This window comes from Paenibacillus favisporus (assembly GCF_040545415.1).
GTDB lineage: Bacteria > Bacillota > Bacilli > Paenibacillales > Paenibacillaceae > Paenibacillus_AQ > Paenibacillus_AQ favisporus.
Genome location: NZ_JBEPLV010000001.1, coordinates 1,379,115 through 1,436,785 on the forward strand (window position 1 = coordinate 1,379,115; position 57,671 = coordinate 1,436,785).

The 57,671-nt window shown below is 47.3% G+C and carries 47 protein-coding genes (2 of these 47 cut by a window edge); 40 read left to right on the plus strand and 7 right to left on the minus strand.

Annotation, left to right across the window (positions count from 1 at the left end; all coding sequences use genetic code 11):
* Positions 1 to 61: the 3' end of a MerR family transcriptional regulator gene (locus ABID47_RS06495; protein ID WP_116230215.1), read on the plus strand. 362 nt of this gene lie to the left of the window's left edge; the window shows 61 of its 423 coding nt (coding positions 363-423); its start codon lies beyond the left edge, outside the window; it ends in the stop codon at positions 59 to 61.
* A gap of 63 nt (positions 62 to 124) precedes the next feature.
* Here the strand turns inward: ABID47_RS06495 and ABID47_RS06500 are convergent, their stop codons facing one another.
* Positions 125 to 670 (minus strand): TetR/AcrR family transcriptional regulator, encoded by a 546-nt coding sequence (locus tag ABID47_RS06500; RefSeq protein ID WP_354495346.1) that lies wholly within the window; start codon positions 668 to 670, stop codon positions 125 to 127.
* A gap of 209 nt (positions 671 to 879) precedes the next feature.
* Here ABID47_RS06500 and ABID47_RS06505 point away from each other — a divergent pair, with 209 nt between their 5' ends.
* The 3 genes from ABID47_RS06505 to ABID47_RS06515 all read left to right on the plus strand — a co-directional run bounded on the left by ABID47_RS06505 (position 880) and on the right by ABID47_RS06515 (position 2,557).
* Positions 880 to 1,260, plus strand: coding sequence for a DUF2255 family protein (locus ABID47_RS06505; RefSeq protein ID WP_354495347.1), 381 nt, complete (start codon positions 880 to 882; stop codon positions 1,258 to 1,260).
* Positions 1,261 to 1,303: 43 nt separating this feature from the next.
* Complete coding sequence (locus ABID47_RS06510; protein ID WP_354495348.1) at positions 1,304 to 2,059, plus strand: carboxymuconolactone decarboxylase family protein; 756 nt, start codon at positions 1,304 to 1,306, stop codon at positions 2,057 to 2,059.
* A gap of 87 nt (positions 2,060 to 2,146) precedes the next feature.
* A complete protein-coding gene (locus ABID47_RS06515) occupies positions 2,147 to 2,557 on the plus strand; it encodes a cupin domain-containing protein (protein WP_354495349.1) in 411 nt (136 codons plus the stop codon).
* Between the two features lie 77 nt (positions 2,558 to 2,634).
* Here the strand turns inward: ABID47_RS06515 and ABID47_RS06520 are convergent, their stop codons facing one another.
* Positions 2,635 to 3,123 carry a DinB family protein gene (locus tag ABID47_RS06520; RefSeq protein WP_116230220.1) on the minus strand — a complete coding sequence of 163 codons (489 nt, stop codon included), beginning with the start codon at positions 3,121 to 3,123 and terminating at the stop codon, positions 2,635 to 2,637.
* A 458-nt stretch (positions 3,124 to 3,581) separates the two neighbouring features.
* Here ABID47_RS06520 and ABID47_RS06525 point away from each other — a divergent pair, with 458 nt between their 5' ends.
* Together ABID47_RS06525 and ABID47_RS06530 are read left to right on the plus strand one after the other, a co-directional pair.
* Entirely contained in the window at positions 3,582 to 4,790 is a 1,209-nt protein-coding gene (locus ABID47_RS06525) for a hypothetical protein (protein WP_354495350.1), read from the plus strand.
* 54 nt (positions 4,791 to 4,844) lie between these two features.
* Complete coding sequence (locus ABID47_RS06530; RefSeq protein WP_354495351.1) at positions 4,845 to 5,468, plus strand: hypothetical protein; 624 nt, start codon at positions 4,845 to 4,847, stop codon at positions 5,466 to 5,468.
* Positions 5,469 to 5,503: 35 nt separating this feature from the next.
* Here the strand turns inward: ABID47_RS06530 and ABID47_RS06535 are convergent, their stop codons facing one another.
* Entirely contained in the window at positions 5,504 to 5,863 is a 360-nt protein-coding gene (locus ABID47_RS06535) for a DUF6220 domain-containing protein (RefSeq protein ID WP_354495352.1), read from the minus strand.
* Positions 5,864 to 6,058: 195 nt separating this feature from the next.
* Here ABID47_RS06535 and ABID47_RS06540 point away from each other — a divergent pair, with 195 nt between their 5' ends.
* Both ABID47_RS06540 and ABID47_RS06545 read left to right on the plus strand, forming a co-directional pair.
* A complete protein-coding gene (locus ABID47_RS06540) occupies positions 6,059 to 6,610 on the plus strand; it encodes a dihydrofolate reductase family protein (RefSeq protein WP_354495353.1) in 552 nt (183 codons plus the stop codon).
* Positions 6,611 to 6,724: 114 nt separating this feature from the next.
* Positions 6,725 to 7,816, plus strand: coding sequence for a hypothetical protein (locus ABID47_RS06545; protein WP_354495354.1), 1,092 nt, complete (start codon positions 6,725 to 6,727; stop codon positions 7,814 to 7,816).
* Between the two features lie 189 nt (positions 7,817 to 8,005).
* Here the strand turns inward: ABID47_RS06545 and ABID47_RS06550 are convergent, their stop codons facing one another.
* Entirely contained in the window at positions 8,006 to 10,291 is a 2,286-nt protein-coding gene (locus ABID47_RS06550; RefSeq protein WP_354495355.1) for a glycoside hydrolase family 127 protein, read from the minus strand.
* A gap of 223 nt (positions 10,292 to 10,514) precedes the next feature.
* On the opposite strand from ABID47_RS06550, the gene ABID47_RS06555 reads away from it, so the two are divergent.
* Complete coding sequence (locus tag ABID47_RS06555; protein ID WP_354495356.1) at positions 10,515 to 11,366, plus strand: AraC family transcriptional regulator; 852 nt, start codon at positions 10,515 to 10,517, stop codon at positions 11,364 to 11,366.
* A 164-nt stretch (positions 11,367 to 11,530) separates the two neighbouring features.
* Here the strand turns inward: ABID47_RS06555 and ABID47_RS06560 are convergent, their stop codons facing one another.
* Both ABID47_RS06560 and ABID47_RS06565 read right to left on the minus strand, forming a co-directional pair.
* Entirely contained in the window at positions 11,531 to 12,277 is a 747-nt protein-coding gene (locus ABID47_RS06560) for a MerR family transcriptional regulator (protein ID WP_354495357.1), read from the minus strand.
* Positions 12,252 to 13,178 carry a DUF2268 domain-containing putative Zn-dependent protease gene (locus tag ABID47_RS06565; RefSeq protein WP_354495358.1) on the minus strand — a complete coding sequence of 309 codons (927 nt, stop codon included), beginning with the start codon at positions 13,176 to 13,178 and terminating at the stop codon, positions 12,252 to 12,254. The genes ABID47_RS06560 and ABID47_RS06565 overlap by 26 nt, the downstream gene beginning before the upstream one ends.
* Positions 13,179 to 13,371: 193 nt before the next feature.
* Between ABID47_RS06565 and ABID47_RS06570 the strand changes: the two genes are divergently transcribed.
* The 22 genes from ABID47_RS06570 to ABID47_RS06675 all read left to right on the plus strand — a co-directional run bounded on the left by ABID47_RS06570 (position 13,372) and on the right by ABID47_RS06675 (position 42,364).
* Entirely contained in the window at positions 13,372 to 14,406 is a 1,035-nt protein-coding gene (locus ABID47_RS06570) for an aminoglycoside phosphotransferase family protein (protein WP_354495359.1), read from the plus strand.
* 714 nt (positions 14,407 to 15,120) lie between these two features.
* Complete coding sequence (locus ABID47_RS06575) at positions 15,121 to 15,564, plus strand: MarR family winged helix-turn-helix transcriptional regulator (protein WP_354495360.1); 444 nt, start codon at positions 15,121 to 15,123, stop codon at positions 15,562 to 15,564.
* A 3-nt stretch (positions 15,565 to 15,567) separates the two neighbouring features.
* Positions 15,568 to 17,373, plus strand: a complete 1,806-nt coding sequence (locus tag ABID47_RS06580; RefSeq protein ID WP_354495361.1) for a DHA2 family efflux MFS transporter permease subunit — start codon at positions 15,568 to 15,570, stop codon at positions 17,371 to 17,373.
* Positions 17,374 to 17,414: 41 nt separating this feature from the next.
* Positions 17,415 to 17,978, plus strand: coding sequence for an NAD(P)H-dependent oxidoreductase (locus tag ABID47_RS06585; RefSeq protein ID WP_105442686.1), 564 nt, complete (start codon positions 17,415 to 17,417; stop codon positions 17,976 to 17,978).
* A 236-nt stretch (positions 17,979 to 18,214) separates the two neighbouring features.
* The gene (locus ABID47_RS06590) at positions 18,215 to 18,709 is read left to right on the plus strand and encodes an NUDIX hydrolase (RefSeq protein WP_354495362.1); all 495 of its coding nucleotides are present in this window, start codon (positions 18,215 to 18,217) and stop codon (positions 18,707 to 18,709) included.
* Between the two features lie 366 nt (positions 18,710 to 19,075).
* Complete coding sequence (locus tag ABID47_RS06595; protein ID WP_354495363.1) at positions 19,076 to 21,385, plus strand: AraC family transcriptional regulator; 2,310 nt, start codon at positions 19,076 to 19,078, stop codon at positions 21,383 to 21,385.
* 156 nt (positions 21,386 to 21,541) lie between these two features.
* Positions 21,542 to 22,456: an ABC transporter permease gene (locus ABID47_RS06600; RefSeq protein WP_163875335.1), complete on the plus strand. Its 915-nt coding sequence runs from the start codon at positions 21,542 to 21,544 to the stop codon at positions 22,454 to 22,456.
* A gap of 15 nt (positions 22,457 to 22,471) precedes the next feature.
* Positions 22,472 to 23,368 (plus strand): carbohydrate ABC transporter permease, encoded by an 897-nt coding sequence (locus ABID47_RS06605; RefSeq protein ID WP_354495364.1) that lies wholly within the window; start codon positions 22,472 to 22,474, stop codon positions 23,366 to 23,368.
* 25 nt (positions 23,369 to 23,393) lie between these two features.
* Positions 23,394 to 25,064, plus strand: coding sequence for an ABC transporter substrate-binding protein (locus tag ABID47_RS06610; RefSeq protein ID WP_354495365.1), 1,671 nt, complete (start codon positions 23,394 to 23,396; stop codon positions 25,062 to 25,064).
* Positions 25,065 to 25,327: 263 nt separating this feature from the next.
* Positions 25,328 to 25,777 (plus strand): DUF1569 domain-containing protein, encoded by a 450-nt coding sequence (locus tag ABID47_RS06615; RefSeq protein WP_354495366.1) that lies wholly within the window; start codon positions 25,328 to 25,330, stop codon positions 25,775 to 25,777.
* A gap of 421 nt (positions 25,778 to 26,198) precedes the next feature.
* The gene (locus tag ABID47_RS06620; RefSeq protein ID WP_354495367.1) at positions 26,199 to 28,454 is read left to right on the plus strand and encodes a glycosyl hydrolase family 95 catalytic domain-containing protein; all 2,256 of its coding nucleotides are present in this window, start codon (positions 26,199 to 26,201) and stop codon (positions 28,452 to 28,454) included.
* Between the two features lie 21 nt (positions 28,455 to 28,475).
* On the plus strand, positions 28,476 to 30,803 hold the full coding sequence (locus ABID47_RS06625; protein WP_354495368.1) for a helix-turn-helix domain-containing protein: 2,328 nt from the start codon (positions 28,476 to 28,478) through the stop codon (positions 30,801 to 30,803).
* A gap of 153 nt (positions 30,804 to 30,956) precedes the next feature.
* Positions 30,957 to 32,606, plus strand: a complete 1,650-nt coding sequence (locus tag ABID47_RS06630) for an ABC transporter substrate-binding protein (protein ID WP_354495369.1) — start codon at positions 30,957 to 30,959, stop codon at positions 32,604 to 32,606.
* Positions 32,607 to 32,683: 77 nt separating this feature from the next.
* Positions 32,684 to 33,655, plus strand: a complete 972-nt coding sequence (locus tag ABID47_RS06635; RefSeq protein ID WP_354495370.1) for an ABC transporter permease — start codon at positions 32,684 to 32,686, stop codon at positions 33,653 to 33,655.
* Between the two features lie 13 nt (positions 33,656 to 33,668).
* Positions 33,669 to 34,559, plus strand: coding sequence for a carbohydrate ABC transporter permease (locus tag ABID47_RS06640; RefSeq protein ID WP_354495371.1), 891 nt, complete (start codon positions 33,669 to 33,671; stop codon positions 34,557 to 34,559).
* Between the two features lie 29 nt (positions 34,560 to 34,588).
* Positions 34,589 to 35,713, plus strand: a complete 1,125-nt coding sequence (locus ABID47_RS06645) for a glycoside hydrolase family 88 protein (protein WP_354495372.1) — start codon at positions 34,589 to 34,591, stop codon at positions 35,711 to 35,713.
* Between the two features lie 182 nt (positions 35,714 to 35,895).
* A complete protein-coding gene (locus ABID47_RS06650) occupies positions 35,896 to 38,124 on the plus strand; it encodes a chondroitinase-B domain-containing protein (RefSeq protein WP_354495373.1) in 2,229 nt (742 codons plus the stop codon).
* 244 nt (positions 38,125 to 38,368) lie between these two features.
* Positions 38,369 to 38,845, plus strand: coding sequence for a GNAT family N-acetyltransferase (locus ABID47_RS06655; RefSeq protein WP_354495374.1), 477 nt, complete (start codon positions 38,369 to 38,371; stop codon positions 38,843 to 38,845).
* A 156-nt stretch (positions 38,846 to 39,001) separates the two neighbouring features.
* On the plus strand, positions 39,002 to 40,261 hold the full coding sequence (locus ABID47_RS06660) for an FAD-binding protein (protein WP_354495375.1): 1,260 nt from the start codon (positions 39,002 to 39,004) through the stop codon (positions 40,259 to 40,261).
* Between the two features lie 211 nt (positions 40,262 to 40,472).
* Positions 40,473 to 41,081, plus strand: a complete 609-nt coding sequence (locus ABID47_RS06665; protein WP_354495376.1) for a hypothetical protein — start codon at positions 40,473 to 40,475, stop codon at positions 41,079 to 41,081.
* A 226-nt stretch (positions 41,082 to 41,307) separates the two neighbouring features.
* The gene (locus ABID47_RS06670) at positions 41,308 to 41,871 is read left to right on the plus strand and encodes a sigma-70 family RNA polymerase sigma factor (RefSeq protein WP_354495377.1); all 564 of its coding nucleotides are present in this window, start codon (positions 41,308 to 41,310) and stop codon (positions 41,869 to 41,871) included.
* Entirely contained in the window at positions 41,861 to 42,364 is a 504-nt protein-coding gene (locus tag ABID47_RS06675) for a DUF3600 domain-containing protein (protein ID WP_354495378.1), read from the plus strand. The genes ABID47_RS06670 and ABID47_RS06675 overlap by 11 nt, the downstream gene beginning before the upstream one ends.
* Before the next feature lie 84 nt (positions 42,365 to 42,448).
* On the opposite strand, the gene ABID47_RS06680 is transcribed toward ABID47_RS06675, so the two are convergent.
* Positions 42,449 to 43,006: a TetR/AcrR family transcriptional regulator gene (locus ABID47_RS06680; RefSeq protein WP_354495379.1), complete on the minus strand. Its 558-nt coding sequence runs from the start codon at positions 43,004 to 43,006 to the stop codon at positions 42,449 to 42,451.
* A 142-nt stretch (positions 43,007 to 43,148) separates the two neighbouring features.
* On the opposite strand from ABID47_RS06680, the gene ABID47_RS06685 reads away from it, so the two are divergent.
* The 9 genes from ABID47_RS06685 to ABID47_RS06725 all read left to right on the plus strand — a co-directional run.
* Positions 43,149 to 44,417 carry an acyl-CoA dehydrogenase family protein gene (locus ABID47_RS06685; RefSeq protein ID WP_354495380.1) on the plus strand — a complete coding sequence of 423 codons (1,269 nt, stop codon included), beginning with the start codon at positions 43,149 to 43,151 and terminating at the stop codon, positions 44,415 to 44,417.
* Positions 44,414 to 44,959: an NADPH-dependent FMN reductase gene (gene ssuE, locus ABID47_RS06690; protein ID WP_354495381.1), complete on the plus strand. Its 546-nt coding sequence runs from the start codon at positions 44,414 to 44,416 to the stop codon at positions 44,957 to 44,959. Before ABID47_RS06685 ends, ssuE begins: the two co-directional genes overlap by 4 nt.
* Before the next feature lie 422 nt (positions 44,960 to 45,381).
* Entirely contained in the window at positions 45,382 to 49,539 is a 4,158-nt protein-coding gene (locus tag ABID47_RS06695) for a carbohydrate-binding protein (RefSeq protein WP_435530590.1), read from the plus strand.
* A gap of 638 nt (positions 49,540 to 50,177) precedes the next feature.
* Positions 50,178 to 50,897, plus strand: a complete 720-nt coding sequence (locus ABID47_RS06700) for an endonuclease/exonuclease/phosphatase family protein (protein WP_354495383.1) — start codon at positions 50,178 to 50,180, stop codon at positions 50,895 to 50,897.
* Between the two features lie 421 nt (positions 50,898 to 51,318).
* Positions 51,319 to 52,806, plus strand: a complete 1,488-nt coding sequence (locus ABID47_RS06705) for an Lsa family ABC-F type ribosomal protection protein (RefSeq protein ID WP_354495384.1) — start codon at positions 51,319 to 51,321, stop codon at positions 52,804 to 52,806.
* 259 nt (positions 52,807 to 53,065) lie between these two features.
* Positions 53,066 to 54,007 (plus strand): aldo/keto reductase, encoded by a 942-nt coding sequence (locus tag ABID47_RS06710; RefSeq protein ID WP_354495385.1) that lies wholly within the window; start codon positions 53,066 to 53,068, stop codon positions 54,005 to 54,007.
* 335 nt (positions 54,008 to 54,342) lie between these two features.
* Positions 54,343 to 56,007 carry an extracellular solute-binding protein gene (locus ABID47_RS06715; protein ID WP_354495386.1) on the plus strand — a complete coding sequence of 555 codons (1,665 nt, stop codon included), beginning with the start codon at positions 54,343 to 54,345 and terminating at the stop codon, positions 56,005 to 56,007.
* A gap of 113 nt (positions 56,008 to 56,120) precedes the next feature.
* Positions 56,121 to 57,026, plus strand: coding sequence for an ABC transporter permease (locus ABID47_RS06720; RefSeq protein WP_354495387.1), 906 nt, complete (start codon positions 56,121 to 56,123; stop codon positions 57,024 to 57,026).
* 45 nt (positions 57,027 to 57,071) lie between these two features.
* On the plus strand, positions 57,072 to 57,671 hold the 5' portion of the coding sequence (locus tag ABID47_RS06725) for a carbohydrate ABC transporter permease (protein ID WP_354495388.1). It continues 279 nt past the right edge of the window; the window shows 600 of its 879 coding nt (coding positions 1-600); its start codon is at positions 57,072 to 57,074; the stop codon falls past the right edge of the window.

Consider the following 57,671-nt stretch of genomic DNA (forward strand, 5'->3'; position numbering starts at 1 on the left):
CGGAACGGAAGATGTTCATAAGAACAACAAAATTGGCAGTAACTTCGCCTCGACTTATTAATAGAAAACCACCTGTAATCCATATATTTCTATATGAGCTACAGGTGGTTTTGTTATTCAGAGGTTAAAAATTTCGATCCAGCAAGATCCCTGTCTGTTCTGCCATGACACGAGGTGGAACAGGCATTCCATTCCTGAACCACCATTCCACGGCCCCCACGACGGCTGCCCCGAAAAATTGCAGGATAACTTCTTGATTTAAGCCTTGATTTTTCCCTTCGGTTACATCGACTTCAACTTTATACTCTTGAACGACTAAATCAAGGAAACGGCTGCGGAAATGAGCCGCGCTTTTGGTGTTCAGCATGATTGAAAAAAACAAATGATGCTCTGCAAAATATTCGAACCAGACATAATTTCCTTCTTGAAAGCTCATTTCAGATGCAGATCGGCAAAGTTCGCTGAGATTACTGATGTGTTCTTCGATAATTTTATCCAGCAGGTCGTATTTATCTAAATAGTGCAGATATACCGTGCCTCGATTCACATTGGCCCTGTCGGAAATATCACGGATGGTAATGTCATCAAATTTTTTTTCTGCCATCAGTTCAAGAATGGCCTTCTTGATAGCTTCTTGGGATTTGACGACCCTTCGATCCACTTTAGTCATTTTTATAACGTCCTCCATCTTAAGATAATCGGCAATTTTGGATCATTTGTTGAGTAACGCACACATTGTGAGGAAATGACCATTGTAAGCATGGGGTTTCTGTATAAAATTATAAACACGAGTTGATTAAACAATCAATGTTCATTTTAAGCTGCTGCAGTTCATTTTATGTGCATGCTTAATATCAAGTTTAAAGGAGGATCCCATTCATGAGTACGTGGTCGAATGAAGAATTGAGCAGGATCGCTGAGTCCGATGATCTTCACATCTCACCTTTCCGGGAAGACGGCGTTACCTATGGTACCCCGACCTGGATTTGGTCTGTTGTGGTTGGCGACTCACTCTATGTACGCGCCTATTACGGGCAGAACTCCCGTTGGTACCAGGCAGCAGTACAGCAGAAGGCGGGCCGCATCACGGTTGCTGGCATGACGAAGGAGGTTGCGTTTGAACCGGTTGAAGGGGAGATCGGCGACCTCATCGACAATGCATATCGTGCGAAATACAAGGGAAGTCCTTATCTGAACTCGATGATCAGTACGCGAGCCCGTTCAGCCACAGTGAAGGTTGTACCGCTTACCGTACATTAATCATAATGGCTTGTTTGAATTTGTCCCATGGATAGGAGGTTGCATGATGAATCGAATGGAGAAGAGCCAGGAAACGTACAAGCAGCTATTCGGCGATGGAGTGCCTGCAGCATATGCCACGGATCCCGATTTTCAGGATATTTTGAGCCGGTTTATTTTCGGGGAGGTCTTTCATCAAGGCAGCCTGGATGACAAAATGAGGGAGCTCATCACCTTGGTGGTGCTAACCACAAACCAAACCTTACCTCAGCTCAAGGCGCATGTCCATGCCGCCCTGAACGTCGGACTTACGCCGATCGAAATTAAGGAAGCCGTGTACCAATGCGCGCCTTACGTCGGTTTTCCCAAAACGCTGAATGCCGTGACGGAGGTCAACGACGTTTTCAAAGCAAGAAACATCGCATTGCCGCTGGAGAGTCAACAACAGGTTGAAGAAGAGACTCGGTTGGACAAGGGACTTGCCGTGCAGGTGGACATTTTCGGTGACATCATTACCAAAAACCGGGAGAATTCCCCGATCAATCAAAAGCATATTCAGGATTACCTTTCCGCCTTTTGCTTTGGCGACTTCTATACCCGTGGAGGCCTGGATTTGAAAACACGGGAGCTGCTGACGCTCAGCATCATCAGCGCACTCGGGGGTGCGGATCATCAGGTCAAGGCACATGTACAAGGGAATCTAAATGTCGGCAATGACAAAGAAACGATGATTACCGCCATCACGCATTGTCTTCCTTATATGGGATTCCCTAGAACGTTAAATGCTTTGAGCTGCATCAATGATATCATTCCGGAATAGTAAAGGAGACAAATCCAATGTTTAACGAAACATTCAAATTATCGAACGAGGATACGAATCCGAATAATGTTCAATGGAGGAACCCAAATGGCCAAACATGAAGAAGTAAAAAACGGCGTGATTTTCCCTGTGGGAGAGAAGAACGAAGGATTTGCCAAATATTTTGTCGGACAAAGTTACCTGCAGACGTTGGTTACCGATCCCGGCGTTCCTGTTGGCGTTGGCAACGTAACCTTTGAACCGGGATGCCGGAATAACTGGCATATCCATCGTGATGGGTATCAGATTCTATTGGTAACCGGAGGCGAAGGCTGGTACCAGGAAGAAGGAAAGGCCGCCCAGTTCCTGAAAGCCGGTGATGTTGTTGTTACCCACGATGGTGTAAAACACTGGCATGGTGCGGCAAAAGACAGCTGGTTTGAACATATTGCCATCACTGCAGGTAAGCCGGAATGGTTGGAACCCGTTACGGATGAGCATTACGACAAATTGCAGTAATGGTAAGACTGACTAGGGACACTTGTTCAGCTAATAAAAACGGGAACGTCCGATTTGGACGCTCCCGTTTTTATTCATTAAAAGCTGCGTTTACCTGCCAAAGCTCCCTGCATTTTACTTAAGAATACAATTTGCCCAATATGATAAGCGTCGTGCATTGCTAAACTCTTTAATTCGAGCACCAATGATCTTTCTCCGGGGATCGGTCTATACAAATCTTCTTCTTCTGATTTTGCTAGTATTTTTTCAAGTTCGCGATGAACGTAAACATATTCTTGTTTTGTTTCCTTCCAATTTTGAAGCGTTTCAGCTGGTAATCGAAATGTAGATTTATTATCTTCGGCCTGTGGTTCATTGTCTGTTTCACCAAGAAATCGCATCAGAAGTCTCTTTTCATAGAAAAGTAAATGACAAACTAATTCCCAAATGGAATTCATTGAATCAACGGGCTTCCAAATTGCCTGTTCAAACGTAACATCCTCTAGCACTTTTTCAAGTGGTGGAAACCAGTCTTCTTGATCTAAGCAGCTTGCCCATTGTTGTAACAAAAGTGTCCTTACATCCATTCTCTATTCCCTCCATTAAATCCTTTGGTCAAAATTCATATGCGGCGTGTTGCAGGTAGTTACGAGATGAGCCTTTTTTACGGAACAATGAACGACACATTATTTTGGAAAACTCTGTTACCAATAGATTATCATAAGTTGTGTTTACCAAGAAATAACAACTATCTGGAGTCATTTTGGTTATCCTAAAATAGGGATGGCACAAAACGCCACGTTGGCCTATCGGCTATATGTACAATTTAGTATAATGTGGATGATTGGCAAAGTATGCTGCTTTCCGATTAAAGTCGAAAAAACAAGCGGCGGCTTTTTGCCTGCCGGTCGGCATTACTGATCCTTCGAGCTGAACCGTACCATAAATAATGGTTGGGGGAATTTGGATCGAAGTGATACAATTTGGAGAGCTAACCCCAAACCGTTTATGCAAGTACTAGGGTTTATGAGAAAGGATGATAGAGATGCCGAATGATAACCAAGCTCGTCTTCCCGTTGGTTCAATTAGAGAAGATGGCCGCTATCCCATCGACCTGACAGGTCTTCGCAGCCACACGCTTGTGATTCGACCCGGGGTGGGGAGCCTCTCCATTGGCCCGTCGTACTTGGGGAAGAAGGCAGATCTTTACGTCGAGCCTGACGCGCATATCGATTGGACCGTATTCGATGCTTTTGCTACGCCAGCCGGCTCACCTTGGCCGCGTTATCTGCACTATACAGGCAGTGACGCGGGCTTCTTGGATTGGGCACAGAAGCGTCCCATTGAAGAAATGACGTGGGCCCCAATCCTGCCGGCAGACACGGTGGCGGATGCCAGCCAGTCCATTTTGCATGGCTTGCACATTGAGTTGGGTCCGTCCGGAGGGTGCCTGAACCTAAAACTTCCGATAACGCCTTGCCGCTTGAATGTGTCCGGCGATCTATCACGTCTCTCGGCCACTGGAAACATCCCGTCTTCTCTGACACTAGCGCCGCACACAAGTAGACGCAAGAATGATACTTCCTTCTTGATGCCTGACCTAGGTGAGCTGCATCAGGTGACGAGCCTGGCGTTACAGAATACGCCGATGGGACAGCCGGTCTCGCTGGAGTGTCTGAACCGCTTTCCGAACCTACATTCACTGAGTTTGTGGGGGAACTTCTGCGATATGGACGTATTGGCCCGTCAGGCCCGGTTAACGAATCTGGAGCTGCGTTTCATGCCGGATCTGGGAGACTTGCCGCCGTTAGACACGTGGCCGCTGCTTGATAGATTTATCGCATACAACGTGGAAGAGATTACGGGTAAACGTCTGAAGCAGCAAATGAAAGCCCGCGCGAAAATCCGGCCGTGGAGCGGCCATGCTTCAGTAAGCCAACTGCGAAAGCCCGAGTGGTGGTCGACCGAGTTCGGGCGCCCGTTCTCGTCCTGGCCTAAACGACTGGCCAAAGTGGCTAACGAAGCTTACAACGTTGCACAGGCAAGCTTATCGCAGGCCCGCAGCTTCGCCGATGCCGAGGCAGTCATTACAGCCTTCACCGTGCGCTTCAATACCCTTAAAGGCATAGAAACGACTGAGAGAGAGGACCTTGGCGAAGCAGTATGGCAGCTCAGCCAGGCCGATCACCAGATTGGCCAGCCTATCACGGAAGAAATGGCTCAACGCTGGTTCGATGCAGCGCGCAATTACTGAAGCATCAACTCAGGGATTTTGCTGTGTAAAGTTAATAAAAGGAGTGATGGCGCCATGTCTTTAAATCAACAGCATCATCAGGAATCGATTAGGTACTTAACGACTGCCCCCTTTCGTGAAAATGATCCGAAATTTATCGTCGCAATAAGTGAAGTAGACTACGAGTTGTTAACAGCAAATGAAGCAGATTTCATAGAGCTGCTGTATTTTAAACTGAAAAATATCGCTCTGCGCAATAAAATTTTGTATGGTTTAATCCGGTGCAAGGAATTGAAGCTGAAGGATTTTTTTCAGAAAGCCTATAAGAAGGAACGATATTTGGACATGAGACTGCTCGCCATCCATGGATTAGCGCATTATGCCACAGAAGAAGAGATCGACACGGTCATCGATCATTTCCTTAAGATTTTGATGAAGAGGCAGGAGACTACACCCTATAACTACCAGGAATATGAGTTTTTAAGATCTGCCTTCGGGCTGCCTCTCCTCATTAAAAAATACGGGTATCCCTGTTTTGAAAAAGCACTTCAACAAGTCGAGAAACAATATGATGCTATGCCGGAAGCATTTAAGGGGCATTTTACTTTTGATGAAAATGGAAATTCAATTCAGTTGAGAAGTCCCCGCGAAACGAAACTAATGATTGAACGTTTTTTTGCGGCACAGAACGGTCGCTAATCAGCTTATCCGCAGTGTTGTAAAGTGGCTTCAATTTATTTTCGCTTCATTAGAAATGGATAAGAACTTCGAACCAAGGCAAGAGACCCCCAAAACAAGGCGAGCGCCAGAACGGGATGCAGCGCGCCTGCAATATGGAGAGCCGTAATATATTGAAGACTGATCAGGACGAACAGACCAAGACTCCCCCAGATCATTGTCCGGTTGAGGTTCCCGACGATGCCGAGGATGAACAGGATGAGCGAGATCGATCCAAACATGGGAACGAACGACCGATGATATTTCCAAAGTTCCGAATCCCCGAACAAAGCCATTCCGGCCAGATATACTTGCACAATGATACAGATCAAAAATACGAACGCAAGGATGGAATACGCCAATCGGCAATATCTCACTCGGGGAGACTCCTTTTTAATCGCTTCAACGTTCAATGTTCAAGCTCCTTTCATCAAATGTAATGGTCATACGTCAATATTTGAACTACACATAAGACGCTGAAGGGCTCTGGATTGTGACAGCGGAAACGAACAAGGAAATGAAACCGGCAAGTAGAATAAATAAGGAACATATTTTTTGGGAGGGATGACTGAATGGCTGAACTGATTTATCATGTTGCAGTTTCATTAGATAACTTTATTGCGGATCAAGGTATGATGGATGGAGATATTCATGAGTCAAGCTTTTTATTTGATGGGGATCATGTTCCAGACTTTTTAACAGATATTCAACAATACGATGCCGTATTGATGGGTGGAAAAACCTATGAGTTTGGATTTCAATTCGGTGCTAAACCAGGTGAACCGGGTTATAAGGGCATTAAACATTACATATTTTCAAAATCCATGCAATTTGAGTCAAACGAAGAGGTCGAACTTATTCAAGGTGATGCAATAGAATTTATTAAGAATCTCAAACAACAAGGGAACGGTAAGATTTGGCTATGTGGAGGCGGGGAATTAGCGGGGTCGTTGATTAAACATAAACTCATTGATCAATTAGTACTGAAGGTTAATCCAATTATTGTAGGTGAAGGTGTTCCTCTCTTCGGAAGCGTAAAGCCACGTCTTAACTTGAAGTTAGTGGACATGAAACAGTACTCAAATGGAGTTACCAAACCGACGTACAACATTATTTATACATAGGATGATTCTCTTTAAAAATGGCTGCAACCTATTTGAACCCACTTCCGTCTGATGGATTGATAGCAGGATTGACCAATTGACGTCATCCATCTCAGGATCGGAAGGAGCTTTTTTATGAACAAGAAACGAACTAAATTAACGGTATTATTCACTTTGGCAGGGATACTTGGCACAACGGCCGCAGTCGAAGCTGACGCTTTAGTTGAAAAGGTTACAGGCTACCTTCAAAAAGATACAAAGGTTCTTATTAATGGACAAGACAGCATGCTTACGCCTGTATCTATTGATGGTAAACTGTATATCCCGGTCCGTGATGCTGCGGCCAAGCTTGGATATACATTAAATTACGATGAAGCGAGCAAAGAAATTGAGCTCGGCGAAGCGGTTGACCTGATGCGTGCTTCCGGTGTAATCGTAAACGTACAGGCCAATGAAGACGGGAAGTACCGGATCGAGCTGCTCGGCAGCACATGGGTCATATTAACTGTGGACAAATCGACGGTTATTAAAAGCCTGGACGGCAAAATGCTAACCCCAGCCGATTTGAAAGCCGGCACACAAATCGATACAGAATTCGGACCAGCTATGGCGACGAGCTTCCCGGGCCAAGCGCAGGCCGTGAGTGTTAATGTTCACGCAGAGCGCGTCGTCAAAGAAGATACTATCAAAGCCGTGAAACACACGGAAGACGGCTGGCAGGTTCAATTAGGTGACAATTTGGTATTGAACGCAGGTAAGGAAACGCGTGTCATGACATCTCAAGGGGAGTCCTTGAATTGGGAGGACCTGAAAGCCGGAACGAAAGTAACAGCGTACTACGGTCCACTCATGATGCAAAGCCTTCCTCCACAAAGCCCACTTTTCCTCCTAGTTGTTCAGGCTCAAGCACCTGTTACTGGCGAACTGAAAATGTCTCCAGAAACAGCGCAGGAATACCGCAACTTGGCATGGGCGCAGGTGAGTGCGCAAGTTTCCCATATTACGACAAAGCAAGACGAGGCACCTGTTCAAATTGTCTCCTCTAAAGAAGTTGGCGTATTAGCTACTACGGCCGAGCAGAAAAAATTGCTTGAAAACGTCCAAGCTGCGAATGGAAGCGTTGTGACGGTGACTTACAACACGGACCAAGACGAACTGCTTGGGCCGTTGACCGCCGTGTTCGACTTCAACACAAAAGCTTTTATCGGATTCAATGCTAGAAGATAAAATGATAAGCTGCCATGAAATTCAAGCGACTTGAATTTCATGGCTTTTTTATTCGCCGGAGGAAGTTGTTAAATGAGATTATCAACTTCATTATGCTGCTGATATGTTACGAATATGTATGAAAAGCCTCCCGACAGGAAGGCTTTTCAGGTCATTCGATGTTAGGCATTAGCAGGTATACTTAGCATGTCACAGCTTCACAGACCGTAACATGCCATAGATGCCATTTAAATTCTGGTTTGGGGAGAACTTTACCTCAACCGCTGCTTTGCCTGCGGTCATTTCGGCAGGGATTTCAAACATTTTGTCATAAAAAGCCCGTTTTCTTTCCAACGGAAACGATTCGGTAGCAAGCATTTTTCCGTCCACCCAAATCTCGATGCTCCCGGGTCTGGACCCATAGCTGAAAGTAACAGAAAGACCGTTCTTTACTTCCGGGTCTACCTTTAATTCATAGCTGAACCAACCGCCTGGTTCCGCTCTTCTCCCATTCAGGCCTTCCCAAGTTCCGGCATGGGTTTGTTCACCCATGACTTGATGCTGCAGCTCGTATTGGTCGTTTCCAATCTGGATACCGTCGATCGTGGCTTCCCTGATCAGCTGTTCCTGCTGAGATTTCTCCAAGTGTTCGTGCAGGCTGTTCGAATCGGCTTCAACGAACCTCCAATAGATGCCGTATCTCTCGTTATGCTGCTTGAAGTGTGGGGTAAAGACCAATCGATTGTCTTCATCCGTATTTCGGAGCACAAAGGAAAGCTCGCCGTCTTTTTGGATGAAATGCCGGTCGAAGCCTGCAAACCATTCCTGAACGCTCATGCCTTGCGGGATGACGAAATCTTTTATGAGCATTCGCCGGGTAGGGATACTGACGTTAACCCCTGTTTTCGATTCAACCCAATCTTCTTTGCCCAATCCGGCACTGAGAACGACCGGACCATAACGAAATCCCACCACATTGGGTGCATCAGGCAAACTGGAGTAATCGGCTTTCATCGGGATGCGGATATGTAACGAATCGCCATCTTTCCATAACCGATCTATGATTGCATAACCACCTCTGACTTCCGGTTGAATGTTCGCTCCGTTCAGGGATATGGTTGGTTCGCCTGCGGTCCAATAAGGAATGCGGATACGAACGGACACGCGCCGTTCCTTCTTGCTGGTATCGGTCAGCTCAAAAGTCAGTTGAACCGTATCGCTAAATGGAAGGTTAGAGTTTTGCGTGATCTTCACCTGCTGCTCCGCCCAATCCAGTGTACTGCTTATAAATTGATTGACATACAACCGCTCACCCGAGTGAAAATAAAGGCTGTCGTTCAATTTGGTGAAGCTCTCCATGCCGGTGCCGGTACAGCACCAGAAATGCTCGAACGGGGAGCTGTATACCTTGAAATAACCAGTCGCCATCGGCTGAAAATACATCGTCATACCTGTGTCCGGGTTTTGGGAGGAAAGGATAGCGTTGATATATGTTGTCTCGTAAAAATCAGCGTATTTCACATCCTGGGTGAGTTTGAATAATTCCCGTGTCAGCTTCAACATATTGTAGCTATTGCAGGTTTCGCAAGTGATATCGGACCGTCTAGCATCGAGCAGATCAGGCTCTCCGAAATGCTCGGATTCGCTGTTGCCTCCTGTTATGTAGCTGTGGTGGTATACGACCATGTCCCAGAATCTCTCGGCAGCCTCTCGATAAAAAACTTCGCTTTCTCCCAGTGTTAAATATCGGTTCAGGGCTCCTATAAATTTGGGTATCATCGTATTGGCGTGCTTGCCCTTCAATATATCTTTGCCTTCCCAAATGGCCTCGAACAGGCTGATTTCATCAAATTGATGGGCGGCTTCCGCATGGCGGGGATTTCCGGTCAATTGATACAAGGTGTACAGGCAATCGTTCATCCCACCGTATTCCACAGCCAGCACGGTTGATTGCAATTCTTTGGACCACCGGGAAGTCCGATCCGCTGCCCAATCGCCCAGTTTATTGACGAGGTCATAAGCGGCTTGTATTCGGGTCGATTGATAAACGTCGATGAGTCCGGCGATGATCTTGTGCATGGTGTACCATGGCACCCAAGCCGGTATCCGATTTTCCACGTTATCGAACAGCGTTTCGGGAAATGCCGACAAATACCCGTTATGCAACTGGCAATCGGCTAATTCGGATACAAGATACTCTAAATTAGCGAGGATCCTGTCGTTCCGGCTCTGGGCATAGGCTTGCGCGCATGCTGACAGATAGTGGCCCATGGTATGGCCGCGAATCTCTGTTTTTTCCCAGCCAGGGTAAGTCTCAGCTGTGGACGGCAGTCCCGCAACTTCCCGGAATCCGGCCAGCAGGCGATTTGGATCGTAGCTTAATAAATAAGCGACCTCTTTTGTAAAGGCATTCACAAGATAATCTCCAGTCAGCACGACCTGATTCAAACCAAAATCGTGTAATCTCATTTCCCCGATCGGTCCTTTCTGTACCAAGTTTCTCCTTCAGTGGAGAGTACATCAAGTGTACCTTTTCCTTACTTTTCGTTAAATAATAGAAGGTCGGTTTTTGTGTCAAAATGTCAGTAGTTTAAGCTTACATCTGCTTCAGCGTGATTTTTAGATTTACTTGAAAATATCATGGATAAACCTCACCAAGTTTGGTATCTTATTCATACGTTTAGTGTATAAAGGTTTGATCACAAGGGAGAGACCGACGATGAATTATTTTCGCTTCCGGGTGGATGGCCCGGTGAAGATGGTGATGACCGGGAAATTTATGTCTCCGTCTCCGGAGTGGCAGCATATGAACCGGATCTTAATGGAGTATGAGTTGTTTATCCAGACTCGCGGAACGTTGTACATTTCATGCAATGCGAAGAAATTTGCCTTGAGAGAAGGGGAATTCCTGCTGATGCCGCCTCGCTCGCATCAATACGGCTATCAGGCGTCGGACTGCAGTTTTTACTGGCTGCATTTCTCGGCGCGCGGGGAAACGGAAAGCATCACTGCCGATGAACTTAAGCAAGCCTTAGATCCTGAGGTCATCGCGATTCCTGAGTACGGCACCTTGCGCAGCCCCAACAAACTGACCGTCATGCTCAAGCAATTGCAGGATTCCGTCAGGAGCTACCGAGAACCAAACTTGAACAATTACTTAACAACAGGTGTCTTGTGTGAGATTTACAATCAGATGTTTTTCGTTCAGAATCAACCCGCCAAACCGGAGAAGCAGCAGCTGTACAATGACATTGTGGATTATATCAAGTGGTACAAGGAAGAAAATTTGAAGGTTGAACATCTCGCCAAACATTTCGGGTATAACGCCAAATACTTGACGGGGTTGTTTTCTTCCATAGCAGGGATTTCCTTGAAGCAGTACATCATGCAGGAAAAGATGGAGGCGGCCAAGTTTTTGCTAACGGATACGAATCGGAAGATTACCGAAATCGCCAACCAATTGGGATTTTCAAACAGTCATTCGTTCATGAAAGCATTCAAGAAAAAAACAGGTCTGACCCCATCGGAATACCGTAATGCTTACGCTACCCGCTTGCTTTATTATAAGTAGAAAAATCCGCTCCAGAGCCCTGATGGCTTACTCTATATCAGTAACAGAGGCGAATTTTAAAAATGAAACCGCAAGATATGACATTGATGTCATGCATCCTGCGGTTTTCGTAGTGGACTTATTTAGTTGTCTGTTTCAGCATCCTCTGCGTCAAGGTACCGTCTTTACCGATTGATATGGTACATGATTGCACGGTAAAGAAAATCTGCTAAATCCTCAGTACTATATTGATTAAAGTAGCTTGTGAATCGTGTATCGAATTTATAAGTATTGGCAATGCAAGCCAGTAACTCTGCATCACAAGGCATGAATTGCATTAAAATTTTTTTCCACTCTTCGATTAATCGCTGCACTTCTTCGGAGGAAGGATCCTGATGGATACAAGACGCCATTTGTTTGAATATTTCCTCCATGGCTGAAAAACGTTCCTCTTTTTCTGCGGGTGAACATGCTTCCAACGTTTCATTATACGCTTGATACGCCTCTGTCTCACCATACATGAATCTAGCCTCATTTGCATATTGCTCTCTCAATGGCAGAGCGGAAGTGCTGTTGAAGATTTCCAGATGGCTAATATCATTTCCCGACACATATTCTTCGAGAGCCGCCATTATCGTTTCCAGTCTTTGCTTTTTCGATAATAAAGTTTGTCCTTGCTTCTTTAATATTTGTTTCTGTTCTTGCTTAGTCAACTTTAAAATGTCGGCAATTTCTTTCAAGGAAAAATCCAATTCCTTTAAGAACAAAATCGTTTGTAGTTTTTCCAAACTGCTTCGATCGTATAGTCGGTACCCTTTTTCCGTAAGATGTGTCGGTTTAAATAAATGAATTCTATCGTAATAATGCAGGGTCCGAGCAGTAATGCCTGTAATCTGAACAATATCATTAACGGTTAATAATGGTTTCTTCATCCCAAAATCCTTCGACTTCATCTAGTATTTGCGCGGCGGGCGTTATGGTTGCCTCAAAGATCGTTTTTCCTGTTTTTCTTAAATAATACTGGATTAAATAATATCCGCAAGCGTAACCAGCGCTATAAGGCATATTGACCGGTTTAAAGTTTTGAAGTTCGGCGATCTCGTCGCCGTAAAGATACGGGGCGATTTGATCAAACCCTGTTACGTGCAATTTCTCACTAAGCACAGGCTTAATGTGCCTGTTAAGGGTGTCTGCGTTTGTTTTCGTTACCCAAGGGCCGAGCCATTCTTCGCCAAACATGAACGCAGCATAGTTTTCAGCTAATCCTTCGCTGACAATGAGCTCGCCTAAATGAACGGTGTGATCCCACTGAATAAATTGATATCGCACATTATGGTTGCATTCGTGCGCCAGCGCAACCTTCATGCGAGGAATGGTGTAATCATTTGGCAAGAGCGTACCCCAGATAAACCCCGGAATGCCCCCAAAGCCGCTATATCCTTCGTTAATGGTTAGAGCACGGCTTTCCGGATTCCCTAGCTGCAGGGTAAACAAATATTCGGATACGGGGAGGTGAATTCCATGCTCTGCAAATAGACCCAGGCTTTTCTGTACAGCATGCTCACACTCTAACCAAAAGGAATCAGACGAAATCTGCTCGATCTCTGCCGATATCTGAGGGGTAATCTGATCAGGGGATCGATGCATCATGCTATTAAACGTAATCACGTCAAACCCATTCGCTTCTTCAGCTCTAAAAGGGATTTGTTGAATTTCCCATTGTTTCATAAAGGGAGCCATCATTTCGTTTCTGAATAATTCGAGTTTGTCCTCGGGCAAAGCCTGGGCAACTTTTTGATAAATGCGATCTGAGCGCAGTGTTTTTATATTCATTTCTCTCACCTCAGGTAATTGATAGTGAGAATTATGCACTATGACCTCACGTCATAGTCAAGTACATCGGATCAAAAATAACCATTCAGGGGAAATTTTTTTAAAATTACTTTTTCCCTTCATTTGTACAGGATGACAACCTAAACTTGAAGTACGACAAAGGGTTACCTTGTTAAAACGATTGGAGGACTTCATGATGAGCGAGATCAAAGCCGAAACGCTGACACAGGTTTTAAACCAAATGCTCGGTACTGAAACTATTTGCGCCGATATCCAGACCAAACCTTTACATGGCGGTACAGTAGGTAATGTACAGCTTGTAACGGGCCTTGCCCAAACCATAGATGGCAGGGAAATCACCTATAACATCGTTGTAAAAACGCAGAAGAAATGGGAACGTTACAAGGATCCCGATTCATGGCGCAGAGAGTATGATTTTTATAAGTCCAATTTTGGCGCCTTGTTTTCTGAGTCATTCCGTTGGCCAGAATGTTATCACGTCGAAATGAACGGAGAAGAGAACGAAACACAGATGTGGATGGAATATATCGACGGCATATCGGGTCTGGACTTGACCGGCGATATGTATGAGCGTGCAGCCGAGGAATTAGGACGGTTCCAGGGCAAGTTATATGCCGAACAGCCAGCTTTTTTACAAAATATGACCAATCTGAGCAGAGCGGAGTATATGAAGGATATCTATGTTCATTACCGGTCATGGAATCGAGTGTATGATTATATCCGTTCCGACGATTGCGGTATCCCGAAACATCTATGTAAAATGCTCATCGACATAGATGAAAGCGCGGACGAAATATTCAGCCGTATTGAAAAGCTGCCCATCGTGCTGTGCCATAGGGACTTTTGGGTGACAAACATCATTGATTCAGACGGTAACATTATACTCATCGACTGGGATACCACGGGTTGGGGCTATTTAGGTGAAGATATGGCAAGCCTTATCGCGGATGAAGCCGATATTGAACACATGGTTGAATACTACCATAGATGTATCCCGGCGTATTACAAGGGCTTTTCGGAACAAGCAGATATTTCGCACATAACGGATAACTGCGTTTATGAGATGATTCTCCTAAAGTTCGGGTACAGGCTTGTAGAAGGGTATATGGATGCAGGAGCGGGAGACAAACACCAGGAAACGGATAATGAAAGAACGCTCTACATCCGTACCCTGCAAAAAATCTTTGAGATCAAAAATGAACAATAGTTTCGCAACAAAGCGGGAGAATGACCGTCTATATGATACATAAAGGGGACAGCGGCGGTTCGGCGCAACCGGCGTAAGGTTCGAATGAATGTGTTTGGAGGCGGGGATATCACAGCAACAAATCGAAAGATCCTCTGTTCTATAATCGAGATGAAGTGGAGAATAATAGACCATACAGCGCAACAGCAGCCGGCAAATCTTAGGCTGCTTTTTTTGCTGGTATAAAAGGGCAATGGTTATGATTGCTGATGAATGGGAATTGACATGCTGAGTGAACAGCAGTCAATCTAACGGCTGTTTTGGTGCTGCCCAAGAATGCTGATGTAGTCCTTTTTATCCATGGCGATGGAGCGATACCCAGGCACATGACAGTGTCAGGTTACATGGGATCATTTTGAAATTTCTCAAGAGTCCGCAGTAACCTTTTTGCATGGATTTTCCTGCTTAAAATGCTCACATAATATTGATCATTGGTATTTTATTTTTTGGCAGATTAGAGATATTAATTCCGTTAAGGGAAATATTAGGATGAATGGAGAGGTGGAGGTGCCTGTATAATAATGTTAGACGACAAGAACATACACGCTGGGTAGCCGCGTAGCTGCGGTTTTTTTTATAACCATAAAACCATTTACTACTATGAACTTATTGACATATCGATTGAATGGTTAGATAATAGTTCGCATGCGAAATATTTGCGAAGGGAGCTTTACGTTGCAAGAACAACGGATCCTGGAAATATTCCAAAGCTACCGCGAGGTCCATCAGGCGTTCTTCCAGCTGATGACCAAAGCGGCGAGCAAGCATAAACTCACTGCGCTGCAGCTGATCGTGCTGAGGGTGCTGCAGGAGCACCCCGAGATCCGCCTTTCGGACCTTGCCGAAAAGGTGAAACTCGGCAACAGCACGACCAGCGGCATCGTCGATCGGATGGTCAAGGCCGGTCTCGTAGACCGGGAGAGGACTGAAACCGACAGGCGAGCGATGACGCTGACCCTTTCCGAGAAAGGGATGGCGCTCTGGCGCGATACGGAAGCCACCCGCTTGCACATGATGCGGTCCCTGCTTGAGCTGCCTGAGGAAGACCAGCGGGAGCTTGACCGCATCCAGCAAAAAGTACTGCAGCTTTTAAGAAATTATAGAGAGGAAGAAGCTTAAGCCATGACCACTATGGTATCCAATCACTTGCGCAAGGGGCCGATCATGGCCTCCTTGCTCATCGCCGCGTTTGTGGCGCTGTTAAGCCAAACGGTGCTTAACGTCGCGCTACCGAAAATGATGGCGGATCTCAATGTAACGGAAAGCACGATCCAGTGGCTGTCTAACGGTTATATGCTGGTGAACGGCGTACTCGTGCCCGTCAGTGCCTTCCTGATTAACCGGTTTACAACCCGGAAATTGTTTTTGGTGGCCTCATCCATGTTTGCACTGGGCACGGTCATCTGTGCGTTATCCGGTGATTTCAGCTGGCTGCTGGCCGGCCGTCTCGTGCAGGCTTGCGGTGCCGGCATTCTAATGCCGCTTATGACGGTCGTTACGCTGACCATCTTCCCGGTCGAAGAACGCGGTAAAGCAATGGGTCTGATGGGGGTCGCAATGATTTTCGCGCCGGCCATCGGACCAACGCTCTCCGGCTGGATCGTCGAGAATTATGACTGGCACGTGCTGTTCTACATCGTACTGCCGCTTGCGATCATCGCCGTAATTTTCGGCGCCTTCTCGATGAAGGACGTCATCAAGACGTCCCGTCCGAAGCTCGACGTCCTGAGTGTGATCCTGTCGACACTCGGCTTTGGCGGACTGCTGTACGGCTTCAGTGAAGCCGGTACGAAAGGCTGGGACTCGGAGGAAGTCATCATCTGCCTGGCCGTCGGCGCGGTCGCGCTCATCCTGTTCATTGTGCGCTCGATCATGGTGAAGAATCCGCTGCTCGAAATGCGCGTGTTCAAATATTCCATGTTCTCGCTCACGTCCCTGATTAACGCCATCATTACCATGGCGATGTTTTCCGGCATGATCCTCCTGCCAATCTTCTTACAGAACATCCGCCACTTTTCGCCGCTTGATTCCGGTCTCCTGCTGCTGCCGGGGGCCATTCTGATGGGTATTATGTCCCCGATCACGGGCATGGTGTTCGACAAAATCGGCGCGCGCTGGCTGGCCGTCGCCGGTCTTATCATCACAACCATCACGACGTACGAGTTCAGCCATCTGGAAGCCGATTCATCATACAACCATATGATGCTCATTTATACGGCGCGGATGTTCGGGATGTCCATGCTGATGATGCCGATCCAGACAGCTGGCCTCAACCAGCTGCCGCGCCGCCTGAACGCGCACGGCTCGGCGATGTCTCAGACGCTCCGGAACGTATCAGGCGCGCTCGGAACCGCCTTGCTCGTCACGGTCATGACGAACAGAGCGGCCTCGCACGGGAAAGACCTCGTCATCGCAGGCCATATCAACCCGAAAGACGCGGCCAAGATGGCCGAGGTTACGCAGCAGGCGACCATTTACGGCATCAACCAGTCCTTCGTCGTGGCCACCTGGCTGACTGTCGCTGCGCTTGTCCTGGCGTTCTTCATCCGCAAGGTGAAGCCGCAAGAGGATACGTTGCAGGTACCGGTTAAAGCGCCCGAGGCGAGTGAGTCGGCGGCCCAACCGGCGCCAGCTGCAGCTGTAGCCCAACCGGTAGACCAACCGGCACTCGCGGAGGTAGCGGCTCACGCGGACATGCAAAACAAGGATAGCGAATTCCGAAATGCCATTCGAGGGTTTTTAACCCCGTCTCAGCCTGAGAAAGACGAAGGGCAATTCACCGATAAAGAATACCGGAAGGCGCTACTGAAACTGAAGGATGCCACTAACCAGGAGGAAGCGGAACCGGATGAAAAAGAAATGTCCCCCGACCAAGCTTACCGGGAAACGCTCAAGAAATTGAACGGGCTCCTAAAGGAAAACAAATAAAGAAGCGCGTTTGAACAGCGATCAAGAGAGGAGATCAATCGATGAAAATCTATATTGTGTATGATAGCGAAGCGGGGCATACCGAACAGCTGGCCCGCTCCATTGCCAAAGGCGCCCAAAGCGTGGAAGGCACGGAGGTGTTCATCAATCACGTGAGTAAGGCAAACGTCAAAGATCTTGCCGATATGGATGCGATTATTTGGGGATGCCCCGGACACTTCGGCACGATTAGCTCCGGCTTAAAGGAGTGGATCGATAAGCTCGGGTATTTGTGGGCAAACGGGACGTTGGTTGATAAAATCGGCGCAGTATTTTGTACTACGGCAACCATTCATGGCGGGATCGAGGCGACCTTGCTAAACCTGGTTACACCGATGCTGCATCAAGGCATGATGGTTGTCGGCTTGCCGGCTAATATTCCGGAGAATGCACTGTACGGCAGTTATTATGGGGTCGGAGTGACATCCCCTGTCGAAGATACCCGCGATGACCTGATCCAATCGTTATTTACGAAAGGTCTCGGGCTGGGAGAAGCCCTAGGCAAACGTGTGGCCAATACAGCAAATACCATTGCGGCAGGCAAGAAATTGCTGAGCAACCCTTAAGTGACCTAATGAAAGTACCCGCTGAGGACATCCTCAGCGGGCTTATATCAACGAGAGCGCAGTCCCATTGTTATGGACCGCGCTCTTCTTTTTGATTGAACAGGATCGTACCGTTCGGATAAATCAATCCTTACCTATATTTCTTGGGGTCAGACAAACATTAATCCTCGACAATGAGCTTTATTAGGCCGAATATAAAATGGTAAGCATAAATACAGTTAGCTTGGGGGAATGGCATGGTGGCTGATATCAATGACAATTTTCATCGGCATATGGGGGTCTATGGAATTTGTACAACTGATAACTGTATATTAGTTATTCGAAAAGTTCTAGGTCCTTACACAGGGAAATATGATTTACCTGGTGGTCGATTAGAGAAGATGGAGTCTTTAGAGCAAGGGATCATAAGAGAACTCCGAGAAGAAACGGGATACACAGTTCGAAAGCTCAAAAATATTGGGGTTTGTGATTTTTCTGTCATGTGGACCTTACAAGATCATACAATAGAAAATTTACATCATATTGCCATTCTATATGATGTTGATGTTGATTCAGAAGAGATCACTAATGCCATTGAATCGTTTGAAGGACAAGATTCAGAAGGGGCTATTTGGCTGGACTTTGATGAAGTCAATGGTAACAATTCATCGCCTTTGGTATTGCAGGCAATGAAATGGGTGCGTACTGGGACCATTGCAGTTGCGGGTGGTTCATTTGATTATAGAATCTAAGTTTAACATGAAGTACATATTTACCGAAATTTCCATTCCTAAGGAACTAGAAAAACCAGCAGCAGCCACGGGCAAATATTATCGTCCGCAGCTGTTACGAATTGGGGTTCTCAAGTTCCTTCCAAATAGCCTCAAAAACCGGATTTAGAACCGTTTCGGCCCAATGGCGGAAGCTGGTGGGCGAGGTGTTTTCCGGCGTACGCTGAAGCGCGTTGAAGATCCCGCCCGCTCCAGCTATGTCCATGTGCAGTGATCACTAATTGACCGATATGGTTAGACATTTTTATAGTTTTCATTATTAATGACGGCTTACCAGGTTCTTGCTATATTGGATTTACCGATAACTCTAGAAAGGATGGAACCCATTTGAAAGAAGCATCAGGTAGCCACGCAGTGCTGTTATTCCGTTTATTTGTGCCGTACGCCGTCATTTTATTGGCCTCGCTACTGGTTGGTTGGTTTGCTTATCACAAAACATCCGAGCTGGTTGAGAGTGAATCGCGGGAAAGAAATTCAGCGGTACTGGGCCAGGTCAGGGAATCGCTTGATCGACGGTTTGCCGAAATTGAGACGATCGCTCGGCAAATGTCCAGCGAGTCCAAAGTGCTCTCGTTTCAGTTTGTCAAAACACCGTTTTCCGATACGCATCCCTACAGGCTCTGGGAACTCGAAAAAAGCCTGTTCGATTACCAGGTCTTTAATCATTTTATCGTTGACTATTATATCGCTTACAAAAACAGCGGTATGGTCGTTTCGCCGGGAAAGGTATACACGAGCAGGCAGCTTTATGATCTGCAGCTTCATTATGAAGGCTTATCTTATGAGGAATGGTATAAGCAATTGTTCAATGAATTTCATTATAAGACCTACATGCCTGGAACTGAGGTGAAGTATGAAGGCAAATCCTATTCGGTTGTGAGTTACATGCAGTCTTTCGGGAGCAGGGACAGCCAGGGAATGATTACAGTGTTAATCGATAATAAGCAGATTCAGGAGATGCTGAGTCACATCAATATAGAGCAAGGGGGCTTTGCTTACATTGCGGATCAGAACGGGAGGGTGATCAGTCAAATTGGAGATGTGCATCCGGACTCAAAATTGAAAGCGCTTCCAGTCAGAGAAGGGTTTTCCAGAGGCCAGTGGAAGGGCGAAGATATGCTGATCACTCAAACAACCTCCGGATATAATGGATGGACCTATGTGGCGGCACAGCCGGAGGCAGTCGTACTCAGGAAGGCACATTACATCAAAGAGCTGACGCTAAGTGTGTTCACGGCAGCGCTGGCTTTGGGGCTTGTCGCAGCCTTTGTTCTGGCTTACCGCAGCAGCACACCCGTCATCAAGCTCCAGCGAATGCTTCCTTCGGCCGCCAGAAGGGGGACTAATCGGAACCGCCTGCTTCGGCTAAATGCGATGGAGGATATCCACGATTCGGTATCCGAGCTGATTGACAGCCGTGAAGAGTTAAGACGCAGGCTGGATGAGCAGCTCCCGCTCATGCAAAACGTGTTTTTTGACAGGCTTCTAAAGGGCGGCTTTACCTCTATGGAGGACGTGGAGAATGCTATGGATCATGCCAAGATTTACATAAGCGGCAGCCGCCATACGCTGGCGGTCATCCGACTGGGGGGATATCAGACGCCGTATAATGAGGCGATGCTCACTGAGCTCGATATTGTAAAGCTCGCCGTCTCTGACCGGATTTCAGGGATGGAACCCGACTCGTTGAAAATTCATGATCTTGGGGAAAACCAGCTTGCCTTGTTGCTAAGCAGCCATGCAGACACGGAAGAGCGGTGCCGCGAAGAAGTCAAACACCGGGTGACCCGTATTTTTGATCAAATCCTTAGTCTGCACCAAGCCGGAATCACCATTGCGGTCGGCGGACAGCAGAGCCGGTTGACGGAAATTTACCGTTCTTTTGGGGAGGCCATTTTCGTCCAGAATCATGCCTATTGGGGCGGAAGAGAACAGATTATATTTCATGATGACATGGAATTGACGGTTCCTGCATACTTTTTCCCTTCCGACGTGGAGCAGAGACTGATTCAGATGGTGAAATCCGGGAATTACGAGGAAACTCAACAGCTGATCCAGATGATTCGGGATAAAAACAATGTAGAGTTGCAGCCATCCCTTGCCGTAGAACGCATTCTGTCACAGGAACTCTGTGGAACGCTTTTGAAATGCCGCGAACGGGGGCAGCAGGGACCGGACGATATGATGCCGGAGATGGATACCATTCTGAAGGCAGCCGACCCCCGCATAGAACCGGCTTCTTTGATAGACATGGTTCAACGGGCACTGCTTGAGCTGTGCAGACAGAACGAGCGGCGTAAAAAAAGCCATAACGATAAGCTTGCCGCCCAACTCGCATCCTTTATCCACGAACATTTTCATGATCCGGACCTTAGTCTGGCTATGCTGGCGAGGGAGGCACGTACTTCCGAGGCATACGTATCCTACTTTTTTAAAGAGCACATAGGACTTAACTTTTCCGATTACTTGGAAGATATCCGTATGAACAAGGCCAAAGCCTTACTCGCCGGAGAAAACATGCCTATTAGCGAAATCGCCCTCTCAGTGGGCTACCTATCCCTTAATTCTTTCAGCCGTGCGTTTAAACGGGCCAATGGAGTAAGCGCGACCGAATACAGGCGTTTAAATCAAGCCTAATCCTTTCATCACTTGAGATTTGTATAGTCCATGAATCGGGAATAATGCCTTTTCTAAAATTTCGCATAGTGCAAAAAACGTGCAGATTTACCCGGAATTCCTCCCCGTTCTATACTTCGATCACCGGCCGGTACCACATGGCAAAGTAAGGGGGGGATGAAGCTGAAGACGTTGAAGGAGTTGAGGAAAGGCTGGCAGTTGTACGCACTTTTTTTGCTGCCGCTGCTGTATATCATCATTTTTAAATACGTGCCGATGTATGGGGCCCAAATCGCATTCAAGGAATTTAATGTGACCAAAGGGATTACGGGGAGCCCCTGGGTCGGGTTTGGGCAGTTTGAGCGATTTTTCCGGTCCCATGAGTTCTGGAGGCTGCTGAAAAATACGCTTTCCATCAGTTTCTACACATTACTGGCGAGCTTCCCGTTTCCGATTGCGCTAGCACTCGGTCTGAATTACGTCAGGAACCGCCGTTTCAAAAATACGGTTCAGATGGTGACCTATGCTCCTTATTTCATTTCTTTGGTTGTATTGGTAGGACTGCTGCTGCAGTTTCTCGATCCTCGGACAGGAATGATTAACACGGTGCTTGGATGGGCAGGGCTTGGACCCTACCATTTTATGGCCAAGGCTTCCTGGTTTCAATCGATCTACGTATGGTCTAACGTATGGCAAAATACGGGTTTTTCCTGCATTATTTACCTGGCTGCGCTATCGGGGATTGATCCCGCGCTGCATGAAGCAGCCGTGATGGACGGGGCTACCAAGGTGCAGCGCATGCGGCATATCGATCTCCCGGGGATTATGCCCATTGCGGTCATCCTGTTGATTCTGAATACAGGTCAGATGATGGAGACAGGCTTTGAGAAAATTTTGCTTATGCAAAACTCACTGAACCTCCGTTCCTCGGAAGTCATTGACACTTATGTGTATAAAGTCGGCCTGGTTTCCCAGGCTATGAACTTCTCCTATGCAACGGCGATCGGACTTTTCAAGTCTGTCATCGGCTTTATTCTGCTGTTAGTCGTGAATCAGACCGCGAAGAAACTGAAGCAAGAAAGCTTATGGTAGAAGGGGATGCAAGCTATGAAACCATCCATAATGAAGGAAGCCAGGGCCGACCGATGGTTCACCCTACTGAATTATGCCGTGTTATCCATTATTTTGATCGTTGTCCTGTATCCGCTCGTGTTTGTTGTCAGTGCGTCATTTAGTTCCAGCACGGCTGTTTTATCCGGCAGGGTATGGCTGTGGCCGGTTGAGCCTACTCTAGAGGGCTATCGGGCTGTCTTCAAAAATGCCATGGTCGTTAAAGGCTTTATCAATACGATGTTTTATACCGTTGCTGGGACCGGGATCAATCTGGTATTCAGTGTGATGGCAGCCTACCCGCTGTCCCGCAAGGATTTTCGGGGGAGAAATGGTTTTATGCTGCTCTTTGTATTCACGATGATGTTTAGCGGAGGACTCATTCCTTCGTATTTGCTTGTCAAAGATCTAGGCATGATCGACACCGTATGGGCGATGCTGTTTCCAGCCGCTCTTTCGGTTTGGAATGTGATCATTATGCGGACTTACTTTCAGACGACGATTCCGGATGAGCTCCTCGAAGCTTCTCAACTAGATGGGTGCAGCGATCTACGCTTCTTGCTCCGCATCGTTCTTCCTTTGTCCGGGCCCATATTAGCGGTTATTGCCTTGTTTTATGCAGTGGGTCACTGGAATCAGTATTTTAACGCGATGATTTATTTGAAACGGGCAGAATTGTATCCGCTTCAATTGGTTCTACGTGACATTCTGGTTCAAAATGAAGTCAATATTGACATGCTCGGAGATGCCAAAACCGCTGCTGCACGGCAGGGATTGCGGGAGCTGTTAAAGTATTCGCTTATTGTGGTTACGTCCTTCCCGCTGCTTGTCGTATACCCGTTTGTGCAAAAATTTTTTGTCAAAGGGGTCATGATCGGATCGTTGAAAGGCTAATACCCCAAAATGATGGAGGGCTGTTATGAGGAACTTCGTGAAAAAAACGATTGGTTTGGCTGCAGTTCTGAGCTTGCTGCTGGCCGGATGCTCTACGGAATCAGGATCCAAGGCAGCGGAGCCGGATCAGAAAGCATCCGGAACGGACATTCAGCTGACGGCGCCAGGCACCTACCCGTTGGTCCAAGAGAAGACAACGCTTAAGGTCATGGTGCGCGGCAACCCGCTGGTCGAAAATTTCGAAACGAACGAATTCACGAAATGGTATGAAGAAAAAACGAATGTGCACATCGAATGGGAAGTCGTCCCGGAGCAAAGCATGCAGGAAAAGCTGAACCTCGTTCTGGCGAGTGAAGATTATCCCGATGTGATTATGGGCCTGAACATTTCTCCGTCACAGCAAATGATTTATGGCTCGCAGGGAGCTTTTCTTCCCTTGAATGATCTGATTGAAAAGCAGGGGCTGCAAACGAAAAAAATGTTTCAAGAAAATCCGGAAATTAAATCCATGATCACAGCTATAGACGGAAACATCTATGCACTGCCGGAAGTCAATGACTGCTATCATTGTTCCATGAGCCAAAAGATGTGGATCTACGAGCCTTGGCTCAAAAAATTGAATCTGAAGATGCCTGAAACGACGGAGGACTTGTACCAAGTGCTGAAGGCGTTCAAAGAACAGGACCCGAACGGGAACGGCAAAAAAGATGAGATTCCACTGGCTATCACCCAAAAGTCGTGGAGATCCTCGATAGACGCTTTCCTCATGAACTCGTTTATCTATAACCCGATCTATGGATCAGGCTATAAGCATATGTTCGTCAAAGAGGGCAAGGTAGACGTCGGCTATAACAAGCCGGAGTGGGGTGAAGGCCTTCGGTATATTCAAAAGCTGTACAAAGAGGGGCTGATTGCTCAAGAATCCTTTACCCAGGACGAAAACCAGCTGATTCAGCTGGGCGAAAATCAGGATGCCGTCATCATGGGAGCATCCACGGGCGGACACCAAGGGGTGTTTACCCAACTGCTTGGCGACAGCGGCCGATGGCTTGAATATAAAGCCGTCCCTCCATTAAAAGGGCCGGAAGGCAAGCGGTTCGCAGCCGTGGATACTACGGCATTGACTCCGGGAGCGTTTGTGATTACGAAAAAAGCGAAGAATCCCGAGCTGGCGATGCGCTGGGCGGACGGGTTGTATGAAAAAGAGCAGACACTCCGCAGCGTTTACGGCCGTCCTGGGCAGGAGTGGCGTGATGCGGAGAAAGGGGAGATAGGCATTAACGGCAAGCCGGCGGTATGGTCTGAGCTTAAATCGTTCGGCACCGTGCAAAATGTGAACTGGGCACAGACGGGCCCGGCACTCCGGACCAATGACTTCCGATTGTCTGCGGTTGCAAAAGGGGACGACGATCTGGAGGTTATTTTATATCAGGAAACGAAAAATAAATATGAACCCTATAAGCCGACGGATGTGAGTACACTTCCTCCGCTCTTCCTGACCAATGAGCAGGCAACCGAGGCTGCGGATTTGGCCAAGACCATCAACGATTATGTTGATGAAATGATCGCCCGCTTCGTGATTGGCGATGCAAGTTTGGATCAGGACTGGGATAGCTATGTCAGCCAATTGGATGCTATGAATCTGAAGCGGTATCTCGAAATCTATCAGACGGCGTATGATAGCCGCAGTAAATAGAACAAACTAAGAGCATGACCATCGACAAGGGGAAGCACCAAGGGTATGAAGGCCGGTGAACAATAGCTCATTCATGACACGACGGCAGCCGGCCCAAATCATCGGCTGCCATCGTTACGTTATCAGGCAGTAGACGTTTGCATGCAAAGATTGCTGCAATGGAATAGCAATCTCGAAGAAATCGAGTATGCGAATAAAGGTATAATAAACTTTGTAAATGTCTAGCTATTCATTTGTCAGTCATTAAATTGAAGGAGTCTGTGATGAAAAACATCTTTAATCAAACGGACACTGCGGAGATCTTGAGCCGAATAGACAAATTGAGTCCAAATTCACGCGCGCAATGGGGTAAGATGGATGTTGCCCAAATGCTAGCTCATTGCTCATCGTTCCATGACATTGCAATGGGCAATGCCTTTCCCCCAAGAGGTTGGTTAGGAATATTCATTGGAACGTTTGTGAAACCAATGTTTTATAATGACAAGCCACCAGCCCGCAACATGTCCACGATTCCTACAATTATGATTGTAGAAGAAAAAGAATTTGAAACCGAAAAAGTAAAATTAAAACATAAAATTGTAACATTCCAAAGGAATGGACCGGAAAAATGTACGTCTCACCCACATCCCTTTTTTGGAAAACTGACTCCTGAGCAATGGGGAAAAGGATTATACAAGCATCTGGACCATCACTTAAATCAATTTGGTGTTTAGTCATTCACAGAAGTATCAAGGTCTGACAAGATAAAACCCTCACTTATCATGTTTGGTAGGTGAGGGTTTTAACGTGTTTAGAGATGATAGGATCCATGCGGCACATTCCGGTTGGGCCAGAGCGTAAGCTACGCCATCTTCTTCAGAGTACCGTGTCACCATGTGTACCCGTTCTTCACGTAAGCTGGGACGTTAGCAACTGCTACCGCATAGCCGACCTCGGCAAACATCGAGACTTTTAGGATCATGATACAAAAACCAAAACTGCCAGTAAACAGAAGATGTATAATGGATTGGATAAGTAAAACCACATTGGATGAAGGTCGAGTCTTTTGGGTTGACTGATTATGTAAGCGGATACATACTGTAAGGCAGGTCTTAAAGGTTAAAGGCAACTACCCAAAAATAGAGGAGGAAAAAAATGAGCACACGCATTCAAACCCATATCGATTGGCCTGCATTCCTGTCCCGTCACGATATGTTATGGCAAACCAAACCGATAAGCTGGGATGAAGGTGTTTTTATAGGCAACGGCCTTCTTGGAGCCATGATATACAGCGAGGAGCATCGCGATCAACGACACGTGCTGAGGTTCGTGCTTGGTCGGACCGACGTGACGGCTTCGCGTGAAGGGGGGGCTAAGGCGTTTCCTGTGCGGGTTCCCATTGGCGAGATCGCGTTGGAGATGGAGGGTTGGATCTATCAGCCTTGTGAGATTCGGCTTGATCTTTGGAATGCTGAAATGCGCGCGGTAATCCCTACGACGAAGGGAGAGGTCAGATTAAGGGCATTGATCCATGCCTTATATCCGGTTCTGGCCATTGAATTTGATAGCGATGAAGGTGAGCAGGGTGCGGAAATGAAATGGTATTCCTATCCTGAGGTCGATCCCATTCTGAAGAATGCCGATGGAATCAACCTGAACCAATACATACCGGAGATCACTGTCGAACGGACGGAAGAGGAAGGGACTGGCATCGGTGTTCAATCCTATGGCAAAGGTGAAGGCTGCACAACGGCTTGGAAGGAACATAATTACGGAAGAGTAAAGGAACGAAAAGTGGAATGCGAAAACGACGTAAGGTATCGCCGTCTATGCCTGTTGACAGTGGTCAACGGAATATCAAGTAAAGACAGGGAAATTGCACGGCATGAACTTGAGAATGTGCCGCAGGAAGATTTGACTTCGTGGATAGCCGAACATCGCCGTTGGTGGCACGACTATTATCCGGCAAGCTTTATCTCGATTCCGGACACACAGCTCGAAAGCTTTTACTGGATCCAAATGTACAAACTGGCCTCTGCAACAAGAAAAGACCTCCTTCCGATAGATAACCAAGGCCCGTGGATGACCTCAACGCCATGGCCGGGATTATGGTTTAATATGAACGTTCAGATGAGTTATTCACCGGTATATACCGCGAACCGTCTTGAGCTCGGACAATCCCTCATTGCTTCGCTGCGGCAGCATCAGGAACAATTAATTCGTAACGTTGATGAATCTTTCCGCAGCGATTCGGCTGGCCTGGGGCGAAGCAGCAGCTATGATCTGAACAGCCCAGTTGAAGATGAGGTCGGAAATTTAACGTGGATTATGCATAACTGCTGGAGGCAGTACCGTTATTCGATGGATGAGGGACTGCTCCGTGATTTTGTTTATCCGCTGTTGCGGCGAAGCATTTGCCTCTATATGCATCTTCTGGAGGAAGGTCCGGACGGCAGACTCCATCTGCTACCCACGGTATCGCCTGAATACGGCTCGTTTAAACAACTCAAGACCCCCGATGCTCATTACGACCTCTCCCTGCTGCGCTGGGGCTGCGAAACACTGCTGTATGCTGCCAAAAGGATGGGGATCGAAGATCCGCTGCAGGCGCGCTGGGCCGATATTCTTGCCAGGATTGCGCCGCTGCCGGTAGACCATTCAGGATACAAAATCGGAAGGGATCTCAGCCTGGAATTCGGCCATCGACATTTCAGTCATTTGCTGGCTGTATTCCCGCTGCATATTACCGGGAATTCGGAGGAAGAACGGCAGCTCGCCATTCGTTCCCTCAGACATTGGATAGCCAAGGAAGGCGATCTGCGCGGGTTCAGCTTCACCGGAGCCGCTTCTATTGCAGCAGCAATGGGTCTGGGCGATGAAGCACTAGCCTATTTGCGAAGCTTAATGCATTTGATTAAACCGAATACGATGTATAAAGAGGCGGGGCCGGTCATCGAGACGCCGTTAGCCGGGGCGGAAGCGATTCATGACATGCTGCTGCAAAGCTGGGGGAATATCATTCGGGTATTTCCTGCGGTTCCGGAGGCTTGGCAGGAGGCTGTTTTTCATAATTTGCGCGCTGAAGGAGGATTCCTTGTAAGCGCTGCCTCGAAGGCGGGACAAACGGCTTTTATCCGCATTCAGAGTCTTGCCGGGGAACCATGCAGATTGCTAACAGATCTTGCATATTCGGAGCAAGGGTTTGTGATCGAAGTTCAAGGCAAGAGGGTCCATTATATATTACATGAGGATAGATCGATCGAAATCATGCTGAAATCGGGTGATGAGGCCGTGCTGTATGCTGCAGACGGTGAGGAGCCACGGGTAATTGCACCTGTGCCGGCTGAGCCGGGCATGCAGCACTTTTTTGGAAGCAGGAAGCCATGGCGATTGTATGGATTACCGAAATAATCCCAGGGAGGCTTGAGGATCATGTTTAAGCAGCTGCGTAAGTACAACCGGAGCGTGATAGTGACTTGGCTCATTTCCTATATTACCGTGTTAATGGTGCCCATTCTCATCAGTATTGTTCTGTATTTCATCACCTATCAACAGGTCAAGACGGAAACAAACCGTTCGAATGCGTTGTTATTGGAACAGATGGAGATGTCGATTGACAGCAAGCTGAAAGGGCTGGAGCAGCTGAGCCTGGAGATTGCTTTAAACCGGAATATCTCCAGCTTCTCGAGTGTCGATCCCCCGCTCAGCGATGCCCATTATTATGATTTGTTCCAAATTTCCGAGAGCCTGCGCACGTATAAAAACGCGAATGATTACATTGAGCAAATTTATGTCATGTATACAAACAGTGACACGGTGATCTCCACCTACGATCATATGAACCGCCAGGGTTTGTTTCAAAAGCTGCGCCAGCAGGACGATACCTCTTTTGACCAATGGAACAGCTTATTTGAGCGAAAATATGTAAACGGCTATACGCCGATGACGTTTTGGGATGGAGGGACTGCAACACCGGTTGTTGTGTTTGCAAGATCCCTTGTTTTTAACACACCGGGGCAGCCGCCGGCAATCGTACTGTTTGTCATGAAGGATTCGAAATTAATCGAAAGCGCCCCGCGGCATCCGGATGCAAGGATGTTCATTCTGGATACGGAGAGCCGGTATATCGCCGCTCGGACAGATCCAGGCCTCCTGCCGCAGCATCTCACCTACGGGGAGCTTCGGGATCAGCAGGGCATCGTGTATAAAGATGTGCAGGAGCAGCAAGCAGCCGTTTCCTATATCACTTCAAAAATAACGGGCTGGAAATACGTTTCCGTATTACCGGCATCCCTCTTTAACGAGAAAATGCAGTATATGCGCAAGCTCATATGGATCAGCATCGGCATGTGCTTCCTGGTTGGAGGCGTGATTTGCGTCCTTTTTCTGCGGAAAAATTATATGCCGATCCAAGTGATGCTCCAAAGTCTTTCGCATAAATTCGGATTGCGTTTTGACGGAGGTTCAAGTGAATATTCCTTCCTGCAAGGGGCCATTCAGCATTATTTTACGGAGAAAGAAGATATGCGTGCCCGTTTAGACCAGCACCGTAACACCATTCGGGCCCATCTCATCCGCAGGCTTCTTAAGGGATCCATAGAAAGGGAGGCTCTTCTTCACGAATCCCTTGCTGCCCATCATATTGAGTTCTCATCCGACCGCTTTGTGGTCATTCTCATGTCCGTGGACGGTTTCGGGAAATTCGAACAGTACGGCCAGAACGGCCTGGCGGATCAAAAGGAGCAGATGCTGCATTTTATTCTGACAAATGTCCTGGTGGATGCAGCAGCGGATGATGCCGCTATATACACGACAGAAATGAATGATGTTCTTGCATGTATTGTGAATTTTCATAAAAGCGATTCTGAAGAGCGGGAGCGGCTTACTCTGCATCGCATATCCGCTCAGGTTCGTGAATTTATGCAGGAACAGATGCAGGTTGAGCTGACGATCGCGGTTGGGGAGGTCTATTCGGACATCTATGGGATCGCACAGTCCTATCATGAGGCACTGGATGCCCTGGAGTACCGGATTGTACTTGGAAGCGGACAGTTCATCCGGTATCGGGATACGCAATTGAATCAGGCGCCGCCGCATCATTATTATTTCCCGCTCAGCGTCGAACAGCAGCTCATCTATGTCGTGAAGAGCGGAAATTACGCGAAGGCTGAGGCGCTGATCGAAGATATTTTCCAGAAAAACTTCACGGGACACCCGGTATCCGTTCCACTTGCCAAATGCTTAATGTATAACATGGCCAGCACGATGCTTAATACGGTTGATGAAGTCAGCGTTACCGGCAAACGATCACTGGAGGCGCATCTCTTGGATGTAGAACCGCTCCTTTCATGTGAGCATGTCCCGCAAATGAAGGAACAATTGAAGGATAAGCTGAGTCAGGTCTGCAGCTGGATTCAAGCCGAGAAGCGGGATCACCACCGCTATTTAATTGAAGATGTACAGCGCTACATAGAGAACCATCTGCACGATCCGAATTTGAATATTTCCATGATCGGAGATGTATTCCGGATGACCCCGTCCTATATCTCGCGTCTTTATAAAGATCATACGGGAGAAGCGCTGCTGGACACGATTAACCGTTCGCGTCTGGCTGAAGCCAAAAGCCTCTTGACGCAAAACAAGCTGACCGTCAATGAAGTCGCTGGCCGGGTCGGTTATGCGGATGTCAGCACGTTTGTACGAACCTTTAAAAAGTTTGAAGGCATCACTCCCGGAGCATTCCAAAAGGCGGCACAATGACGCAGAAGACAGACAAGATCACGTTTTTTTAAAGAATTGCCTATCATTTTATGTTTTGTCTATGTTCACTTTCGCGGAATTGTTGAACAATGGCTTCGGATACTTTGTTGTGAAAGGGTATTCATCATACTATCCTGAATCGGGGGAATGGCAATGGATCGACGTTTACGGATAGGCAAAATCTTATTAAGGCGTTTTAAAGCGGCTGTCTCTTCTGTCCTGCTCATGAGTTTGATCCTGGCGGGATGCTCAACAGGAAGCACCGAGGAGGGTGAACCGAAAGATCAAGCGGATTCATCCTCAGATATCGGTTCGACCTATCCGTTGAAGACGAGCGAAGGGTTCACATCATGGGAAGCTTTGAACAATAATGCCGTCACCTTCTATTCCAATCTAGCCGAAACACCGTTTGGAAAGGCGCTTGCGGAGAAAACAGGAGTGAACGTGAAGTATGTCCATCCGAATGATCAGCAGACGAAGGAACAATTTAATCTGATGATCGCTTCTGATGAGCTGCCGGATACGGTCGAATATGACTGGACCGGGCGAAGCGCAGGCTCCTATCCTGGGGGACCGGAGAAGGCGATCAAAGATGGGGTCATTCTGGAACTCAATGATTTCATTGACAAGTATGCGCCAAACCTCAAGAAAAAGCTGGAAGCAGACAAGGAACTCGACAAGATGGTGAAAACGGACAGCGGCAAATATTACGTATTTCCGATGATCCGCAATCCGTCTGGGCTGGTATTCCGTGGCCCAATCATTCGAAAAGACTGGCTCGACGACTTGAATTTGCCTGTACCTACCACGATTGCGGAATGGGAGACCACCTTGAAAGCTTTCAAAGATCAGAAAGGGGCGAAAGCTCCGCTTAGCGTCACGTACACGGGAGGGAATTTTGAAATCCGGGATGCTTTTATCGGTGCCTATCATACGTCCAACTCTTTTTATATTGATGATGAGGACAAGGTGAAGTATGGTCCGGTCGATCCGCAGTACAAGGATTTCCTGGCGTTGTTCCGCAAATGGTTTGCCGAAGGCTTGTTCGATAAGGATTTTGCACTTACGGATGGCAAAGCTCTGGATAACAAGATTTTAACCGGCCAGACCGGAGCAACGGTATCACTGCTGAGTGGGGGTCTGGGCAAGTGGATGGATGCCATGAAGAAACAGGATCCGAAGTTTAAATTGGTGGGTGCCCCTTATCCAACGATAAAGAAAGGGGAGGTTCCGTTTACGGGTCAGCGTGATTTTAAATACAACCCTGGTCCAAGCAAAGCGATTACAACCGCTGCCAAAAATCCGGAATTGGTCGCAAGGTGGCTGGACTATGCATACAGCGATGAAGGCGCCATGCTGTTCAATTTCGGCATTGAAGGCGAGAGCTATTCGATGGACAACGGAACTCCGGTGTATACCGATTTGATCAAAAATAACGAGAAATACAGCCTGCAGCAAATGGTATCCCAATACTCCAAACCGAATGGTCCGTATGAAGCGGATGAGCGCCGCAATTGGAATACGTTCCCTGAGCAGGATGAGGCCGTTAAAATATGGTCTCAAACAGACGCGGAAAAACACACGCTGCCCGCTTTCCTTACCCCAACGGATGAGGAGAGCAAAGAGCTCGGAAAAATCTTGACGGACGTAAGCAACTATAAGGAAGAAATGTTTGTTAAGTTCATCGTTGGGAAGGAACCGATGGAGAATTATGATGCTTACGTCACACAGATCAAGAAGCTCGGGATTGATCGGGCGGTCGAAATCTATCAGAATGCGCTGGATCGCTATAACGAGCGGTAAGTGTTGATCAGCCCGGAGGAGGGCGATGATCACCCGATTCCTCTGGGCTTTAGATTGATCATGAGGAGTGACACGGCATGGCGAAACATCCGCCTCAAAAGCAGCATGTGGCTCTCTTGACCACTTCCCGAAGCAGAAATCAGATCCGCTGGGGAATTCTGAAGGATATCCGAAGAAATCCTTGGCTTTATATGATGCTGACACCTGTGCTGCTCTATTTCACCATTTTTCACTATTATCCGATGTACGGCGCACTGATTGCTTTCAAAGATTTTTCCCCGCGATTAGGAATCATGGGCAGTCCATGGGTGGGTTGGGAACACTTTGAGTCTTTTTTTGAAGGCATTTATTTCTGGCGTGTCATTAAAAATACATTATTGATCAGCTTCTATGAGCTGCTATTTGGATTTCCCGCTCCCCTGATTCTCGCACTTTTGCTGAATGAAGTGAGAAAGACGGTATTTAAACGGACTGTCCAGACCTTTACCTATATGCCGCACTTTATATCACTTGTTGTCGTATGCGGCATGATCAAAGAATTTACGATGAGTGACGGAATCATTAATGACCTGCTGGCGTTGTTGGGCTGGGAACGGGTATCTTTACTGCTTGAATCCCAATATTTCCGTACGATCTTTGTCTCATCAGGCATTTGGCAAAATATCGGATGGGGGACCATTATCTATTTGGCGGCGTTAGCCGGTATTGATCAGGAGCAGTATGAAGCGGCAAGAATGGACGGCGCAGGCCGCTGGAAGCAAATGCTCCATGTGACATTACCGGGAATCATGCCGACGATCATCATCCTGTTCATTCTGGAAATGGGCAGGGTCATGAATGTGGGAGGGGAGAAGATCATTCTCCTTTACAATCCGTCCACGTATGAAACCGCGGATGTGATTAGTTCTTATGTGTACCGTGTCGGACTGCAGGAGTTCGATTACAGCTTCAGTTCGGCCGTAGGACTGTTCAATTCCGCCATCAATTTTATGCTGGTCATCTGCTCCAACTGGTTGAGCCGGAAGATGAACAATACAGGCTTATGGTAGGAGGAACCCGCTCATGAAACGAAGAATTGGCCGACCATCCATAGGTGAGAGAGCATTCGATGCCTTTAACTATACCTTATTAACGGTCATCACAATCTGTACGGTTTACCCTCTGGTCTATGTTTTATTCGCTTCTCTAAGCGATCCAACGCTGTACATGCAGCATTCCGGGATATTATGGAGACCGCTAAAGTTCAATTTTCATGCTTACAAGCTAGTGTTCGAAAACCCAATGATTATTAAGGGCTATGTCAACACCTTCATTATTCTTGCCGGCGGACTTGTCATCAATATCATCCTGACGGCCTTTGGGGCGTATGCGTTATCTCGCAAGGGACTACGTTACCGTAAGCAGCTCATGCTGTTTATCGTATTTACGATGTTTTTTAATGGAGGCCTGATTCCATTATATTTCACGGTAAAAGGGCTTGGCCTGACGAATTCGCTGTGGTCTCTGATGATCCCCCAGGCAATATCGGCGTTTAATCTGATTATCATGAGAACAGCGTTCGAGGCTGTGCCTGACAGCCTGGAAGAATCGGCAAAGATCGATGGGGCCAATGAGTTCGTCATTCTCTTCCGGATCATGATTCCGCTCTGTATGCCGGTGATGGCCGTGATGCTGCTTTACTACGGGGTCAGCCACTGGAACTCATGGTTTAACGCAATGATCTATCTGCAGGACCGATCGCTGTATCCGCTTCAGTTGGTTCTCCGCGAGCTGCTGCTGCTCAATGATGCCAGCTCCATGGCCACCGGAGCAAGCGGCGGAGAAGTTGCCATTATTGGTGAAACGCTCAAGCATGCGACGATTATCGTGGCCACCGTTCCGATTCTGCTCGTCTATCCATTTCTTCAGAAGTATTTTGTCAAAGGGGCCTTGATTGGGGCGATTAAGGGATAAAAAAGTTGAGCAGCCAAAGGAGGATTACGATGAATAAGTTTGGGATCATAAATGATCAGCAGTTGGAGACATGGTGGATGCATGCTCAGCAAAAAGTGGATCGTTTGATGCAAAAGGAACCTCAGCTTGCGCCGCATGCGGCAAAATCCGGAGAATACGATGGATTGACATTGGATAACTGGATATCGGGGTTTTGGCCGGGAATGCTGTGGATTTATTACGATATGACAGGAGATCAAATGTACCTTGATGCAGCGTGGGACTGGGACATCCGAATGGAACGGCTCACGTTGGAGGAGAATCGCTTTCATCATGATGTCGGTTTTCAATATTTGCCGACCTCGATCCTGAAGTTTAAATTAACCGGCGACGCCGATGGCAGAAGGAGGGGATTGGCAGCTGCCAACTTTTTGGCAGGCCGGTTCAACCTGGCTGGCCAATACCTGCGGGCTTGGAACCGTGATCTTCCGGGATGGGCAATCATCGATTGCCTGATGAATTTGTCCATTCTGTTGTGGGCGGCAGACGAGAGCGGGGATCCGAGATTCAGCCATATAGCCAAAGCGCATGCCGACATGGCCTTACGGCATATGATCCGGCCAGACGGTTCTACCTGCCATGTGGCCGTATTTGATCCCGCGAGCGGCGGGCTGCTGGAATATAAAGGCGGGCAGGGCTATGCTCCGGATTCCTGTTGGTCCAGAGGCAATGCTTGGGCATTATACGGCATGGCTAACCTATTCCGGTACACGAGGGAGCCCAAGTATCTCCAGGCATCGCAGCGGGTGGCACACCACTTTATCGCTTCATTGCCGGAGGATATGGTACCGCCTTGGGATTTCCGTGTTCCGAACCAGGAGACCGAGCCTCGGGATTCCACTGCGGCGGCCATTGCCGCTTCAGGCCTGCTGGAGCTCGCGGAATTAACATCTCCCGAAGTGGGGGCTGTGTATCATCATGCAGCCACGCGGATAATCGCTTCTTTATCTCAACGCTATTCCACTTTTGGCGACGATGAGCACGAAGGGATTCTGCATAGCGCGACAGGGCATAAGCCGGAAGGGGTCAATGTCGATGTATCCTTGATCTACGGGGATTATTATTATGTGGAGGCGCTCGCGAAATTATGGGGCTGGTCTCACCGTGTATTTTAGTGCTTTACATCGTTAATTAAAGAAAGAGGTGGAGCGTGTTGAGTACGTTACTGAAAAAAACGATCAGGCAGGGGCTTACGGGCAGAGTAGGGATAGGACTTTTACTGACGTTGTTATTAGGGTCACTAACGTTACAACCTTCACAGGTGAATGGAGCAGCGAATGAAACGGGAGGCAGCCATATGAAACTAGCGGTGAGCGGTGTGACAGCCAGCTCATACCAGCCGAACACGAAATACGTACCTGAAAAGGTGTTGGATGGGATCTGGGGAGAAGACACGGACAGCCAGCAGAGCCGATGGTCTGCATCCGGACAAGGGGAATGGCTTCAGTTTGACCTCGGGCAGCCGCAAAAGGTAACTTATGCGAACATTGCTTTTTTAAACGCACGGGAACGGCTTTCCAGCTTTGAAATCACTGCATCGGATACGCCTGATTTCGCGACGGGGACCGTCGTCCTTGGCAAGCAGTCCAGCCGTCAGCTCCAGCCGGAGGAGAGTATCCTACAGACCTATGTGTTTGATCATCCGGTGAAGGCGAGATACCTCCGTCTTACGGGATATGGAAACAGTGCCAGCGGAAGCTCGGGAAATTGGAACAGCATTATGGAAGTGGAGCTGTATGCAGGAAACCCGCCGGAGACAGGGGAACCGGCCCCTCCTCCACCTGACGCGGGAAGTGTTAAGGAAGGGGAGGTCAAACCTCCTGAATTCAATCATATTAAGGTCCGAACGGCCAAGGAGCTGCAGTCGGCCCTTGATGAAGCCGTCAGCGGAACATGGATTGAGCTTCAGCATGGCAGCTATGAACAAAATGGCCCGTTCGTCATTAAAGATAAGCATGGTACCGCAGCGTATCCGATCCGGGTAACGGCAGCGAAATCCGGCAAAGCGGTGATTATAGGGAACAGCTATATGCACATTGAGAATTCCAGCTACATCGAGGTAACGGGACTCCAATTCCGGAATGGCATCGGAGATGAGACGGGAGATCAAACCTTGGTCGAACGCGGACTAGAAAACCGATCCTTGACGGGTGTCCATCCTGGCGTGCAGCTGCAGAGCTCCAGCCATATCTCCATTCTGGGCAACACCTTCGCACTTGATGAGACCGGTCAGCCGTACCGGTTCAAGGCAGATAAGCGTTCCGTGTGGTGCCTGTTCAACATCAAAGGAAGCTGCCGCTATGGAGAAAACAGCTATGATCCGAGCGGTGAAGTTTATAGCGGGTCGACACCGTATGAAGATGATAAGCTGCTGACCGACAATGGAACCAACCGGCACTATATCCGGGTTGAAGGTACGAGCAGCCATAACCGGATCGCTTATAACGACATCGGTCCAAAGAAGGGATTTGGCGCTGTGGTAATCTATGACGGCGAGGGCCACAGCGGGCAGAGCATTTCGCAATACGATGTGATTGAATACAATCATTTTCATGATATCGGCCCCCGGGTCAGCAACGGCCTGGAAGCGATTCGTCTGGGGTTATCCAGTTTGTCATTATCTTCAGGCTATGTGACAATTCAGCATAATCTATTTGACGGGTTAAACGGCGAAGACGAGATCATTTCGGTAAAAAGCAGCGATAACGTCATCCGCTACAATACGGTGCGCAATTCGTATGGCGGGATCGTATCCCGTCACGGGAACCGCAACCGCTTCTATGGCAATTTTATACTCGGCGATGGAAAAACGGCGGGGCTCAGCGGCTTCCGGATCTATGGCAATGATCATCAAATCTACAACAATTATATGGAGGGCCTAACGGATAAAATCATCCGCCTTGACGGCGGCACGCATGACGGGGGACCGGAAGGCGGAACGAACCCGACCGTCCGCTGGGGCGGAGAGAATGAACAAACCGCTGTGTTAAACAGCCTTCCGGAGGAGGAAAGAACAGAGCTGCTGCGTGGACACTGGCGGCAGTATAACGTCCAGATCTACCATAATACGATTGTGAATGTCGGCAACAACACGCCTGTATTTACCCTCGGTGGAAGAACGTATCAGCCGGTTGGGACGAAGATCTATAACAATCTGATCTTCAGCCATGCGGGCACCATGTTTAATGAGACCGAAGCCATGATGAAAGCACCGGCCCAGGAACGACCCGAATACAAAGGGAACAAGGTAGAAGGCATCGCGCCTCTTTCGAACAATCCCGTTGTTGGCGGGGCAATCCGCAAAGAGGATCTGAGGCTGGTTCGCGGTACAGACGGATTAATCCGGTTGTCGGTATACAGTCCGGCTATCGATGCGGCCCTCAGTCCGCTGCTTGCTCTGGACGACATGGACGGTCAGATGAGATACGCGCCGGATGTGGGCGCAGATGAATATAGCCCAGGCAGATCCATAACGAATCGGCCGCTCACGACCGTTGATGTTGGGCCTCAGGCATTAATGAAATAACGCGCTGCAACTGGCAAGTAAATGAAATTTCCGTAGCAATACAAAATGCAGTGTAAATGAAAGGCCAACTCGGTTAACGAGTTGGCCTTTATTTTTGTAAATACTTTACCACAGAATGTGGTGACACCTATTTAGACACATGCATGCCATCCAGACAAAAATGTAACTTGGCCGCTAATCTGCATTATACTCGTCAACCCAGGGTAATAAGAAATATCTGCGCCGTGTAAGGGAGGAACTAGATATGCAGTGGAAAATAAGAGAGGCGAAACCGGAGGACTTTGGTGCCATCAACGAGCTGGTTGGACAATTATATAGCATCCATGCAAAGAAACGTCCGGACATCTACAGACCTTGCGATAAACCGCTCGATTACGATTATTATATTTCATTGTTAGACGACGATAACGTAAAGATCTTTATCGGGGAAGATGGTGACCGAATAATCGCCTACACCATTTTAAATTTCATGGATGCACCGAAGAGGGCTGCTTATGTAGAACGAAGATACATCGAATTAGACCATATCTGTGTGTCCGAAGAGTACAGAGGGAAAAATATCGGAAGCAAGTTTATCGACTATATTAAAGAGCTCGCCAAATCGCAGCAGTTTAGCAGTATCGAATTGCATGTAGCGGAATTCAATGAAGATGCGATCGGATTCTATGATGCCAAAGGATTCAAACCAAGAAGCAGGACGCTGGAATTGCCTATCGTATAATAACGCGATAGAACAAGTACAAGGTTCGAGCTTACACATGACTACTACATTTTACGGTTAATTAAGACATTGGGCAGGATTGTGGATCGCTATGCCGAATACCTCAATAATCAAGTTGATTCAGACAAAAATTAGCATGTTAAATAGGAGAGTCGTATGGTAGATCAGTTGAACTGGGCCGGGAACTATCGCTACAGCTCGTTGGAGCTGCTTGAGCCTAAAAATCTGGAAGAGGTTAAGGAACTGGTAGTTAACCGCAGAAGCATACGCGTGCTTGGCTCGCGGCACTCTTTTAACGGAATTGCCGACACCGGTGGCAGCCACCTGTCGCTTCGAAAGATGAATCGGGTCATCGATCTCGATCGTGAACAGAACATCGTAACTGTCGAGGGTGGCATTCGGTATGGCGATCTGTGCCGCTATTTAAATGATCATGGCTGCGCGTTGCATAATTTAGCGTCGCTTCCGCACATTAGCGTGGCTGGCGCCGTGGCGACAGCTACCCACGGCTCGGGCGTCCATCATGCAAGCCTAGCGTCTTCTGTCCGTGCTATTGAGCTAATGAAATCAGATGGAGAAATTACAGTACTTACGCGAGGGGTTGATCCCGAGTTTGATGGGGCGGCCGTTGGACTAGGCGGACTGGGAGTCGTCACTAAGCTTACACTGGATGTAGTACCTTCGTTTCAGGTAAGTCAGACCGTATATGAACGTCTTCCTTTTTCTGCACTGGATAGTGACATCGAAGATATTTTATCTGCCGCATACAGTGTCAGCTTGTTTACGAATTGGGCAGAGCCCATATTCAATCAAGTGTGGGTAAAACGAAAGCTGGGAACAAACGGGGAGGATGAGGCACCATCCCATTTCTTCGGGGCTTTACCAGCTCCGGAAAAACGGCATATGGTTTCTGGTCAATCTGTCGTCAACTGTAGCGAGCAGTTAGGCGCTCCGGGACCATGGTACGAACGGTTGCCTCATTTCCGTATGGACTTTACCCCCAGCGCAGGCAATGAACTGCAAAGTGAATATTTCATTCCGAGGCGGCATGCGCTCGAAGCGATACATGCGCTAGGCAAATTGAGTGATCTAATTGCGCCTCTGCTCTTCATTTCCGAGATACGAACCATTGCTTCGGACACATTCTGGATGAGCCCATGCTACCATCAAGACAGCGTTGGTTTGCATTTTACATGGAAGCCGGAATGGGAGCGGGTGCGCGAGTTAATTCCGCTTATCGAACATGAACTGGAACCGTTTGGAGTACGCCCGCATTGGGCGAAGCTGTTTATGCTGGAACCGGAAAGATTACAAGCCCGGTATGACCGGTTAGCGGATTTCCGTCAGTTGCTGCTTCGATACGATCCAACAGGGAAGTTTCGAAATACGTTCCTGGATCATTACATTATGAATTAATGTATAGTTTAAATAACCAATTTAGAAAATGTGATCTGACCTCCACCTCTTTCAATAGGGTTGGAGGTTTTTGAGTTCGAAAGTTATGAATGAATCATTTTGGTCAATAAGCTGATAGATAAATAAGTGTAACTTTCTATTATTTGGATGCGTTTAATAATTATAACTGCTATAAAGTGAAGAGCGAGGAAATGTTTAGGAGTGAACAAATGTGAGGATGTATTTTTCAAGCATTAGAATATTGATTGTTGTTGGTTGTATTGTTTTTGTAGTGGGTAGTGCCATGGTATTCCAAAGCACGGATGCTAAAAGTACAATGAATCAAAGCAAAACAAATTCTCTGAACTATCCTGAAAATGAACATGGGCAAACGTACGGTTCTGCTCAAGAGGACAACTCCGCTGATCTGCTCCCTGAGCTAATCCATGCAGGAAGTGTGAATGGTATTCAAGGGTATTTGCTGAAAAAGGATTACCTCGGTGAACCTGGTGATGTTCCACTGTATGATGTTGATGGGAAAACGGTAATTGGTACTTTTCATGTTGGCGCCAAGAATATGAACTTTCCTAAAAATAAAAACGGACAGACATACGGTTCTAGCGCAGATGCTGCTTCTCCAGATATGGAACCTGAATTAATAAGGGCTATAGGCGTGGATGGCACTGCGGGATATGTGCTGAAAAAAGATTTAGACGGTGAGCTACCAAAAACACCCGAGGAAGCCATTGCGATGCAGAACAGTAGATCACCAGATGGTCGCGATATTCCGCTGTATGACGTTGATGGTGAATCCGTAATTGGTTTGTTTCATGTTGATTGAGTGCAGCGTTTATTCCGATATTATTCAAAAGCTTCCGATAAATAAATCCTTAAAGCCGCGTAGCAGCGGCTATTTTTGTTTCACAAGATAGGTGTGAAAATTCTACAATGGTCATCCTGAAGAATTTCAATTTCCTATAATTTGGCCAAAAATTTTTATTCTCGTACTGAACCTTTTTCCCCATGAGAGCGAATTAAGGGTTGTAACACGTTCAGGAGGGGCCCCTATGAATGATAATGAGTTACTATCGTGGCTTGAAAAAGCGAAGTTGGGCGACGAGTCGGCCTTTCAACTTGTCTATCAGGCGACTCACCAAGACGTCTATCGGACGGTTGCTTTTCTCGTCTACAACAAACAGGACATTGAGGATATTGTGAATGAAGTTTACATGAGCATGTGGCGGGCGTTTCAAACCTACGACCCGAACCGGCCGTTCCGGGTTTGGCTGCACGGGATTACTGTCCGTCTAGTCCAAGACTGGAAAAGAAAGACATGGCGCCGAATTCGCCTCTTTGAACGAAACCGCCGGATGACATGTGAACATTTCGACTGGACGGACAAAGCTGTGCTGCAGTTCGAGATGCAGCATGAACTTTTCAGCCTTGTTCGCCAATTATCGTACAAATTACGTGTGGTCGTCATCCTTCGCTATTTTCACGACTACGCTCTGGAAGAAATTGCAGACATTCTACAGATCCCCGTTGGCACAGTGAAATCCAGGCATCACCTGGCAATGAAAGAACTCCGGAAACGGATCGAAATGACGGGAGGAGACGCGTATGTCCATTGAGAAGGAATTGCGTGAAGAGCTTCGCCAGGTGGCAGATTCGATGCAGTGCCCACCCGAATTGTATGGTCGTGTCCGACAGTCCTATCATCAGTATGCAAACGATAAGAGAGGTAGATCTCCCATGAAAAAACGAGTGCTCGCAGGTATTGCCGCAGTAGCCATCCTGATTCCGTCCGCGGTATTTGCTTCTTCCTATCTTGCCGATGATCTATTCGGTTCTGTTTCAACCATTGAACAGCACGGCGGCACACAGGAAGATTACCAAGAGATTGAAGGAATGCTGCAGGCAGCAAAAGGCAAGCTTACGGAAGATGAATTTAAGGAGTATCAGGTGCTGATAAAGCAGCTGATCAAATTAAAGCTGAAGATCACCGATGAAAAAGGGGTCAAACATGAGGAGAAGCTGACCCAAGAAGAACAGCAGCGGTTTGAGCAGCTAGCCTCAAAGCTGGCACCATACTTCGAGAAGATAAACAATAATGCCAAGCCGTAAAAGGAATGAAGTAAGGACCGATCCCATGTGGATGGGTCCCTTTTTTCAGTCAGATTGATCCCACATAAATAGAACCATTCGAGATTATTCGGCGAAATTCCATTCTGAAAAGATATTCATTTTGGTATATATTTCTTCTTCATCAATAGACATGTTGTTCTCAATCCACCAATTTAGGACACCTAAAACGGCTCCGATATAGGCCTCTATTTTTATTTGTATTTCGATGGAATTTACTTCAATGGCGTGCTGCTTGGCCAAATATTTCTTCATTCCTTTCCCCATATCCCGCCGCAACAAATTCCTTAGGGAATCCCTTTCTTCAAATAGAAGCTGTGAAAATAATGTTTTATGTTTCGCGGCTATAGAAAACAATTCCCGGAAATTATCCGATGGGGAAAGGGATACTTCGGCAAAGTTCCGAAATTCCTCCTCGGCAATTTGCATCACGGCATGTGAAAGTAAATCAAATTTATCCTGAAAATGCGTATAGAACGTAGTTCGGTGCACCATCGCTAAATCACAAATTTGCTTCACCGTTATATGTTCGAAGGAGTGTTTTTCCATTAAATCAAACAGAGCATTGTACAGAAGCTTGTGGGTTCTTCGGACTCTGAGGTCCTCCGTTGTTTTATTAACCATGACAGATTCCTTTCCGTGTATCGTTTTTCGACATATTCTCGATTTTATCGGTTGATGAGGTACATTATACATCATATCATTTAATCTACAAAGGCAGTTTAAATATACATCTGTCTAATTTAATTATGTAGGAGTGATAAATATGGCCAACTTAAGCACAGATCATCAACTCACTGCACTTGAACAGCAATTACTAAACAACGCAACAGCGTTAGTCCCCTATCTTCAAAAATTCGGAAGGCTTATAGATGAGGAAAGACATATTCCCGAAGAGGTGATTCAAAAAGTTTCGGATGCGGGTTTGTTTAAACTTGGCACACCCAAAGAGTACGGAGGTCATGAGGTTAGTATCCGTGCCATGGTTGAAATTATTTCCGAGGTAGCCAAGGGGAACGGTTCTGTTGGCTGGGTCGTTCAAATCATCAACGGGAACAATTATACCGCCTCATTATCTTTCCCTTCCCAAGTATTAGACTCGCTCTTCAGCCAGGAAGAGGAGGTGCGTTTTTGTTCTGTCTTAGCAGCACGCAAAGCTGTTGTAAAAAAAGTAGACGGCGGTTATTGGGTAGAGGAGGGTTTTTGGGGATTCGGTTCAGGTTCTAAGCATGCAACCCATGCTTTGTTAAATTTGAATGACGCGAAGTCCATGCAGGAAAGCGGAAATTTGGGGATGACGTTGGCCGTAGTACCAATGAGTGAAGTTACCATAGTAGATGATTGGTATACGATGAGTTTAAAAGGATCTGCAAGTAACAGTTTGGAGTTAAAAAATGTCTTTATTCCAGATCAGTATGTCGTCACCCAGGACACAGAACGGATAAGTTCTTTATTTGCCGAATTAAAAGGGCGTGACAGATATAGACCTTATGTGCAGCTTATAACAAGCATTACAACGGGGATCAGCGCGATCCTTGGACTTGCGAGGGGTGCCGTCGAATATTTTGTTGAAAAAGCGCCTCATAAAGGAATTACGATGACCGTCCATACCTCTCAAGCGGCAGTAGGCCATATTCAGTATAAAGTAGGGCTCGCGGCCATGAAGGTTGAATCCGCGCATCTTCATATCAGCCGGGCGATTGATCATATGGAGCATCACGTGCAAAATGCGGAAATATTCAGTCTAAAGGAACTTGCTCAGCTTCAAACGGATATGACCTATGCAGCGATGTTATGCTGGGAAGCTGTAGACATGCTAATGGCTGAGAGCGGAGGGAGTGTTATTGCCGATTCCAATCGCTTGTCCCAAATCTTCCGCGACATTCGAGGCGGCTCCAATCATGCGCTGACTACTGCATCCACTGGACTTGAGCTATACGGAAGAGTACTGTTGGGCTTACCGCCACAGCATGGTATGACATTAGCTTACGTATCTTCTCTAACAACAACTACTGGAGCTGAAGCAAACTCATGAGTAAAATAGCGATCATTTCCGGAAGTCTCAACCATAAATCCCGAGTAAACGGCATGATCAACTATGCCAAGCTGAAGTTGGAACAACAAGGCTGCGAAGTGGCGATCATTAATGTTTCTTCCTTGCCTCCCGCTGATTTGATGCACGCCAATTTCAATAGCAGACTGATCTTAAGTGCACACGCCAAAGTGGAAGAAGCGTCCGGCATCATTATTGCAAGTCCGGTTTATAAAACGACTTATACAGGCGTTCTAAAAGCTTACGTTGATTTATTACCGCAAAACGGCTTTAAAGATAAAATCGCAGCTGCTTTTTTCGTAGGAGGCACCATTTCGAACTTGCTTTCGATCGACTATGCGTTAAAACCCCTTTTAGCTTCAATGGGAACGAAGTCTTTTGCGGAAAATGTGTTTGCCATCGACAGTCAAATCGAACGGATTGAGGATAGCGAACAAAACACTCGTTTCCAATTGGCCGAAGAAATCCAGCAACGAATTGATGCCTCAATGCTGGATCTGGTTTCCTACACCAAATGTATCTGACGGAGGTTGATCAAACCTACGAGTACAAAGGTACCGCTCAAGGTGACAGCGGGCTATGAGTCATGAATGTCTGCCGTACAGGAGTCTTGTTGATGATGTTGACTGACTAACGATCTTGAAGGAGCTGTCGTGGACAGCTCCTTTTGATATTTGCGTGGGTATAATCACTACCGTTTAACTGCCTATAGTGATCTCGTTTATTACATTAATATTGTATGATAAGCTAAAAAATCAGATATTTCTTTGAATATTACAAGATAATTGAAATAAAACGTTGACTTTGCCTGGATAATGCCGATATACTCACGATGTATTACAAATATATTGGATGAATTGAGGTGATGGGATATCGGTGGCAGGTGAAGATCGATACGATTATTTTACTATGAAAGCGTTTTAATAAAATCAGCGAGGTGATCAGTTTGATATTAAAACGGAGTATTGCGGTCGTGATGTGTGTGCTGCTCTTGTTTGCCCCTCAGGCGGCATTCGCCTATAAGAACCCGGCATCGCTGCCGGACGAATGGGGGCAATATGGGCTTGGCGACCCTTACGTGCTGAAGTTTAACGGTACATATTATTTATATGTGAGCACTAGAGATACCGATGTCGGGGTCAAAGTGTGGAGCTCTCCTGACCTTGTCAACTGGAGCTATGGAGGATTGGCCGCAACCGATCCGGTTACGAAGGCAGCCTACGCTCCTGAAGTCGTTTATTGGAACGGATATTTTTATATGTATACCTCTCCTGCCGGCAATGGTCATTACGTGCTGCGCAGTGAAAGCCCGACGGGTCCGTTCACGGTGCAGACGGGCAATTTGGGCCATTCGATTGATGGCAACGTCTTCATTGACGATGATGGCAAGTGGTATTTCTATCATGCGAACGGAGAAGGAATTCTCGCAGCCGAAATGCCTACGCCGACGACGATCGGTAACAGCGTCAATACGGGGGCAAACATGAACGGTTGGACGGAAGGTTCTACGCTGTTCAAACGCAACGGCAAATACTATATGACGTATACCGGCAATCATGTATTCAGCAAAGGCTATCGAGTCGACTACGCGGTCAGCACAAACCCGCTCAAGGGATTCGTGCGTGATACGGACAACCCGCTTCTCATCAGTACGGAAGGTCCGACCGTCGGTCTCGGCCATAATACGGTCGTCGTTGGCCCGAACCTGGATGCCCGCTATATTATTTACCACAATCTCGAAGGAAAAGGCATTGTCGGACCTCTTCGCCATATGGGGATGGACCGGATCGTGTTCAACGGGGACAAAATGTCCGTGCTCGGACCGACGGCAACCGAACAGCCGGATCCGGAGATGCCGGATTTCGAGGACCGGTTTAATGGTGCGGAACTCAGCACGGCGTGGACGAATGCGGACGGTGTTAACTGGAGCATGGATTCGGGACTTCTGCATCAGCAAGCTGCCGGTACAAGCAGGCTGTTGACCACTGCCGAGACCGGAAGCAGCTATACGGCAGAATTTAACCTGCAACTGGCAGAGTCCAGCAAAGCTGAAGGCCAGCGGCTCGGGGCCGTGTTCTCCTACAAGGGGGATAACGATTTCGGTACAGCGCTGTTAGATCCGGCGAGCAATTCGCTGAAGACGCAGTTCCGGGTGAACGGCGCCGATCTGGGATGGGAGGAGAGCCCGCTTCCGGAAGGGTACGATTATACAAAACTGCATAATATCCGGGTTGAGAAAGCAGGGGACACATTCAAGATCTACGTCGACGGTATGCTGAAGCAGACACGCAGCGCCAAGCTTGGCGGCGGCAGTATCGGTTACGTCACGGAGAACGCGAAGGCTAATTTCGGTTATGTTGCTTTCAGCAACGACGTGAACGGAAGCAGTGATTTTGATGCTGCGAAACCGGTTCCGGGTCAAGTTGATGCCGTTCATTACCTGTCTGGCGGTGAAGGAGTCGGATATCACGACGAGACGCCGGATACTATCGGCAAATACCGTGGAGATGGCGTGGATACGGCCACAGCAGATGACAGCACCTCACATGTCACCGCTTTCGATAAAGGCGAATGGCTGCAATACCGGCTGAACATCGCGGAGACAGGCAAATACGATATAGATCTCTCTTATGCAGATGCAGCTCTGGGCAGCAAAGTACAGCTCACTTTGGATGGTGGACAGCTGCTGGGTGAGTTTGAGCTGGCAGCTGACAGCAACACTGCTGATGCAGGATGGCAAACCACACAGCTGAATGGGGTAGATTTGCCGGCAGGTGAGCATATTTTGAAGGTCACTGCCGCATCGGGCACGACCTCGCTGGACAAGCTGTCGTTCCACCGGCACGCGGACGTCCCGGTTCTCTATGATAACTTCGATGATGGACAAGACGACGGCTGGCAGCGGTATGAAGGCTTCTGGAGCGTGAAGTCCGACATTGCCGAGGAGGAGCAGGCTTTTGACGCCTATCACCCGATCCCGGGTACGATTGGCACAGTCCACTATATCTCTGGTGGAGAGGGTGTAGGTTATCATGAGAATACACTCCAAAACATCGGCGGCGAGTACCGGGGAGATTCGGTCGACATCCGCTCCAATCCGGCCAGCGGCGGTTACAACGTCGGCTGGAACCAGACGGGTGAATGGCTGAAGTTTAACATTGACGTAGCGGAAGCCGGGACCTATAACGCAGAGTTCAAAGTAGCAACTACGATGGAGGGAGGTCAAATCCGGCTCTGGCTGGACGACACGACGGATCTTACCGGCATCGTAGACATTCCGAAGACCGGTGACTGGAACATCTGGAATGTGGTGCGCAAATCCGGTGTTACCCTGCCGGCAGGCAAGCATACGCTAAAAGCGGAGACGGTCCGCGGAGAATTCGATTTTGCAAGCATAGCGTTGACGAGAAGTGATCAGCCGATACCCGTGCCCGGCGTCGTCGAGGCTGAGCATTACAAGCCCGGCGGTGAAGGTGTGGGCTATCATGACTTGACGCCTGAGAACATTGGGGGCAAATACCGCAGCGATAGCGTCGACATTCGATCCGCTGCAACCGGCGATCAGATTGTAGGCTGGAATCAAACCGGCGAATGGCTGAAGTACAACATTCGCGTCGCGGAAGAGGGATTGTACGATCTCGACTTGTGGGCAGCTACGACGTTTAAGGATGCACAAGTCCGGCTGTGGCTGGATGACACGACGGATTTGACTGGTATACTGAACGTTCCTGCTTCCGGCGACTGGAATAAGTGGAAGTCGGTGACGAAATCCGGTATCCAACTGCCGGCCGGTGATCATGAACTGAAGGTCGAAATCGTCAAAGGCGAGTTTGACATGACGAGACTATCGCTCACCCAGTTCGATAAGCCACACGTGCTGCCCGGATTTATCCAGGCTGCTGATTATAAGGCAGGCGGCGAAGGTACGGGCTACCATGATCTGACTCCCGCTAACATCGGTACGGAATACCGGAATGATGCAGTCGACATCCGCCGAAATGCGGGCGGCAGCTACAATGTGGGATGGAACGCTACCGGTGAATGGCTGGCCTACAACGTAGACGTTGCCAAGGCCGGCGTGTATAACGTCGATTTCGTGACCGCTACATCGATGGATGGGGCGAAAGTCCGGCTGTGGCTCGACGATACAACCGATCTGACCGGTGAAGTCGATATCCCGAATTCCGTCACCTGGGAGAACTGGGCGACAACAACGAAGCAAGACATTTATCTCCCGGCGGGCGCACATACCTTGAAGGTCGAAACTGTGGTAGGTGAATTTGACTTCCAGGGAATACGAATTCATCAAAATCCGATCGAACCGAAAGCTGCTCATACTGGTGAATATCAAGCAGCGGTCGGCAGCTTCGGGAAAACCTTGATCGGAGATGCCAATTGGTCGGATTACAGCGTGGAGTCTGATATCAAGCTGATTAGCGATACAGGCGACGGAGGCATTCTGTTCCGGGCGAGCAACCCGGCTCACGGCAAGGAGCTGAACCAGAACAATGCGGATTTCGTGCAAGGATATGTCGCGTACCTGAACAAGCAGGGCGTTCATCTCGGCAAGCTGAATTACGGCTGGACCTATTTGACAGGGGAGCCGCTCGAGGTGAAATCAGGCGAATGGAAACATGTAAAAGTCGTTGCGCAGGGTGACCGCATTCAAGTATTTGTCGATGATATGAGCAAGCCGGTTATCGATTATACAGACCGCAGCGGCAGACCATTTACACACGGCAAGGTCGGCATGCGGACGTACATGAATGAAACGAGTTACGACAATTTCACGGTTCTCCCCGCTCCCATTAACGCTGCTGCCATCGGCAAGCTGCTGGAGGTGTTTGGCTCAGCCGGACAGTTAGACGAGAAGATCCGGAAGCAGCTGGATAAGGAGCTTGAGCATGCCGCCGATTCGGTAAGCAAGAAGAAGCCGGACTGGAAGCAGGGGATCAAGCATCTGGAGAATTTGCTGAAGCAGCTGAATAAAGAGCAGAAGCAGGAAGACGTTTCTGATCAAGCAAAAACAACGCTCAATCGGAGCGTTAACGCACTCATCGAGGTGTGGAGCGCTAATTTGGGCAAGGAGCAGGCCAAGCAATGATTTAATACTGACGTCCCAGTACCGGAGGAGCTTCGGTGCCGGGACGTTTTACGTTATTTTATCAGAAATTATTAAGGTAATAGTAAGACGACAAGGGCATTTATCGTTTGCCGAAAAAGACAAGAATACGTATGCCTAGCCGAAATTAAAAGGATTATCAATGGCGTGGTTGGCGCATAAATGTTACTACAAAATCAGGTGAATGATGTTAACAGGTAGGATTGGTTTATACAATGATAGAATACCTAATAGGGGGCTGATGTCAGGAGGGCGGAATATGGAATTCATTTTTTATTCGGCATGGTCACGGTGAACATCTCAATGATTATCCAAATCGGTTGAATACTACGCATCCTAGTCTTACTGATATTACAAATTTCAAGTAACGCAGCTGCGAAATGAAATTACCATTGATCCTGATGATTTAATTAGGAGAATATTGAAACAATCAATGCCCCTTATTAAAGTCCGCATTGTTGCTGGCTTTTTTGTTATCGCTTCAGGTGTTCATATACGTTTCCCCTGATATTTACGGAACATGTTGTTAAGAATAAAATGGAATCATCTACGATTCTGGCCATTGCTATGTTCAAAATACTCAAACCGTTCATTTCAAAACAGAAAGACAGGGGATTCAATTGCTGATCAAGGTTGTCACTTTCAATATTCATCATGGGAAAGGAACGGATGGAAAAATAAACTTGAACAGAATTGCCGAAGCCATAGAAGAAAGTGAGCCTGACCTTATCGCTCTAAATGAAGTCGACAGGTATTTTTCCAAAAGAAGCCAATACTTGGATCAAGTATCATGGTTAGCCGGACGATTAAAGATGAATGCAGCTTTTGGGGCAGCGATCACCATCAAGAAAAAGAAGGGTAACATGATCAGACAGTATGGAAATGTCCTTTTGTCTCGTCATCCCATTGTATCGGAGAAAAATCATCCTATGAAATCTGGTATGATCGAAGGCCGATCTTTATTGGAAGCTGATGTACTCATAAATGATAAGCCACTCAAAATGTATGTCACCCATCTCAGTTTGAATCCACGCAGACGTAATAAACAAATTGAATTTATTGCAAGCAAAATTAAGGGGGATCGTTCACCTGTTGTCATTGCGGGGGATTGGAATATGAAACGGGGAGGTAAGGCATGGAGCACCATAGCCGGAATTGTTCAGGATTGTTATATGGCGGCAAAAACGCCTAGCAATACGTTCCCATCGTTACGTCCCGTTATGCAGCTTGATTACATTTTCACCAGCCGGAATATAGAGATTGCTTCCGTTGAAGTCATTAACAAGATCCCAGCAGCCTCAGACCATCTACCGTTAATGGCAACACTGAGCCTGAATTGATGGTATTTCCTTAACCGCGACAGACATTTTTAATAAAACAGTTGACCTCAACAGGAACGGAATCTTGACCTCGGTGAACGGATATGCTAAGTTGTGTTCATATTCAAGAGACCTTGAGGGGAGGGATAAAGCGATGTCGGAATTAGAGGTTGTAGATGTTCAAGTGAACCTGTCATTTCCGCGTTTTTTTGGCATGGTTCACCGAATAAACAATCAGTTACCGGAGCTTTATCCCCCATTTATACATCTGCCAAGCGATTTTTGAATGGATGTCGCTCGGTTTATTTATTGTATGGTCGGGTTCATGTAAGCGCCGAGAAGCACTGGTTGGACTGGTGTTCTTTCGGCGTTTTTTGATGGCTTCCGGTAACGGGCGGGATAGGCTTATTTTTCCCCCTACACTTAACTGGAGGTCGATTTGATGTCACAGATTTATGTTTCAAACCTGACGTTTGCCTATGAGGGTAGTTATGACAACATTTTTGAGAACGTCCATTTTCAGATTGATACCGATTGGAAATTAGGGTTTACGGGCAGGAATGGAAGAGGGAAAACGACATTCCTCCGTCTGATGCAAGGGCAGCTCGAATACAGCGGGACCATATCCGCGAACGTCGAATTCGATTATTTCCCGTTCGATGTACAACATAAGGAATACCTTACTATAGACGTAATCAGCGAGGTCTATCCAGACTATCTTCAATGGAAACTGATTCGAGAGCTGAACTGGTTGAAGGTATCGGAGGATGTGCTGTACCGCCCGTTTAATACGTTGTCGAACGGAGAGCAGACGAAGGTACTGCTGGCAGCCTTATTCATCAAGGACAACCATTTTTTACTAATTGACGAGCCGACAAATCATCTCGACTCACATGCGAGAAAGCTGGTCGCCGATTACCTCAATCGAAAGAGCGGGTTTATTTTGGTCTCCCACGACCGGGCTTTTCTGGATCGGTGCGTCGATCATATTTTGTCCATCAACAAAACCAATATCGAAATCCAGAAGGGCAATTTCTCGACCTGGTGGGAGAACAAGCAGAGGCAGGACCAATTCGAGCTGGCTCAGAACGAAAAGCTGAAAAGGGACGTTCAACGATTATCAGATTCTGCCAAGCGGACGAGCGGCTGGTCGCATGAAGTAGAAAGTACCAAAAACGGCACGAGAAATTCCGGCTCCAAAGTGGACAAGGGGTATATCGGTCATAAAGCAGCCAAAATGATGAAGCGCTCAAAAGCAATCCAGCAGCGGCAACTCTCTGCCATCGAGGAGAAAAGTAAGCTTCTCAAAAATATCGAGAACACGGAGAGTCTCCAAATTTCTCCGCTTCCATTTTACAAAGAGCGCCTCGCCGAGCTGGATCACATCACGGTTTCATACGGGTCGAACACGGTATGTGAAAACGTGACCTTTGAGATTCAACAAGGGGAGCGGATTGCGCTATCGGGTGCAAACGGCTCAGGCAAGTCCAGCATTTTGAAGCTGGTCTGCGGAGAGGATATCCCATACAGCGGAGGGTTCCATAAGGACGCCCAGCTAAAAATATCTTACGTAGCCCAGGATACGTCCCATCTTCGGGGGGATTTGTCCGAATATGCGAAAAGCTGCGGGATTGATGAAAGCCTGTTTAAGTCGATTTTGCGGAAGCTTGATTTCTCAAGACTGCAATTTGAAAAGGACATCTCAACCTACAGCGGCGGGCAAAAGAAGAAAGTGTTGATCGCTAGAAGTCTCAGCGAAAGAGCCCATTTGTATATTTGGGACGAGCCGCTTAATTTCGTTGATGTCATCTCCCGCATGCAAATTGAAGAGCTGCTGCTCGAATACACACCGACGCTTCTATTTGTAGAGCATGACAGCGAATTTGTAAGCAACATTGCCACCAAGCTCGTTGAACTATCCGGGCGATGATGGATGGATTTATACCGATCCGCCCTGATAGGAGTTAGCTGGGGATGATGTAAAGAGACAAGAACAGAATATATTCTCTTCATAGCCGCGTAACCGCGGCTTTTTTTTGTTAGCCGCAATGGATATGATTATCTACTTGCCCTTATAGAATCATCTTAATTCAGCTAACAGGCAGGATCGCTTAATCGATTCGCGAATATGAAAATATAGGTTGTACTCGATCCTGTACATATCGATTCGAGAAAGGAGTAGAAGTCTAATGAAATACGCAAAACTCGGCAGAACAGACATGGAAGTGTCCCGCATTACGTACGGTGCAATGGAACTGGGAGGGGGCAACGCCTTCTCAGGCGGATTGACGCGCTGGGAGCTGAGGCCCGAAGAGGACAACATCCGGCTTCTCCGTCAAGCTTTTGATCACGGAGTCAATTCATTCGATACCGCTGAGCTCTATGGTGCCGGACGTTCAGAGTTTATTGTAGGAAAAGCCTTGGACCATGTAAGAAAACAATGCGTAATCGCAACGAAGGTAAGCGCTCATCATCTACGGCCCAAAGATATCCGTACGGCCCTGTGGCAAAGCATGTTCCGGCTGAACACGGACTATATCGACTTGTATTACATCCATACGCCCAGTAACGACATCCCGATCGAGGAATCTATGGGAGAGCTGAGCAAGTTGAAAGAAGAAGGCGTAATTCGTGCAATCGGTGTCTCCAATTTCTCTCTGGCTCAACTGAAAGAAGCCATGCAATATGGGCGGGTTGACGCGATACAGCCGGAGTATCATATGCTCCAGCGCAGCATTGAAGACGAATTGCTTGACTATTGTTTACAAAACGACATCAGCATCATGAGCTACAACTCCCTCGCTAAGGGGATTTTGACGGGAATTTTCCACAAAGGCAAAGAAGTTACGGATTTTCGTAAGGAGAGGCCTTTATTCCAATCTGAAAACCTGCGGAAGACGGAGGACCTCATCCGTCTCTTAGAGGAAATCGCCGCAGCCAAAGGTGCCACTCTCTCGCAAATCGCAATTAGCTGGCTGCTAGGCCGGAAGGGGCTGACCTCGGCCATCGTGGGCACACAGAACGAAAAGCATTTCTTTGAGAACCTGCATTCCATTGACATAGAATTGACCGAAGAGGAAGCGACCAAGCTGGACGAATTAAGTAAACAGACACTAAAAAATCTCGACTAAACATCTAACCATTTGTTCACCGTAGCCGTCGGGATTTCCTTAGACCCAATACACGGAAAAGGAATTCAGCCTCATTAGAAGCTAAAAAGCTAAGAGGCTTCACCAATTGACGGAGGATAACCAATTCCATAATCATCTAAATAAATCACCGGCACATATGCCGGTGATTTTTTGTTGACTTCTTTTATTGATTTTTGCCTGGTGTCAAGAGGTGTATACGAATGTAAAGACTAGTGTATAGAACAGCGGAGAGCTTCTTTCTATACTAAAATTATGAAAGACCGCAGCACAGCTTGTAGCGAAAACTAAAACAAAATATACCGGAGGGGTAAAATGTGAAGAGCAAAAAGACACTTGCCATAGTCTCCTTGACGCTTGCATTGGCGATGACAGGCTGCAGCAGCAAAACGTCGCCTGAGCCAAACCATTCATCTGGAAATGCCAAGGAACCGATCGAAGCGACAGGCACAGGAAACGGCAATGATATGATAGAGGTTTCAACGGTTTCGCCAAGCGATCCTTACTTGAAATTTGACGAAGGTGAAAGCTTCGACAGAAACTCAGTTTATGATGCTTATGAAAAAGATATCGGTGTCAAAATTACAAACAAATGGGTTACGGATATAAGCCAATTTAAAGAGAGGGTAAAAATAGCCATCGCATCCAACGATCTTCCGGATTTCTTGCCTGTAAACGCTACACAGCTTAAAGAGCTTACGGAAGCGGATATGATTATGGATATGACAGAAATTTATGATCAGCATGCTACGGAAGAGACGAAAAAATTTCTGACCATGGACGGCGGCATGCAAATGAAAACAGCGATAATTGACGGGAAAATGATGGGTATTCCGAGCTCATACAACCCATTCAACTATCAGTTTTTGTTTGTTCGTACTGACTGGCTGAAGGAGCTGGGCTTGCCTGAGCCTAAAACAATGGATGATTTCTTAAAAATTGCCGAAGCGTTCAAAGCGAAAAATCCTGGCGGCACAAAAGAAGCTTTCGGTATTGCGGTCAGCAAGAGCCCATTTAGTATAGAGACCGGCGTTACCGGTCTGAGAGCGTTCTTGAACGGCTATCATGCTTATGAAAACATTTGGATGGAAGACGGAAACGGCGGTTTGATGAACAGTGATATTCAGCCCGAGATGAAGCAGGCTCTTGCAGCGCTGCAAGACATGTTCAAAAAAGGGTTGATCGATCCCGAGTTTTCGGTTAAAGATACGGAAAAAGCTGCTGAGCTTATCTACGACGGCAGCATCGGCATGGTATTTGGCGCTTCCTGGACACCGGCGCAGCTTGCGAAAGGGGCTGTGAAAGACGGCAAGGTTGTTCAAGAATGGGGCGTGTTCCCGATCCCTTCAATTGATAACAAACCTACATTGAATCAAATTGGTCTTGGCGTTGATGAATACTATGTTATCTCTAAACAAGCCAAGCATCCGGAAGGCGTAATCGGTTTGTTAAACCAATGGATCGTTGTTGACAATCATCCGACAGAAGAGCAGAAGGTATACACGTATGGCAAAGACCCTGTGGAAAAAGGCAACAACTACTGGCTGCTTAACCCGCTTCGTGTAGGCAAACAGTTTGACAATAACGGCGAAATCCTGCCTAAAGCCATTGAAAACAAAGACGAAAGCATCCTTGAGACAGTAGACCAAAAAACGCGTTATGCACGTGCCATGCAATACGTTAAAGGCGATACAAACATGTGGTGGGAATATTTAATATCCGGTCCTCATGGAGCCTTTTCCTATGTTCCAGAAATCCAAAAGAACAAGCAATACCTGCAAAACAAATTCTACGGGGCGCCTACTCCGACGATGGCAGACCGTCAAGAAATTTTAACGAAGAAACGCGATGAAATATTCATCAAAATCATAATGAACCAAGTATCCGTAGACGAATTCGATAAATTCGTTGCAGAGTGGAAGAAGCTTGGCGGCGATGAAATCACGAAAGAAGTTAACGAGTGGTATAAATCGCTTAAATAGAATCTGCAGCGCAGGGAGGGATTGAATCGATGCAATCCCTCCCTTTTTCAAGAACAACCAGGTTCTTTAGCAAAGCATGAACAGCACGAAAAGTGAATCAGCGAGGTGAAGATATGAATAGTCTGACGCGAATGTGGAAGAAGGAATGGCCGCTTCATTTAATGCTGCTGCCGGGTTTGGCTTTGATTATTATTTTTAGTTACATTCCGATGACAGGAATCCTGATGGCTTTTCAAAAATATGTGCCGAATAAAGGGCTGTTCGGCTCCCCGTTTATCGGATGGAAGAACTTCCAATTGTTAATGGATTATCCGGATATCGGCCGTATTTTCTTTAACACGGTATACATTGCTGTCATGAAAATCGTTGCCGGTTTGTTCGTGCCGATCACCATTGCTATTTTGCTTAATGAATTGCGTAGGGAGTGGATGAAAAGAACGTTCCAAACACTGGTCTATCTGCCCCATTTTTTATCCTGGGTGCTGCTGAGCGGCATTTTGGTCGATATTTTGTCTCCTTCCTCCGGCATATTTAACCAGCTGCTTGGATGGCTCGGAATGAAGCCGATCTTCTTTCTTGGCGACAATAACTGGTTTCCATATGTCATGGTCGTCTCCGATGTATGGAAGGAATTTGGATTTGGCACCATTGTTTATTTGGCTGCGCTGACCGGAATTAACCCTACGCTTTATGAAGCCGCTGAAATGGATGGCGCAGGACGCTGGAAACAAACCCTTCACGTGACGCTGCCGGGCATGATGCCGATCATCGTTCTAATGCTTACGCTTAATATCGGGAATGTGCTGAACGCCGGATTTGATCAAATATTTAACCTGTACAGCGCGCCGGTTTATGAAAGTGCCGATATCATTGATACTTTCGTCTACCGCATGGGGATTCAGCAAGCCCAGTTCGGATTTGCCACAGCTGTCGGCTTATTGAAATCAGCCGTATCTTTTATTTTCATTTCCGTATCCTACGTACTCGCATACCGACTAGCGAATTACCGCATTTTCTAAGAGAGTGGAAAAGTCGGTGATTCAGAAAGGAGACAGACCGTGGTCATGAAACCGTCATTCGGAAGAAGGGTTTTTCTAGTTAGCAATCTGCTCTTTCTTGTGTTTATATCTCTTTTATGCTTAATGCCGATTATTCATATTTTGGCGATTTCCTTTAGCTCAGGTTCGGCGGCAGCAGCCGGCAAGGTTGCGCTGTGGCCTGTAGAATTTACAACGGCGGCTTATGATAATGTGTTCGGTAAGCCTGAATATTTAAGAGCTTTTGGCGTTTCTATAGAGCGGGTTGTAGCAGGGACGGCATTTAGCATGCTATTAACGATTGTTACAGCTTATCCTTTATCCAAGGACCGCAATGCGTTTCGTCTAAGAACCGTTTATGCCTGGATCTTCGTTTTTACGATTTTGTTCAACGGCGGGCTTATTCCTACCTATTTGACCATTAAAAGCTTGGGACTTATTGATTCTCTCGGGGCGCTGGTATTACCTGCGGCGATCAATGTGTTCAACGTCATCCTGCTATTGAACTTTTACCGTAACTTGCCCAAGGAGCTTGAGGATGCTTCACGGATTGACGGAGCCGGGCATTTTGCAACACTTTGGAAAATCTATGTTCCGCTATCGTTGCCCGCACTGGCGACTACGGGG

Coding starts and splice junctions, on each gene's coding strand:
- ABID47_RS06500 (WP_354495346.1), bottom strand. CDS start 670: ATGACTAAAGTGGATCGAAGGGTCGTCAAATCCCAAGAAGCTATCAAG.
- ABID47_RS06505 (WP_354495347.1), top strand. CDS start 880: ATGAGTACGTGGTCGAATGAAGAATTGAGCAGGATCGCTGAGTCCGAT.
- ABID47_RS06510 (WP_354495348.1), top strand. CDS start 1,304: ATGATGAATCGAATGGAGAAGAGCCAGGAAACGTACAAGCAGCTATTC.
- ABID47_RS06515 (WP_354495349.1), top strand. CDS start 2,147: ATGGCCAAACATGAAGAAGTAAAAAACGGCGTGATTTTCCCTGTGGGA.
- ABID47_RS06520 (WP_116230220.1), bottom strand. CDS start 3,123: ATGGATGTAAGGACACTTTTGTTACAACAATGGGCAAGCTGCTTAGAT.
- ABID47_RS06525 (WP_354495350.1), top strand. CDS start 3,582: ATGCCGAATGATAACCAAGCTCGTCTTCCCGTTGGTTCAATTAGAGAA.
- ABID47_RS06530 (WP_354495351.1), top strand. CDS start 4,845: ATGTCTTTAAATCAACAGCATCATCAGGAATCGATTAGGTACTTAACG.
- ABID47_RS06540 (WP_354495353.1), top strand. CDS start 6,059: ATGGCTGAACTGATTTATCATGTTGCAGTTTCATTAGATAACTTTATT.
- ABID47_RS06545 (WP_354495354.1), top strand. CDS start 6,725: ATGAACAAGAAACGAACTAAATTAACGGTATTATTCACTTTGGCAGGG.
- ABID47_RS06555 (WP_354495356.1), top strand. CDS start 10,515: ATGAATTATTTTCGCTTCCGGGTGGATGGCCCGGTGAAGATGGTGATG.
- ABID47_RS06560 (WP_354495357.1), bottom strand. CDS start 12,277: ATGAAGAAACCATTATTAACCGTTAATGATATTGTTCAGATTACAGGC.
- ABID47_RS06565 (WP_354495358.1), bottom strand. CDS start 13,178: ATGAATATAAAAACACTGCGCTCAGATCGCATTTATCAAAAAGTTGCC.
- ABID47_RS06570 (WP_354495359.1), top strand. CDS start 13,372: ATGATGAGCGAGATCAAAGCCGAAACGCTGACACAGGTTTTAAACCAA.
- ABID47_RS06580 (WP_354495361.1), top strand. CDS start 15,568: ATGACCACTATGGTATCCAATCACTTGCGCAAGGGGCCGATCATGGCC.
- ABID47_RS06585 (WP_105442686.1), top strand. CDS start 17,415: ATGAAAATCTATATTGTGTATGATAGCGAAGCGGGGCATACCGAACAG.
- ABID47_RS06590 (WP_354495362.1), top strand. CDS start 18,215: ATGGTGGCTGATATCAATGACAATTTTCATCGGCATATGGGGGTCTAT.
- ABID47_RS06600 (WP_163875335.1), top strand. CDS start 21,542: ATGAAGCTGAAGACGTTGAAGGAGTTGAGGAAAGGCTGGCAGTTGTAC.
- ABID47_RS06605 (WP_354495364.1), top strand. CDS start 22,472: ATGAAACCATCCATAATGAAGGAAGCCAGGGCCGACCGATGGTTCACC.
- ABID47_RS06610 (WP_354495365.1), top strand. CDS start 23,394: ATGAGGAACTTCGTGAAAAAAACGATTGGTTTGGCTGCAGTTCTGAGC.
- ABID47_RS06615 (WP_354495366.1), top strand. CDS start 25,328: ATGAAAAACATCTTTAATCAAACGGACACTGCGGAGATCTTGAGCCGA.
- ABID47_RS06620 (WP_354495367.1), top strand. CDS start 26,199: ATGAGCACACGCATTCAAACCCATATCGATTGGCCTGCATTCCTGTCC.
- ABID47_RS06625 (WP_354495368.1), top strand. CDS start 28,476: ATGTTTAAGCAGCTGCGTAAGTACAACCGGAGCGTGATAGTGACTTGG.
- ABID47_RS06630 (WP_354495369.1), top strand. CDS start 30,957: ATGGATCGACGTTTACGGATAGGCAAAATCTTATTAAGGCGTTTTAAA.
- ABID47_RS06635 (WP_354495370.1), top strand. CDS start 32,684: ATGGCGAAACATCCGCCTCAAAAGCAGCATGTGGCTCTCTTGACCACT.
- ABID47_RS06640 (WP_354495371.1), top strand. CDS start 33,669: ATGAAACGAAGAATTGGCCGACCATCCATAGGTGAGAGAGCATTCGAT.
- ABID47_RS06645 (WP_354495372.1), top strand. CDS start 34,589: ATGAATAAGTTTGGGATCATAAATGATCAGCAGTTGGAGACATGGTGG.
- ABID47_RS06650 (WP_354495373.1), top strand. CDS start 35,896: ATGAAACTAGCGGTGAGCGGTGTGACAGCCAGCTCATACCAGCCGAAC.
- ABID47_RS06655 (WP_354495374.1), top strand. CDS start 38,369: ATGCAGTGGAAAATAAGAGAGGCGAAACCGGAGGACTTTGGTGCCATC.
- ABID47_RS06660 (WP_354495375.1), top strand. CDS start 39,002: ATGGTAGATCAGTTGAACTGGGCCGGGAACTATCGCTACAGCTCGTTG.
- ABID47_RS06670 (WP_354495377.1), top strand. CDS start 41,308: ATGAATGATAATGAGTTACTATCGTGGCTTGAAAAAGCGAAGTTGGGC.
- ABID47_RS06675 (WP_354495378.1), top strand. CDS start 41,861: ATGTCCATTGAGAAGGAATTGCGTGAAGAGCTTCGCCAGGTGGCAGAT.
- ABID47_RS06680 (WP_354495379.1), bottom strand. CDS start 43,006: ATGGTTAATAAAACAACGGAGGACCTCAGAGTCCGAAGAACCCACAAG.
- ABID47_RS06685 (WP_354495380.1), top strand. CDS start 43,149: ATGGCCAACTTAAGCACAGATCATCAACTCACTGCACTTGAACAGCAA.
- ssuE (WP_354495381.1), top strand. CDS start 44,414: ATGAGTAAAATAGCGATCATTTCCGGAAGTCTCAACCATAAATCCCGA.
- ABID47_RS06705 (WP_354495384.1), top strand. CDS start 51,319: ATGTCACAGATTTATGTTTCAAACCTGACGTTTGCCTATGAGGGTAGT.
- ABID47_RS06710 (WP_354495385.1), top strand. CDS start 53,066: ATGAAATACGCAAAACTCGGCAGAACAGACATGGAAGTGTCCCGCATT.
- ABID47_RS06720 (WP_354495387.1), top strand. CDS start 56,121: ATGAATAGTCTGACGCGAATGTGGAAGAAGGAATGGCCGCTTCATTTA.